The 57671-nt window shown below is 39.3% G+C and carries 45 protein-coding genes and 1 pseudogene (1 of these 46 running past the window's edge); 36 read left to right on the forward strand and 10 right to left on the reverse strand.

The window, feature by feature from the left end:
- Nucleotides 1-72 precede the first annotated feature (72 nt).
- From H6G76_RS23610 to H6G76_RS23620, 3 genes and pseudogenes are all read right to left on the reverse strand, one after another.
- Nucleotides 73-213 (reverse strand): DUF6361 family protein, encoded by a 141-nt coding sequence (locus tag H6G76_RS23610; RefSeq protein WP_190706380.1) that lies wholly within the window; start codon nucleotides 211-213, stop codon nucleotides 73-75.
- 87 nt (nucleotides 214-300) lie between these two features.
- Nucleotides 301-432: pseudogene (locus H6G76_RS23615) on the reverse strand (RRXRR domain-containing protein); the annotation flags it as partial.
- Between the two features lie 279 nt (nucleotides 433-711).
- Complete coding sequence (locus H6G76_RS23620) at nucleotides 712-1299, reverse strand: hypothetical protein (protein ID WP_190706383.1); 588 nt, start codon at nucleotides 1297-1299, stop codon at nucleotides 712-714.
- A 233-nt stretch (nucleotides 1300-1532) separates the two neighbouring features.
- Here H6G76_RS23620 and H6G76_RS23625 point away from each other — a divergent pair, with 233 nt between their 5' ends.
- The 8 genes from H6G76_RS23625 (at nucleotide 1533) to H6G76_RS23660 (ending at nucleotide 14541) form a co-directional block, all read left to right on the forward strand.
- Nucleotides 1533-2513, forward strand: coding sequence for a hypothetical protein (locus H6G76_RS23625; protein WP_242056499.1), 981 nt, complete (start codon nucleotides 1533-1535; stop codon nucleotides 2511-2513).
- Nucleotides 2514-2533: 20 nt separating this feature from the next.
- On the forward strand, nucleotides 2534-3355 hold the full coding sequence (locus H6G76_RS23630; RefSeq protein WP_190706386.1) for a hypothetical protein: 822 nt from the start codon (nucleotides 2534-2536) through the stop codon (nucleotides 3353-3355).
- Nucleotides 3356-3368: 13 nt separating this feature from the next.
- Complete coding sequence (locus H6G76_RS23635; RefSeq protein WP_190706389.1) at nucleotides 3369-4220, forward strand: hypothetical protein; 852 nt, start codon at nucleotides 3369-3371, stop codon at nucleotides 4218-4220.
- 339 nt (nucleotides 4221-4559) lie between these two features.
- On the forward strand, nucleotides 4560-4808 hold the full coding sequence (locus tag H6G76_RS23640) for a DNA-binding transcriptional regulator (protein WP_190706392.1): 249 nt from the start codon (nucleotides 4560-4562) through the stop codon (nucleotides 4806-4808).
- A 93-nt stretch (nucleotides 4809-4901) separates the two neighbouring features.
- On the forward strand, nucleotides 4902-5105 hold the full coding sequence (locus tag H6G76_RS23645) for a hypothetical protein (RefSeq protein ID WP_190706395.1): 204 nt from the start codon (nucleotides 4902-4904) through the stop codon (nucleotides 5103-5105).
- Between the two features lie 323 nt (nucleotides 5106-5428).
- Nucleotides 5429-7999, forward strand: a complete 2571-nt coding sequence (locus H6G76_RS23650; RefSeq protein ID WP_190706397.1) for a sacsin N-terminal ATP-binding-like domain-containing protein — start codon at nucleotides 5429-5431, stop codon at nucleotides 7997-7999.
- Nucleotides 7992-13871: a DarT ssDNA thymidine ADP-ribosyltransferase family protein gene (locus H6G76_RS23655; protein ID WP_190706399.1), complete on the forward strand. Its 5880-nt coding sequence runs from the start codon at nucleotides 7992-7994 to the stop codon at nucleotides 13869-13871. The genes H6G76_RS23650 and H6G76_RS23655 overlap by 8 nt, the downstream gene beginning before the upstream one ends.
- Nucleotides 13852-14541 carry a macro domain-containing protein gene (locus tag H6G76_RS23660; protein WP_190706402.1) on the forward strand — a complete coding sequence of 230 codons (690 nt, stop codon included), beginning with the start codon at nucleotides 13852-13854 and terminating at the stop codon, nucleotides 14539-14541. Before H6G76_RS23655 ends, H6G76_RS23660 begins: the two co-directional genes overlap by 20 nt.
- A 194-nt stretch (nucleotides 14542-14735) precedes the next feature.
- Here H6G76_RS23660 and H6G76_RS23665 read toward each other — a convergent pair whose 3' ends face one another.
- Both H6G76_RS23665 and H6G76_RS23670 read right to left on the reverse strand, forming a co-directional pair.
- Entirely contained in the window at nucleotides 14736-16187 is a 1452-nt protein-coding gene (locus H6G76_RS23665; RefSeq protein ID WP_190706404.1) for a hypothetical protein, read from the reverse strand.
- Nucleotides 16184-18505: a Piwi domain-containing protein gene (locus H6G76_RS23670; protein WP_199337501.1), complete on the reverse strand. Its 2322-nt coding sequence runs from the start codon at nucleotides 18503-18505 to the stop codon at nucleotides 16184-16186. Before H6G76_RS23670 ends, H6G76_RS23665 begins: the two co-directional genes overlap by 4 nt.
- A gap of 768 nt (nucleotides 18506-19273) precedes the next feature.
- Between H6G76_RS23670 and drmD the strand changes: the two genes are divergently transcribed.
- The 3 genes from drmD to H6G76_RS23685 all read left to right on the forward strand — a co-directional run bounded on the left by drmD (nucleotide 19274) and on the right by H6G76_RS23685 (nucleotide 28005).
- Entirely contained in the window at nucleotides 19274-22423 is a 3150-nt protein-coding gene (gene drmD, locus H6G76_RS23675; protein ID WP_190706407.1) for a DISARM system SNF2-like helicase DrmD, read from the forward strand.
- Nucleotides 22424-22505: 82 nt separating this feature from the next.
- Nucleotides 22506-23762: a hypothetical protein gene (locus H6G76_RS23680; RefSeq protein ID WP_190706409.1), complete on the forward strand. Its 1257-nt coding sequence runs from the start codon at nucleotides 22506-22508 to the stop codon at nucleotides 23760-23762.
- A gap of 67 nt (nucleotides 23763-23829) precedes the next feature.
- Nucleotides 23830-28005 carry an Eco57I restriction-modification methylase domain-containing protein gene (locus tag H6G76_RS23685; RefSeq protein WP_190706413.1) on the forward strand — a complete coding sequence of 1392 codons (4176 nt, stop codon included), beginning with the start codon at nucleotides 23830-23832 and terminating at the stop codon, nucleotides 28003-28005.
- Nucleotides 28006-28028: 23 nt separating this feature from the next.
- Here H6G76_RS23685 and H6G76_RS38120 read toward each other — a convergent pair whose 3' ends face one another.
- A complete protein-coding gene (locus H6G76_RS38120) occupies nucleotides 28029-28307 on the reverse strand; it encodes a DUF4351 domain-containing protein (RefSeq protein ID WP_313934822.1) in 279 nt (92 codons plus the stop codon).
- Between the two features lie 35 nt (nucleotides 28308-28342).
- A complete protein-coding gene (locus H6G76_RS38125) occupies nucleotides 28343-28525 on the reverse strand; it encodes a hypothetical protein (RefSeq protein ID WP_313934823.1) in 183 nt (60 codons plus the stop codon).
- A 56-nt stretch (nucleotides 28526-28581) separates the two neighbouring features.
- Here H6G76_RS38125 and H6G76_RS23695 point away from each other — a divergent pair, with 56 nt between their 5' ends.
- The 21 genes from H6G76_RS23695 (at nucleotide 28582) to H6G76_RS23795 (ending at nucleotide 49543) form a co-directional block, all read left to right on the forward strand.
- Entirely contained in the window at nucleotides 28582-28836 is a 255-nt protein-coding gene (locus H6G76_RS23695) for a UPF0175 family protein (RefSeq protein WP_016869191.1), read from the forward strand.
- The gene (locus tag H6G76_RS23700; RefSeq protein WP_190706417.1) at nucleotides 28826-29308 is read left to right on the forward strand and encodes a DUF3368 domain-containing protein; all 483 of its coding nucleotides are present in this window, start codon (nucleotides 28826-28828) and stop codon (nucleotides 29306-29308) included. Before H6G76_RS23695 ends, H6G76_RS23700 begins: the two co-directional genes overlap by 11 nt.
- Nucleotides 29309-29405: 97 nt before the next feature.
- Nucleotides 29406-31508 (forward strand): UvrD-helicase domain-containing protein, encoded by a 2103-nt coding sequence (locus tag H6G76_RS23705; protein WP_190706419.1) that lies wholly within the window; start codon nucleotides 29406-29408, stop codon nucleotides 31506-31508.
- A 128-nt stretch (nucleotides 31509-31636) separates the two neighbouring features.
- On the forward strand, nucleotides 31637-35743 hold the full coding sequence (gene drmA / locus H6G76_RS23710) for a DISARM system helicase DrmA (protein WP_190706422.1): 4107 nt from the start codon (nucleotides 31637-31639) through the stop codon (nucleotides 35741-35743).
- A gap of 86 nt (nucleotides 35744-35829) precedes the next feature.
- A complete protein-coding gene (gene drmB / locus H6G76_RS23715; RefSeq protein WP_190706425.1) occupies nucleotides 35830-37716 on the forward strand; it encodes a DUF1998 domain-containing protein in 1887 nt (628 codons plus the stop codon).
- Complete coding sequence (gene drmC / locus H6G76_RS23720) at nucleotides 37713-38528, forward strand: DISARM system phospholipase D-like protein DrmC (protein ID WP_190706428.1); 816 nt, start codon at nucleotides 37713-37715, stop codon at nucleotides 38526-38528. The genes drmB and drmC overlap by 4 nt, the downstream gene beginning before the upstream one ends.
- 301 nt (nucleotides 38529-38829) lie before the next feature.
- Nucleotides 38830-39228, forward strand: coding sequence for a hypothetical protein (locus tag H6G76_RS23725; protein WP_190706430.1), 399 nt, complete (start codon nucleotides 38830-38832; stop codon nucleotides 39226-39228).
- A 22-nt stretch (nucleotides 39229-39250) separates the two neighbouring features.
- Nucleotides 39251-39802, forward strand: coding sequence for a hypothetical protein (locus H6G76_RS23730; protein WP_045873788.1), 552 nt, complete (start codon nucleotides 39251-39253; stop codon nucleotides 39800-39802).
- 8 nt (nucleotides 39803-39810) lie between these two features.
- On the forward strand, nucleotides 39811-40059 hold the full coding sequence (locus tag H6G76_RS23735) for a hypothetical protein (protein WP_190706433.1): 249 nt from the start codon (nucleotides 39811-39813) through the stop codon (nucleotides 40057-40059).
- 2 nt (nucleotides 40060-40061) lie between these two features.
- Nucleotides 40062-40280: a hypothetical protein gene (locus H6G76_RS23740; RefSeq protein WP_045873786.1), complete on the forward strand. Its 219-nt coding sequence runs from the start codon at nucleotides 40062-40064 to the stop codon at nucleotides 40278-40280.
- 10 nt (nucleotides 40281-40290) lie between these two features.
- Nucleotides 40291-41133, forward strand: coding sequence for a phage terminase large subunit family protein (locus H6G76_RS23745; protein WP_190706436.1), 843 nt, complete (start codon nucleotides 40291-40293; stop codon nucleotides 41131-41133).
- A 4-nt stretch (nucleotides 41134-41137) separates the two neighbouring features.
- On the forward strand, nucleotides 41138-41704 hold the full coding sequence (locus tag H6G76_RS23750) for a hypothetical protein (protein ID WP_190706439.1): 567 nt from the start codon (nucleotides 41138-41140) through the stop codon (nucleotides 41702-41704).
- Nucleotides 41705-41722: 18 nt separating this feature from the next.
- Complete coding sequence (locus tag H6G76_RS23755; RefSeq protein ID WP_190706442.1) at nucleotides 41723-42211, forward strand: hypothetical protein; 489 nt, start codon at nucleotides 41723-41725, stop codon at nucleotides 42209-42211.
- Complete coding sequence (locus tag H6G76_RS23760; RefSeq protein WP_190706444.1) at nucleotides 42211-42552, forward strand: hypothetical protein; 342 nt, start codon at nucleotides 42211-42213, stop codon at nucleotides 42550-42552. Before H6G76_RS23755 ends, H6G76_RS23760 begins: the two co-directional genes overlap by 1 nt.
- A 4-nt stretch (nucleotides 42553-42556) precedes the next feature.
- Nucleotides 42557-43207, forward strand: a complete 651-nt coding sequence (locus tag H6G76_RS23765; RefSeq protein WP_190706447.1) for a M23 family metallopeptidase — start codon at nucleotides 42557-42559, stop codon at nucleotides 43205-43207.
- 26 nt (nucleotides 43208-43233) lie between these two features.
- Nucleotides 43234-44061 carry a lysozyme gene (locus tag H6G76_RS23770; protein ID WP_190706450.1) on the forward strand — a complete coding sequence of 276 codons (828 nt, stop codon included), beginning with the start codon at nucleotides 43234-43236 and terminating at the stop codon, nucleotides 44059-44061.
- A gap of 9 nt (nucleotides 44062-44070) precedes the next feature.
- Complete coding sequence (locus H6G76_RS23775) at nucleotides 44071-46251, forward strand: DNA translocase FtsK (RefSeq protein ID WP_190706452.1); 2181 nt, start codon at nucleotides 44071-44073, stop codon at nucleotides 46249-46251.
- Nucleotides 46241-46705, forward strand: a complete 465-nt coding sequence (locus H6G76_RS23780; RefSeq protein WP_190706455.1) for a hypothetical protein — start codon at nucleotides 46241-46243, stop codon at nucleotides 46703-46705. The genes H6G76_RS23775 and H6G76_RS23780 overlap by 11 nt, the downstream gene beginning before the upstream one ends.
- A gap of 21 nt (nucleotides 46706-46726) precedes the next feature.
- A complete protein-coding gene (locus H6G76_RS23785) occupies nucleotides 46727-47206 on the forward strand; it encodes an ATP-binding protein (protein ID WP_190706458.1) in 480 nt (159 codons plus the stop codon).
- Nucleotides 47207-47476: 270 nt separating this feature from the next.
- Complete coding sequence (locus H6G76_RS23790) at nucleotides 47477-48757, forward strand: hypothetical protein (RefSeq protein ID WP_190706461.1); 1281 nt, start codon at nucleotides 47477-47479, stop codon at nucleotides 48755-48757.
- Nucleotides 48758-49036: 279 nt separating this feature from the next.
- Nucleotides 49037-49543 carry a hypothetical protein gene (locus H6G76_RS23795; protein WP_190706463.1) on the forward strand — a complete coding sequence of 169 codons (507 nt, stop codon included), beginning with the start codon at nucleotides 49037-49039 and terminating at the stop codon, nucleotides 49541-49543.
- Between the two features lie 91 nt (nucleotides 49544-49634).
- On the opposite strand, the gene H6G76_RS23800 is transcribed toward H6G76_RS23795, so the two are convergent.
- On the reverse strand, nucleotides 49635-50087 hold the full coding sequence (locus H6G76_RS23800; protein ID WP_190706465.1) for a helix-turn-helix domain-containing protein: 453 nt from the start codon (nucleotides 50085-50087) through the stop codon (nucleotides 49635-49637).
- Nucleotides 50088-50602: 515 nt separating this feature from the next.
- On the opposite strand from H6G76_RS23800, the gene H6G76_RS23805 reads away from it, so the two are divergent.
- From H6G76_RS23805 to H6G76_RS23815, 3 genes are all read left to right on the forward strand, one after another.
- On the forward strand, nucleotides 50603-51787 hold the full coding sequence (locus tag H6G76_RS23805; RefSeq protein ID WP_190706468.1) for a hypothetical protein: 1185 nt from the start codon (nucleotides 50603-50605) through the stop codon (nucleotides 51785-51787).
- A gap of 558 nt (nucleotides 51788-52345) precedes the next feature.
- On the forward strand, nucleotides 52346-54625 hold the full coding sequence (locus H6G76_RS23810) for a hypothetical protein (RefSeq protein ID WP_190706471.1): 2280 nt from the start codon (nucleotides 52346-52348) through the stop codon (nucleotides 54623-54625).
- A gap of 22 nt (nucleotides 54626-54647) precedes the next feature.
- Nucleotides 54648-55028 (forward strand): hypothetical protein, encoded by a 381-nt coding sequence (locus tag H6G76_RS23815; RefSeq protein ID WP_242056500.1) that lies wholly within the window; start codon nucleotides 54648-54650, stop codon nucleotides 55026-55028.
- Between the two features lie 70 nt (nucleotides 55029-55098).
- On the opposite strand, the gene H6G76_RS23820 is transcribed toward H6G76_RS23815, so the two are convergent.
- Together H6G76_RS23820 and iscB are read right to left on the reverse strand one after the other, a co-directional pair.
- Nucleotides 55099-55326, reverse strand: coding sequence for a hypothetical protein (locus tag H6G76_RS23820; RefSeq protein WP_190706473.1), 228 nt, complete (start codon nucleotides 55324-55326; stop codon nucleotides 55099-55101).
- Between the two features lie 84 nt (nucleotides 55327-55410).
- Nucleotides 55411-56694, reverse strand: coding sequence for an RNA-guided endonuclease IscB (iscB, locus tag H6G76_RS23825; protein WP_190706476.1), 1284 nt, complete (start codon nucleotides 56692-56694; stop codon nucleotides 55411-55413).
- 597 nt (nucleotides 56695-57291) lie between these two features.
- On the opposite strand from iscB, the gene H6G76_RS23830 reads away from it, so the two are divergent.
- Nucleotides 57292-57671 carry the 5' portion of a chromosome partitioning protein ParA gene (locus H6G76_RS23830; RefSeq protein ID WP_190706479.1) on the forward strand. 523 nt of this gene lie beyond the right edge of the window, so 380 of the gene's 903 nt are visible here — the first part of the coding sequence; it begins with the start codon at nucleotides 57292-57294; the stop codon falls past the right edge of the window.

The raw sequence follows: 57671 nt of genomic DNA on the forward strand, positions 1-57671 counted from the left end.
GCATCTTTGAGTTGCTCACAGTATAAGTTCACCCTATCATTGCTGTGTCTATTTTTGGATCTTATTTAATTCTCAATCCTCAGCTAACGCATCACGCACTGAGCCAACACCTAGTTCATCTCTGGTAGTCTTTTCGTTGAACAGGCTGATAACATCAAGCATTTTGCGCTTGTCTTGTTCTGAGTAGTCCAACCAGCTAAAGGATGAAGCCATTTAAAAAATGATAATCTTTAATCTTTTTATTAGAGTTCCCTATTCTCTGTATAAAATTTCAAACTGGTAGTTGGGAATTTTACATTGCACAAGAGTGAAAGGAAATTGTCGGTAAATTGCTGCTTTATTTTTGTTAAGTAACTCTCGCGCTCTCGCGGAATGAATTGGGTTTAATGGTTGTTTATTGGTGTCAACAAGAAAAACATAATTGGTTTGCATTTCTGCATCTCCTTACGGGTAAAGTTTGCCTCGTTCATGTTTACGATCGGTAACTATCCAAATTGCACGGTCCTAAACCTCCTCAGACGTTTAACAATCTGGTTTCAGAGCCTGGGGCTGGCACGCACCCCAAGGTGAGTTCTTAAACGCTTGTCGTAAACGTAGTCCTTTAATGGACTTGAACTGGTCAACTAGAGTTAACTGCAAGCCCTTGCCTTATAGGGGTTTGCACTCAACGGTTAGGTCGTTGACTTACCTATTTCAGTCACTGCAAATAATTCAAGCTGCTTGTTTGTCCCAAGCTTTTGATGATTTGGAGATAGCAGCCAAGGCATAGCCCAAGGTGTGCTTGTGAATTTTGGGCATTTTGTGAAACGACATATCCTGACCCCAATCTTGGACTGACTTGGTGCCAATATGTAATACTTGCGTGAGGGTTTTGACACAAGTTACACGAAAATTGGCGTGAGAAACAGTTTGCAGTATTTGCTGTTCAGTTAACCCTTCAAGGAGTATTCTTTCAAGAAAGGTTTGAGCATCTACTTCCGGTGCGTTGTATTCTCCTCTCAAGATGCTTTTTAGCTGGTTTGGTATGATTTCGGCCGCGTGAATGTAAGCAAGTGAAATTTTGCAGTAGTTGGGTATTCCGTCAAAATTGAGATCGCTTCCCCATTTACGAACTGTTGGTCTTTGTACCCCTAAGACTGCACATAGTACAGTGATACATTTTTTGCGGTATTGTGAGTCGGTTTCTTCTTCCAGCAGTTCTCCTGCATTGAGTTCGGCGATACTAAAACAGTGGCGTAAGAACTGCCTGGGTTCTAAGGCTTCTTTGGGAAGATTTTTGAGGATTTCGCAGTATTTCATATTCAATTCGTGCAGAAATTTTGATTGAAATAGGTGTTTTTCTGCCATCTCAACTTTTTTGTGCTTTTGGTTGAAGAATACCAAATTAACTAATTATGTATGTGGTTTATTTACATTTTGTAACTATTTAGCAGTGTAAAAATATTTTTACACTGCTAAATAGTTACGTTTGTTAACGTTTTTGCATACAAAGGCTTCAAATATGCTTTGTGGTTCCGATAAACTGAAGTAACATGAGTAAACAACAGCCCGAACAAAACCCAAAGCTACCTCCGAAGCGCGGTCGTCCTGTAGATGCAGAGAAAGATCGCGTGACAGTCCATATTAATGTTGATATGCGGAGTCAAATTGAGAAGTTAATACCTGACATGGGTAAAAGCTTGTCAATGGTAGTTAGGAACTTAGTGAATTTGGGTTTAGAGCTTGTTGGTTTATCTCAAAAGGGGCTTACTGCTCCTCGGTCAGGTAATTTGGAGGAGTGGCTTGCGAGTTATACGTCTTTGGGAACTGAGCTGCTTATAGCCTGTGAAACTTTAAATTTATCAGCTCCAAAATCAGGACAAATAGCTATTTGGCTTTTAGACAAAATGGCTTTTGGGTCAAATGACCCTCAAATCATTAATGAAGAAGATACTGGTACAAAGCTTTTAGAAAGAATTCGTTTAGGAAAGAAATTACAAACATTTAGCCTTGAACAAGGCATAGAATTACCTGAAAATGAGGAATTTGCTACTTGGTTGGGGCAGCTATATACTAATGCTGTTATTGGGCAAGAGTTTTTAGCTGCTTGTCAGACGCTGGGTTTGCAGTTACCAGAGACAGGAAAACTACAGGAATGGTTACAAGATTTGGTGGAGCGATCGCGCAGCCTGTCTACAGTAGAATCCCAATTATCAAATGAGTTATTAGAAGAATGTGAGCGATTGGGGATAGATCCGCCAAAACCTGGTGAGGTTGGAGCGTGGCTACAAAATACCCGCCCTGCGGTATTTGAGGAGCCAATGCACGAACATAGGTTACCTTTTACAGATGATGGTTTGCCTTTAGGGGGGTCGCAACCGTTTTTGGAGCATTTACTGACGCTAAATGCACCGCCAACAGAAGATGAGGAGTATGACATTGCTAATAGGTTTGGTGTAGACCCAGCGCATCTGAAGGAACTCATATCGCGTATGAGATTTGACAGGAACGGACAGACAAATAATTGTCATTAATTTGCTGAGGGGATAAATGCATGGATGCCATTGAAGATTCCTCAACATTGTGGACTTTATTATCTAGACCTGGATGGGAGATTAAGCCGAATCCAGTAAAGCATTTACTCAAAATTAAAGCTCCTGACTACCAGGAAGCATTAATACTTTATACTAACTATCGAAAATTTCTAGCGACGTGGGCAGCGTCTCTCAACTGTACCTGTGCTTTGATTGGAATTCAGGGGATGCGCGGATCTGCATTTAAAATTCTTGCAGCAACGCCAGCATCGCAGCAGAAGTTATACGAAGACTTAATTTTTGCAAGCTTACAAAAGTCGGTTCGTCTTGAATCTAATGGACTGGCCGAAAGCGATCGCTACGCCCACCGCAGGCATCGCTACTTTGAGGATAATATCTACGAATCTCCAGGCTTTTACATTGCCGAAACTTTTTTGTACCCTGAACTCAGACCAATTGTTGATGAAGTATTTTCAAACCCAGAAAAGAAACTTGCTTTAACACGAATGTCTGACAATTTTCAATTGATCGTGTCTGCATCAGCAGCACGGGCAATGAGTTCTGACTCACAAGATGTGGTGCGTCGTCGAACCACAGATTTTTGGCACGCTAGAGACTACCAGATTTTCATACAGAAGTTTGAGCAAGATGGTAGCACAGGTTTTGAAATCACTTACCAGGCAACGACAAATTTGCCCAAGACTAATCCTTTAGCAGCGTGGGCACAGTTTACTACGAGTTATAGGTTTTTTGAGATTGATATAGGCGGGCGCAGGGAAGTTTACCGTTTGGGCGAAGGTAAAGACATTACACCCATCAGTCGTCCCAAGGTTGTTTCATAATTAGCGAGGTTTTATGGCAGTAAGATTCCTAGAAAACAAGGGCAGTGGCAATATCCTAGAGATTAGTAAAGCTAGGCTTTTAGAACTTACTCCTAATGTTTATCCCCTTACTTGGGAAGCCATTCTTTCAGGTAAAGGTGGTAGTGTAGCTATTTTGGGTGCAGGTTTTGCCGAGCGAGAAGTTTTTTTTGGTTTTGAAGAAGTTGACCTAACGCGCTACCAACTTCCGACAATCGACTGTTACGACATTGCTACTAATCCGCCAGAAAAGTTTTTAGCTTTACGCAGCCAATACCCAAACCTACAGCTAAATTATTTTTGCGATCGCAATTTAGCAGAACTTGAACTGACAAAACTTTACGCTCCTAATAGCCTACGGCTAGTTTCAGTTCATGGAGTATTAGATTACTTACAATCAGATGCGGTTACCAAAACATTACTTGATATTGTGAAAGTACAGCCAGAGGCAATATCGATACGCCTATTTTTAATAGGTAACCCGTGGTCGCGGAATTTTGCAAGTATAGAGCAACTGGCAATGGAATTAAATTCAATTGAAATTATTATAAGTGGCTTAGTTAAGTCGATTGACTTTGATGTATTTTGTAGTACAGGTGTGATGCAATTAAATATTTCAGACAAGGATAAAATTGAACATAATTTATTACCAAGTTATGGCGCATCCCATGTCATGCCTGATAAATTAGTTGCTTATTTAATTAATCAAGGATATCAACTTATTGCAACTGATGTGTACTCACTTTCAAGTCAAGATTTACAAGGAGATAAATTGGAAAATACCAATAGTAATAAAAATGTATCTTTAGATAATCCACATGGAATGTTGTTATTTTTTAAAAGATAAAACACTCATTTTAATCGAGCTAATCAACGAAAATAAATCCGTCTATAAGGACAATTTATGAAATAATTTTGGTAATTAATATTGGCGGCTGAGGTTAAGTAATTGATTCTGGTGATCCGCGATGGCTGCGCCAATGTCTTCTACGAACGCGCGACAAAAGAGCGTTTATTTGCGTCTTCCTACTTATCACTTAAATAATTCCTTAATAAAAGCAAGAAATTTTACTATAAAAATACAAATATCGCGTATTTACTGATGAATGCTCAGGTTTCGCATGGTTAATATGTAGCAAATAATATAGCATCAGCTACTTAAGCTAGTGGATCAAGTAGAAGTTAAATGAGTATCAAAAAACCCTTGGCTATCAACCAGCCAGAGGTGGGGCAGATCATTCATAATTTGCGGCTTGCCTTCAAGCTTACGCAAGAACAATTTGCAGCCACTGTAGGCGTTACTTATACCACGATAAATCGTTGGGAAAATGGACGCTCTAAACCGTCACCGATGGCGATGAAGCTTATTGAGCAGAAGCTTGATGAGATGGGCAGTAAGGGTCAGGATTTATTGGCTAAGTATTTACCGAATTAACTGTTTGCTCAGTTTTAGTATGGGTGGTAGTTAGACGAAAAATTTTAATTAGTTCACCAACCTACACTTTTTTACATGGCAAGTGAGAAAAACATGAATCCTAAAGAAACCTGCCCAAAGAAAATACTTGATGCCATGCAGAAAATAAATACTAAATGGCACGGTTTTTATGATTCTTTTAATGGTGGTACATTTCCACTTTCGGAATTACCAAACTTTGCAAATGATTTTGATGAGATAGTTTTTGAATTTTGCGAGTCAGTTCATGAAGCAGAGGAAGAATTGTTAGAGGAATAATTACTGCGCTCGCCCCACCCAATCAAACGTTCACGTAGTGTCTTGCAGAGAATAAATCTACTATGACCTACTGGCTATTTTAAAGCAACCTCGAATATTACCGCATCATAGATGGCAGGCATCTGCGACTTTAAGCAGATGCTTTGGTTTGTAATACGCTATGCAAAGGATATGGTCGCTGGTGATGGGGTGCTGATTTGGAAATTTGGGGTCAGGCTGGAGTATATGCCATAGCAGAGATTATCGAATCACTAAGTAATCTAAAAACCCAATTTCAACATTCTTGACCATTTCCAATTACAAAAACAAAAAGAGTATTAAGTATGGCAGGTTATCAAATTCCACCTGGAACAATTGTCAATAATATCAAAAGTTTATTGCGTGAGAGATATAAGCAAGGCTTTCCTATCATTAAAGAAATAATTCAAAATGCCAATGATGGACGAGCTACAACTTTAGAGTTTGGAATAGTGAAAGAACTGGGAGATGCAGTTAAGCATCCCCTTTTAAAGATACCAGGACTCTTTTTCCTCAATAATGGTACATTTTCTAAATCTGATAAAGAATCTATATCTTGCTTTGGCATTGATGCTAATGCTAAAGATAAAGGGAAAATAGGTAAATTTGGACTTGGACAAAAGAGTATTTTTCATTTTTGTGAAGCCTTCTTTTATATTGCTCGTTCTCAGGATATTCAAGAAGGTTGCGGTGAATTTATTAATCCTTGGGCTAATCGTGATGGAATTGATTCTAAACGCCCAGAGTGGGGAGAAATTTCTCTTGAAGATCGCCAGTTTTTAGAAAATTATTTAATTCAGCAAAACTTAGTAAACCCTACATCTAATTACTTTTTATTATGGATACCACTGCGCCAAAGAATGCCAGATGAACGTTGTATTTTGGCTAACTATTATAATGATGCCAAATCAGTGGAATCCAACCTCCCTGAAGACATGAAAATGAGGATTGGGCAATTATTACCCTTGTTACGTCATATTAGAAAAGTTAGATATTGGCTAGAAAATAATAGTGGTTCTCTTCAAGCGCAATTTTCCGTTACTTTAGATAGCTATAATCCATGCGAACGCTGTATTTATCCAAATTCAGAAAGTAAAACAATACAACAAGATGAACACGATTTGCAAGGGAGAATTATCATTAGTGCCGATGCAACAGGAATCCGGTTTGCAGGTAAAGAACGAATTTTACCAGAGAGTGACTTTTCATTACTACTAGGTCAAGATTCAGAAAGCGTATCAAATACTTTTTGGGATGATTTACAACAGTCACCTTATTGGACAAAAAGAGTATCAATTAATGAATTGGCAGAATCAGAAAGTATACCTGATAAATCAATCCCTCATTGTGCTGTGGTTTTTACCAAGCAATCTCTAAACAATAGACATAAAGCTAGGTTATTACTGCAATGGTCAGTTTTTCTGCCTTTAGCCAGTGATGAAACTAGTTATAGTTCAGAGGGAGCCGAACAAGAAGCCTACGAAGTCATTGATTGCAAAGGCGACCAAGATTATACAATTTTTTTACATGGCTATTTCTTTCTTGATTCTGGTAGAAAATATATTGAGGGATTGCAAAAAATTCGCACTGATGGGTTCGTGCAAAAGGCTCCTACGAATGAAGATGAAATGATAGCTCAGTGGAATTATTTGTTGGCTACTAAAGGAACTTTAAAACTTTTTCTTCCTTCATTTGAAAAATTTGTGAAAACTCATAGTTTATCTACTCCAGATATATCTAATCTTTCGGAAGCAATTTTTCGATCGCAGTTATTCAAAAGTAAAGTATACAAACAGAGTATTTGTAGCGAGGCTCAGTGGGTATTTAGGATTAAATCATCTGGTAGTGCTTGGGAACTAATTCCGGTTAATGCAAAGGTGCGATCGCTACCTGGTGTTCCCCCCAACTGGGAAATCTTCCCTGGATTAAGCAATTTAGAAGAAAAGTATTATTTAATTGACAAAGAACAACCTAACCTCCTATCTAATGAAATATTAGTAGATTGGCAAAAGCAAGAAATTATTAATTTACTGACATCGTTAGATTTAAATTTACTTTTTGCTCAACCAAAAAATGTCAATTACTTTGTGAATTTTCTCAGCCAAAATAAGAAACTTATTGGGCAATCTGAAATTCAAACCTGCCTAATAAATATACTTCGACAAGCATTTATAACCATTGGTGTCCAAAACCTCCAACAAGAGCAATTCAATGAAGCTGTTAAAAAAATAGTTGCATTAATTCATCCTGAAAAAAGGTTGAAACTTAAAAAAGTTACTTATAGTGGGCAAGCTATACAACTTGTTTTAAACGCATTATATCAGCTAGATATTGAACAACCACTATTAATTTATGAATTATTTGAGTCAAATTCCTCTGCTAGTACTGGCTCTTTGAGTAATGAACAAGTAAAACTTACTCTAACTTGTCTTAGTCAATTATTAAAAACTGCAACTACCCAGACGGTAGCTAAAGAAATTATTGAGCAAATTATTGAGCAGATTAATTCGCTGGAAACTGTTTTAAACCTTGTCTCGAATCTAGCTTTATTTTTTGGGTATAATCATCACCTGAATAAAACCTATATTTACTCCTACTTAGATTTACAAAAATCCAAGCAAAAATATTTGTTGTTTCGAGGTACTAAAAGAGACTATGAAACAGCGATCGCAACTGCTATAAAAGTAGCCTTGCCTGAATGCAGACTAATTTTCATAGAACCAAAAATTTCGCAGATTTTAGAAAAAACTAGCACCTTAAAAGCTATCCCTAAATTGGAGCCTCAAAGTTGCTTACAGCTTTTAGCTACAAAACCAGATTTAGGCAATTCCAGCCAACGAAGCAATTTATTGAAGGAGTTAATTAATCATGTCTAAGCAATTGCGTTACTTGTTACATGGAAATAAAGAAAAATACGAAGATATTACAACTCCTTTATATATCACTTCGCAAGAAAGTACAGTATGGCAAAAAGTTGGACAACAGGTTTTACAAATACGAGGTGAAGATTGGCGATTAATTGATCCGCTCATTGTTGAGTATATTCCCTCGGCTAAACGCCAAATACTGGGAATTAAATTATTACAAACTGAAGAAGTTGTAGATTTAATTCGTGAATTAGGAGCAGACTGTGTAGATGGGAATTTACTAGAAGCATCTGAGAGATATGAGCTATTGCGCTATATTAGGCAAAGACCTAGTAATCAAGAGTTATGGAAATCTCTAAAACTCCATGAAACAGTCAATGGGGAGCTAGTTTCTATTGAATCTGGCAAAATGTATTTAGAAAATCCAGATTTTACCCTTGATGAACGCCTGAAAAAATATATTATATTGATTCGCCAAAATAAACAAGAAATAGACCAAGAGTGGATTCCATTTTGGACTCCAGATGAAGCAATAGCAAAAATTATCAATTTGACCAATCCTGAAAAATATTATAATTTAATTTTGAATGCTCTGCCACAATTGTCTACATTAGAAAAAGATAAATGGGAAAGTGAACTAAAAAATCTTCAGTGGTTAGTGGATGTAGATAGTAAACCAATACAACCACGAGATGTAATTAAATTACCAATAAATTTAGTACGACATCAACAGATGATCTGTACTTTAGATAATACCAAATATGGTGAACTATCTTTAAATCCCAGTATAAAAAATCATCCAGCATATAGTTATGTCAAAAAACTCTTTACCGTTTGGAAGACAGAAACTATCCTGGAACAAATTTTCGCTCGACCGAAAAAAACATTAGATTATTGGCGTGATTTTCTACCAGTAATTTTAGACGCATTACAAGATATAGATATTTCTAAGAACCCAACATTAGAAACATTACTCACAACAGAAAGATGGCTAGTTTCTACTGATAAGCTAATTGCTCCTCAACAGGTAATTGAGATTGTATCCAAAGAAATTAGTAAACATTTATTTACATTGGTTGAGATAAGTGAAGGTGAATATGCAGAACTATCACTTCTATCCCCAGATGTCCAAAATCACGATAGCTTGAAAATAGTCAAAAATCTGTTTTCTCGATGGAATGAAAATCATGTAATTGAGTTTATTCTGAGTCAGTCTCAACCTTACTTATATTTTGAGATTATTCTGGATGCTTTAAGTAGTGTATTTAGTAATGCAAATAAAAGGCTCTTAAAAGAGAATTATGAACAGCTGAAAATAGCACCTTGGCTTGTAGATATAAATGGAAATGCTGTTTATCCAGAAAATATTCTACATTATCCAGATATAGAAATAGAAATTGAAGAGTTACTATTGAAAATTTCTAGTTCTTACATAACATCTTCACAATTAAATAAACAAATACGTAATTATGAAACTTGTTGGCAATGGTTATCTAAAGAATTATTTTTAACTCAAGAGCAAGTATTGTCAGAAATTGGGACACTTTTAAAACAAGCAGATGACTACCAACTAGGAGAATTTGAAATCAATGAATTTCCATTAGATGAAGTTGTGCAAATCTTTAACAATATAGATGTTAGTTTTTTGCCAGTTTGGAATTTAGTTCAAAGAATTAGCTTAGAAAAATTTCAAAAATATCTACTTTCTAATTTATTAGGTAGAATTGCTGAAGAAAAATTAATTAAAATTCTTCAAAATATTGCTGACTTAAATAATGAACCTGAAGCAATTACGATTAAAGTTTTTAATTGTTACCTAAAATTAGCAATTCAATATAATAGCTTTTCACAAATCATAGGTCAAATTCGTTTACTTAACCATTACAATCAGTGGCAAACACCTGATAATTTAACTTGGGGAAATAGAGAAAATATTGATGGGGCCTATCTTCTCAATAAGGAGCAAACAGCAATTTTGCACCCTTATTTAAAAGATATACAGAAAAATAATTCTTCAAATGCTTTACAAATTTCTGTAACAGCAACAGATGCAACAAACTCTGATGTTCTGCAAAATTACTTTCGGGCTTGGGAACAATATTGTCCTACAGAACCAATAGGTGCATTTTTAACTTTATTATATGGTAATGAAGGCAGTGTTAAAAACCTTGCTCATCTCTATTTAGGTAAACGAAATTTAGGCATCTTACGCCAAAGATTATTTGAGTTTCAACCTGTAGCAAATCGCACCTTTCGTATCTATGTAGGTCAGGCAAGCGATCGCACTAGAGAAGTAGAGTCTATAATGGGCTTTACTTTTAAAGCAAGTCTCGTAAATACTAAAAATCCTCCTCATCTGTTTGTTAACAAACTTGCACCTGATGTTACAGAACTTGAGTTATTACCCATTCAACCTCAACATTTTATTCCCACACAATTAGTAAATATTTTAAAGAACTCTACAAAAATCTTATTGAAAGAAGTTTATGAAGTAACTCCCTCATCACTAAATCAGATTTGGGAAGATTTATTAGAGTCTGATCAACTAGATATCCAAGTAGCGAAAAACTTTTTACTAGAAGGTGCGCCTTATGTAATGAGAATGCTAGGCGCACATGAACGTATTCCTCTGATTAAAACACTTTTGACAAATTGGGATAACTGTCGTCATCAGAGAGCAGAAATAAAGCAGCAAAATCGCTCTGTAGAGAATATCGATAAAAAAATTGAAAATCTGATTTCTGAATTATCTCATTTACTAGAAGATGAATCTTCAGAAAGTGAGGAGCTAAGAAAGCAGTTATTAGAAGCTGTACGAGCCAAGATAAATTTACACGGCTACAGGTGCCAAAGTATTCCATTTGAGTTATTTCAAAATGCTGATGATGCAGTAGTTGAATGGCAGTTTATGTCATCCCAACAAAAACTTAATGATAGTAGAAAGCAATTTATTATTAAATTTGATGATAATAAAATTCAATTCATTCACGTAGGTAGACCAATTGGCTGTTTTCAACATCCTGACCACCCAGAGAAACAATATAGAGATAAAGGATTTGATCGCGACTTAGAAAAAATGTTAACTTTTAATATCTCTGATAAAGGAGAAGGAGTAACAGGGAAATTTGGCTTAGGATTTAAGAGTATTTATCTTGCTTGCAGAAAACCTTATGTATTAAGCAAAAATTTAGGTTTTTCTGTTGAAGGTGGGCTGATACCATCACGCTTAAAAGCACAAAAAGCCAGTGAACTTCGAGGCGATTTTAAACGCTATATCGGTTTATCCGATGCCACAATTATCGAATTGCATCTTGAAGATAATCTAACTTGGCAAAATGTACTTCAAGATTTCCAATCTGTAGCTAATATTTTGTTAGTTTTTTCTAAAGCCATCAAAACCTGCAAATTAGTTGATTTCTATTGTCAAGAAACTACTTTACATTGGAATCCTTCTTCTGTTTTGAATATTCCGACAGTGGAAACAGGTAAATATCAAACTGCAAGTAATACTCAAGATTCAATACTACTATGTCTAAAAACTGGCGGAGAAACAAAAGCCAGTTTAGTTTTAGGTCTATTTGAAAAAAACGGTTGCCTTTATAACGCTTTACCAGAAAAGATACCAACTTTTTGGGTAACAGCACCCACAAGGGAAGAGTTATTTTTAGGTTTTGTTTTGAATGCTAACTTTGACATTACCACAGGCCGAGAAAGTTTAGTGAAGTCTTCAGTTCGTAACCGTGAGTTAGCGCAAGTTATAGGTAAAAATTTAGGAGAAGTTCTTCATAGCCTTTTCCGTGCCAGTGAGGGTAACTGGCAAGCTTTGGCAAAAACTTTTGGTTTTACAAATATTGATGAATATGAGTTTTGGAACTTCTTATGGAAGGAGTTGGCAGTTCGTTGGCAGCAAAAAGACCCCAGTGAAGGAATTGATATTATCAGTAATATGTTGGCGGGCGATCGCGCTATGGGTTATCTCATCACTCGCTGTCAGTCTTTACCCAGTGGTTTGTATGGTCGCTACCGTCAACTCGTCTCACTTGATAATGTGAACTATAAATTAACAGGTAAAATCTCAGAGCAAAACACTTTTTTACAAGTCGCAAATTGGCCAGGGTTTCAGCAACAGTATCAGAATAACCTCATCGCCCGTGATAAATGGCAAGAAGTTAAGAAACTATTAGGAGAGGATTTTGTTCAAACACATTATGTTGTCAATGATTTACGGTTAGTTGATATATTAAAAAATGAAATAGGAAAGAATCAACCAAGAGTGGGGGCATCCCAAGCTATATATGTTGGTAGTCTGATTTCCGAAAATTTTATTAATAACTTTAGTGCAGCTTATGAACTTAATGAACTTCAGAGTTTTTTAAAGACAGTTTACTTTATGTCTAAAGCTGGTAGTTATTTGCCTTGCCAGCAACTATTAATCAGTAATCCCAATGCTATTGAAGAAAAATTGTTAGTTGATTTTGCACCAGATAGCCGCATCCTCCACAGTGAATACAAGGATACTGCTTTAGGTTTCTTCTATGCTTGTCGTTCCCGAAGAGACAGTATTTCCAAAGACGAAATTATTAGATGGGTGCTACAAGCAGCAACTGAAGAGCAGCGTAAAGCTGTATATATATATCTTTTGCAGGGAGAGCAACGAGAAGAAATAGCATCTAGTTTATATGCTAATCGACAGCTTTATTGGTTTGCCAATGATAAACAGATAATAGACATACTTGAGCTTATGGTACTGATTGTCATTGAAAGAGGAGACACTTTACCACCGATAACTATAAATCCGATTCCAGAAGATAAACCAGAAACAGATGACTATAATCCTTTCTTTGAAATTCATACTAATTGTACAGAGGATGATTTTTCTTTACAGAGAACACCAGAACAAATAGAAGAATTTGCACGTAAACTTCAAGCAGGGTTAAATCGTCAAAATTCCTCTTGGAAAGGATACATCTACCACTTTACTCACGTTGAAAATGCTGTTTCAATTCTCACAGATAGAAAACTTCTAGCCAGAAATCTTTGCCGAAAATTCAGCGATTCAGCCGGCGCAAACCTTATTGACCGCACCAGAAGCAATGTAAAAGATTTTGCACGTTTCTATTGCCGACCACAAACTCCAACTCAGTGGCATAATGAGGGGTTGGGCAAACGTAGAGGAAATATTTATGCTCTTTGTCCTGTACCAATTTTCTTCCGCTTCAATCTAAAGCGAGTCCTGGAAACTCATGGCAGCAAATGTGGTATAAGTAGTGGGAATCTTGCAGCTTCAGGCTCTCATTATGGTAACAGTACAACTTTCTTGGAGCAGTGTTTTGATTTTGATCATGTCTATTCTACACTGGCAGTTGGTAAAGAAACTTTTTTGAGAGCATCCCAACAAGAATTTATCGTTCATAGTTACCTCGATTTTACTGAGTTAAATTTAGAGGATATAAGTATTATTTGTCGAACAACTCAGGATAAAGAAACTTTATTAAACCTCATTGGTACAGACTCACAATATGCTAGTCGAGTATTTAAAGAACGAGAAATAGTTGCTGAGGGTAGTTTGTTTTATCATGATAACCCTTATGTATCAATTAAGGACGAGGGAAATTTTATTGATGTCAAAATTGATAACTACGATAAATATGGAAATATCAATGGGGAATTAATTCTGAGTTTTACAGAAGATCCTCCATTTAATCGAGAAATTATTTCGCCGTTCAGAGATATTTCAAGAATTAAACTTGGAGAATATATGAATATTAGTTCATCTCGTCATCTCCAGTTACAATATAAACCTAATACTCGTATGAATATTAAATTTCAAGAAAACAGTCAGGAATGGTTAATTTATACAAATGAGCCTCAAAATTATTAATGGCAATTTATTTACTTCAAATTGTCAAACACTGGTAAACACCGTCAACTGTGTGGGAGTGATGGGTGCAGGTATTGCATTAGAGTTCCGCCTGAGATATCCAGAAATGTATACAGATTATGTAGAAATATGTAATCGAAATTTGATGGATATTGGTAAACTGTGGTTGTATAAATGTGAAAAACATTGGGTTCTTAACTTCCCAACTAAAAAACACTGGAAGAAATCATCAAAGTTAGAATATCTGGAATTGGGTTTGCAAAAATTCGTCGATACCTACATAGAAAAAGAGATAACTTCTATCGCTTTTCCTCTGCTTGGAACACAAAATGGAGGAATTCCCCAAGAGCAATCTCTAGAAATTATGAATAGGTATTTAGGTGAATGTGAATTACCTATAGAAATATATATATACGATCCTCAGACACCTGATGATATATTTAATGAATTAAAAACTATTTTTCTTTCACTATCAGATAGAGAAATTGTAGAGGGAACTGGATTGGCGAAAACATACATTAAAAAAGTCAAGCAAGCAATGCAAGAAGAAAATATATGTAATTTATCTAAATTTCTATCAACGAAAGGAATAGGAATTACTACAGTACAAAAAACTTTACTTCTACTCCAAAAATTTTACCCAACTATCTTACCTAACACTAACCAATAAATTTTCATTCAAAATCTAGGTGCGGAAATATCAGCATTCGAGTTAGGTGTTGTTAGTTGAGGAGACAGATTGCAATACAAACGACATTAGCGATAGCAAGGAACGAACATCAGCTATCCCGAAGGGAATCGCGCGACAAAGGAGCAACTTGACCAAATGCTCAAAACCTGGGACTATTTAATTGGCAGTAGACATCACTCAATTTCAGCTTCCTGCCAACCTTTAATTGCTCCTACAATAAAAGCACCTACAGGATTATCAATGGCTTTCTCGAAAGCTTGAAGGCCACCCTCTCTAACTGCGTTTACAACTCGTTGTTTCCAAGTTGAGTCACTTTCTATACGCTCAATAGCTTTTGTTGCAACTACCATCTGCTCCGTTGTGGTATTGGTGGGGTAAGTCTGCTCTAGCTGTTGCAGAAGCTGTTGAATTTCTGCGGCGGCTTCAGCAAGAGTCTGCTTCTGCTCAGAAGGGTAGTTGTTGATGGTGCCACCAAGTTGATTAGCCTCAACGTTCTCACTATAGCCAACACCAATTGATGCCCCACTTTGATTAATATTTATTTTGCGCTCTGACATAGTTTCTACATAATTTTGATTGTTGCTCATGGTAACATTGCCTCCTGTGATTGTGATTCTTTGATGATTAATTATCTGATTACCAAGTTTCTGTCTCCTTGTATCTATCACCTTAGTTACTACAGCATCAGTATCTGACCGAAGCTGCGATAGAGAGTTCAACAAATCTTGGATATCGTACTCATCACTAATTTCAATTCCTTGATGTGGAGACTGGATCTGCCCAGCAACAAGATGGAAGCGATCGCAAAGAAATTTAATTAATTTCAGTGGTTCTTTTGCACTTTGACCAACTTGACAGTAATCTTCCCAATTTGCCTGAAACACCTGGGTAACACTTTTTTGCAGAGAAAAATATAGTACAGCAGCATGGGAAGTATCATGCACTGAAATAGATGCTGTTATACAACTAGAAAGCAAAGCCTTATCTATTTCGCTCTCAAGGGATTTGAAACCAAGCAGTTGAGCCAAAGATGAATGAACAGTACATATCAACTTGACTAGAGACAGTTCATCAATAGTCATTTCTTCTGGCAGTGGTAGATTTTTTAACTTCCAAGATACCGAAAGAATTTTTGCTGCATAAATGCCAAGGAGAAATGTCCATAATTCGCCATGAGCTAACTTCTGTTCTCCCTCGGCTAACACATCCTGTAACCAACGCAAATTTTGTGAGCTAACCTTTGAGCAAGAGCTAACACCAAGCGATATACCCAATAGTTCTACGGGTCGATAGAAAAACGAAGCGCGATCTGAAGGAAATGCTTCACGAGAGGCTAGCCGCGCCACACCGTTTGCCCAAGCTGACAAAAAACTTTCACCAAAAACTCTACCACAAGCAAGCTCATAACCCACAGCAGCAAGAATAGGTGCTTGATGTAGTCGCCTTGGTTCTAAACTGTTAATTACTGCATCTGTTGCCAAACTAAAAGGTGGCTGGCTATCAGCACGGTAAAAAATATAACGTGCAAAGCCACTGTCTGGTGATTCCCAGTTATAGCTTGCTCTCAGATAATCTGTTAGAAAATCTAATTGATAACCGAAGCTTCTTGCTACTGCATCTGTCATAAAAACCACTTGCTTGCACGAAGTTTTATATTGAGCAATGCAGGTGACCAATCTCGAATATTGCGAAGGCGGGCAAGTAGTTCGGCAATTAGTTCAGAGTAGTAGATAGTGACAGGTTTGCTAGCTGGAAGCAAGGAACGCCACGATAATGATGTAAACTTTAACACTTGTTCAGAAAGATACGTTAAGTCACGATAAGTAGACTGTGGGTGTAGGTGAATTAATAAAGGGGTTGGTAGAGGCGATCGCGCCATTTTCACTAATGCTGGGCCGTTAGTACACAAAAGTCGGGTATATCTTCCAAGTTGCACAATTATGCCTCGTTGTGGTGCTAATTGTCCTTTTTTAGCACCATCTTTGAGAGAAATACCTTGTTGTGACTTATCTAGCAGAGTAAACGGGTGTTCGTGAGAAACTGTTAGGAAAGCAAATTCAATATTTTGTTCTTCTCCAACCTCTGCAACGCACTGTGCCACAATATCTGCAACATCAAGGTTCTTGAAAGGTCTTGCAGCATGAAATACAAGGCGAATAGTATCTCCTGGTTGCCAACCGTTGCGTCGCTTAATGTCCTGTAAGATTGATACAGTAGATGTTTTCAAAATATTTGGATATTCAGAATAAGAACACTCTTGGGAAAGATTGCCCAAGAGGTAGTTCCCATCACCTCTAAAAACTGTTGTGATACCTACAAACCTTTGTCGCTCAAAGAAGCGACTCCCAGAAAGTTCACAGTTTCCTATGCCAATGACCAGTTCATCGCTAATCGTCAGATCATGATCTACTGTCCACGGCAACCCGTTCATTTTGGCGTAGAGAGCAACACTGAGATTTTGCAGCGTGTATTGCAATGAATAACGTGATTGCCCCAGAGTAGATGCCCGAATACCTTGCACAGGGATTCCAGCCATTAGTAACAGAGCTTTGGACTGAAGATATGGATTCTCTGAGTCTGGAAGCCTTGCGTGTTCGTCTAAGACAATAACGATAGCTGCATCTGGCATGGTTTTTTCTAAAACCTGCGCCACAGCTTCTCTATAAGCGACTGCTGGCGGTTTCTGTTTACTATTGAGCCAGGGAATTTGCCGCAGAGTCAACTTAGGATTAACAAGACCAAAAATTTTGGCAAATCCACCTGAGTATTTGGAGTTTTCCTCCCAATATTCAATCCCATCTTGAAATACTTTTTTCTTGATACTAATTCCGTCTCGAAATGATTTTAAAAAATTTTCCACTGCACCCTGAACGGTATCTGGAAAAATAACCAATATTTCAGGGGATTTTTTTGAGAAAATCTCACGGCTAAAAGGCCCGTATTTCTCGATTCCACTCCAAGCATATAAACTTCGTTTTGTTCTGGCTGCATCAAAGCAATACTCTACTGGTGAAGCAGAAATCACTGTTTGGTAACTATCATCATTCACTGCTTCAATACGACCTTTAACATAAGCAGATAAATTGGGTGCAAGCTGCATAGGAGATTTTTTTGCTAGAAAGGTCTCCATGCGAGTCAAAATATTGTCTAGTGCAGGGCCAGTTAAAAAATTAGCTTCTTGAATAAATCTTTCTGATTCAAAGACATCATAATTATCTCCCAGCAATGTTTTAAGGCAACGGACAAAAGACGTTTTGGAGCCTTCTAGCCATACTTCATCTTCATTGATAGAAGTAATCCCATCAAATGATTCTAATAAATTAACCGTTCCTTCACATATATGACTGATTTTTCCAACCAAACGGCGTTGTCCTGGTTGAGGTTGGCGACGAACAACATATAAATCTTGAAGATTCACTCCTGCATTTTGTAGATCGCTCAGGGATGCAAGGATTTCCCAACGAGTTTCTAATCGCAGGAATAGACCAATAAATGTCTCCTCGTGGCGGAGTTCAACCAACTTTGCTTCAAGTGCAAATTTAGGTTTAATTTTGAAGGCAGAAATTAGTGATGGTAAGTCTTTGATTTTAGTAGCAATAGAACTGACTAATTCCTCTTTTTGAGCAAGGAATGTGAAGGGTTTAAATCGAAAAACTGAATATTGGTAAAATATATCTGGCAAGGCACTATTAATGCGATCTGCTAGAAGTTGCAGGTGTTCGTCACACTTCAGTTCAACGGGTTTACCAAAACTTTGTGTTAGCTGAGATACGTTAACTTTAGGAATTCCGTAGACTTTACCAGCTCGCCAATGAAGAAACCAGTCAGGCTGGAGTTGTTCTCGTAATGCTCGTAGTCCTCTATTATCTGGCATATCTTGAACATACGCAGTGAAGGTGTTAGCGGAAAGTTCTACCTTAAATCCGTTGAAGCACATGGACATATCTAACACTTACTTTATATCTGTGAAAATTTTGATGCAGTTTGTACCTCAGTTCCCTTGGTTATCTGAACTAAGTCAAGTACATTAGTACTGGCTAATTATTCTATATTTAACGTATTTATTTACACTTGATAGAATAATGAACTATTCTCTAGATTTTTTTAAGATTTTAAGTTGACTTTTTATAGATAAGCGATCGCTACTACCTACTTTTTAAATAAATAATTGCTAAATTCTATACTTGTACTGAATTCGCCAGAACCCAGTCAAAATTTGCTGCTGAAGATGTTACAGCCAATTGGTGATGTAGTTTAGTGTATTATCAATTATCCTCAAATACTGAAATTGGTAGTGATAACCGTAATCAAAAGTGGAAATTATTGCCTGATTCTTGAGAATTTTTGCGATCGCCTACAATGCGCCCATCATCTCAACAAAGCTCCACATTATTGTCGCCTACCCTTAGCAAGGAAATAATACAGTTAATCAACCCACCCGTTGAGATATACAGGTGATATCTAAGGTAAGCTGCGACTACACAAACTACAGATATCTCTAAGTAAAAAATATGACGCAAATTCCACATTTTGATTTACTGCGTGTGCTTACATAGCAGATGCTTTGCAACACTATTTTGAGAACACATCGTAGAGAATTTTGACTGTATTAGAAAATAGCAGTAACAATAGTAACAATACAAAGCTGTATTTGGGAATTGGTGATTGGTAATTACTCATTCCCAATTACTCATTCCTCGCTCCCCAAACTATGGCCATAGTCAGAGCTATCCCAGAACAAGGTCAACTGGTTAACGTTCGCTCCCGGCAATTCGTTGTTACGGATGTGCGTAATACGACTTTACCCACCAATCCAATGCTGAGTGCAGTGGAAAAGACCCAGCATTTGGTTAGTCTATCCTCTGTTGAAGATGATGGTTTGGGAGAAGAATTACAAGTAATTTGGGAATTGGAGCCTGGGGCAGTAGTTTATGAAAAGATGGAGTTGCCCAAACCCACAGGATTTGACCCACCTGGGAGGTTAGATGCTTTTCTTGACGCTGTGCGCTGGGGGGCAGCATCAACAGCTGATATTCGCACTTTACAATCCCCCTTTCGCAGTGGCATCGATATTGAAGATTATCAGCTTGACCCAGTAGTACGAGCAATTCAAATGCCTCGCGTTAATTTGCTGATTGCAGATGATGTTGGGTTGGGTAAAACCATTGAGGCGGGGTTAGTTGCTCAAGAATTAATTATCCGTCATCGCTGTCGGCGCATTTTAATAGTGTGTCCATCTTCACTGCAAATTCAGTGGCGAGACCAAATGCGCGATAAGTTTGGTTTGGATTTCCGCGTTGTGGACAGTGCCTTAATGAAGGAATTGCGACGGAAGCGGGGAATTCACGTCAACCCTTGGCAACATTTTCCCCGGTTAATTACTTCGGTAGATTTTCTCAAACGCGATCGCCCTCTGCGCTTATTGCGCGAAATCTTACCCGCAGAAGGCGAACCGATGTATCCCCGGCGATTTGATTTGCTGATTGTGGATGAAGCACATAATGTTGCCCCCTCTGGCGGTGGGAACTATGCTGTGGATTCTTTGAGAACGGCTGCTATTCGGTTTTTAGTGCCGCATTTTGAACACAAGTTATTTTTAACAGCGACACCACATAACGGCTATCCCGAAAGTTTTACTGCACTGTTGGAATTACTGGATAGTCAACGCTTTGCACGCGGAGTAGCACCAGACCGCAAGCAGTTACAAGTAATCATGGTTCGCCGTCTCAAATCGGAGATGAAAGGTTGGGACGGTTCTGACTTATTTCCACAGCGTTTGTTAGAAGCAATTCCTGTAGATTATCCCGCAGCCGAACGCCAAGCACACGCTGCTCTTAAGCGTTATACCGAATTGCGCTGCAAAGGAGTAAAAGATAATACAGAAAAATATGCCACTGAATTTGTGCTGAAACTGTTAAAAAAGCGGCTGTTTTCCTCTCCTCAAGCCTTCGCTCTCACTCTCGCCCAGCATGAAGAATCTCTACAAAATGCCCGTCGCCGCACTTCTAGCAGTTTATCCCGGCCAACCGAAGGAATTTTACGCCGTCAGTTAGCACAAATTGAAGAAGATTTTGCAGATGATGAGGTTTATGAAGAATCAGCAGATGAGGCAATTACTAATACAACTCGGTTATTTAGGGAACTGAGTGCAGAAGAACAGACGCTGCTGCGGCAGATGCGAGAATGGGCAGAGACAACATCAAATACTTTAGATGCCAAAGCTAGAGAATTACTGAATTGGATTAATACCTACATTAAACCAGGTGGTAAATGGTCTAACGAAAGAGTAATAATTTTTACAGAATATCGAGCTACACAGAAATGGTTATATAACTTATTTGCCACAGAAGGGTTAGTAGATGGCGATCGCCTAATGACGCTTTATGGTGGCATGAAATCAGAAGACCGAGAACAGGTAAAAGCAGCGTTTCAAGCATCCCCTGATATTTCTCCAGTGCGAATTTTGCTGGCGACGGATGCGGCGAGTGAGGGTTTGGATTTGCAGAATTTCTGTTCACGCCTCATTCACTACGAAATTCCTTGGAACCCGAACCGTATGGAACAGCGTAACGGTCGAATTGATCGTCACGGGCAAAAAGCTAAAGAAGTGAGGATTTACCACTTTGTCGGTAAAGATTATCAACATAATGCAGCGACTGGCCTACGTCCTGGTGAGTTGGAAGGGGATTTAGAATTTCTCATGCGGGCGGCTTTGAAAATTAACAACATCCGCGAAGATTTAGGTAAGGTGGGGCCAGTGATTGCGGCGCAGGTGGAAGAAGCGATGATGGGGTATCGCAGCGTTTTGGATACTTCAGTCGCAGAAAGGGAATCTGAAGTTGTACGGCGGATGTTAAAGTTTGAGCGTCAGGTGCGGGAGCAAATTGAGAAACTAAGGGAACAGCTAGATGAAACGCGCCAGCATTTGCGGCTGACACCGGATAATATTGAGGCGGTAGTCAAAATTGGTTTGGAATTAGCCCAACAACCAGCTTTAATTGCTACCGAGGTAGAGGGAGTAAATGGACAAGCATTTTACCTACCACCATTAAAAAGTAGTTGGGCAGTTTGCAGCGAAGGTTTAGCCCATCCCCACACTAAAAAAATTCGTCCGATTGTTTTTGACCCGGAATTAGCACATGGTAGAGATGATGTAGTGTTAGCGCACTTAAATCATCGTTTGGTGCAGATGTGCTTGCGCTTGTTACGTGCTGAAGTTTGGTCAAAAGAAGGTAGAAAAGCTTTGTACCGGGTAACGGCGCGTTTAGTTCCTAATTCGGTGTTGGATACACCAGCAGTTATTGCTTACGGTCGATTGGTGATTTTAGGTAGTGACCAGCAAAGATTGCATGAGGAAGTAATTACGGCGGGTGGGTTGATCAAAGAAGGAAAATTTAGCCGTTTGGGTGTGATGAAAATTCAAGAAGCTTTAGCAGCCGCTTTACCAGAATTAGCACCGGAAAATATCACGCAGAGATTAGCCCAGTTATGGGATAGTCATGCACCGTCTTTAATGCAAGCTTTGGAGGCGCGGATGCAAGACCGTAGTAAAAGTTTACAACGAGATTTAGGCGATCGCGCTGCAAAAGAGGCAGCTGATATTACGGCGATTTTGACGGAACTGCGTCAAAGCATTCTCAATGAATTGGATGAACCTGAGTTTAAGCAGTTGGAACTGTTTAATACTACAGAAAAAGAACAGTTCGAGCGTAATATTAACAGCCTGAAAGCCAGAGTTGAACAAATACCCGCAGAAATTGAGCGTGAGGTGGCTGCAATTGGAGCGAGGTTTGCTAATCCAACACCAAGATTGTTTCCCTTGGCAGTTACTTACTTAATTCCCCAAAAGTTAGCACGATAATGTTACCGAGAGGATTGGATAACTTACTGAGAATAAAATTCATTTATTTTGTGACATCTAGAAAATTTTTATTGGAAACCAAATGAACATAGATATTGAATTAATTCCTAGTGTCAAAAAATCAAGTATTAAGCAGAGATTGAAGGAGTCTTTGTGTAAATGTGAAAATGTTAAAGGAGCAGTTGCTTACTGGACAATTGATATTGACTTTATTGAGGAGTTAGCATCAGTTCTTAAAAGAGATGAGTCCTATTATTGCATTGATATTCATAGCCCTACCAATATTGATTATTTAGCAAAATTTAAACACTTTGGATCTAATATACTATTACATAATTATGAAATAAAAATAAACTCAAAGAATTATGAATTAGAAGAAAAAAAGAAAGTATCTTATTTATTGCATTCCAAAATAATTCTGTTTGAGATGCCTGATAACAATGTTGAAATATGGTTAGGTAGTCATAACTTCACCCAAAGGGCTATTCTTGGGGTAAATATTGAATCTTCTTTTATTGTTAAAAGCAATAAGGATAGCAAAATATACAAAGATGTATTAGATTATCTTACTTTTATTAAAGATAATTGTATTGTTTTTGATGTTAATGATGTAGATTTTTATAAAAAGCTGCAAGGACAACAAGAAGAAGATAGTGCTAAATGGGTTCTAGAATTAGTTGGTAAGAATGTAGATAACCTCGTTGAGGAGAAAACGATACAGTTATTGGGTGTTGGTAATAACGATATAGGTGATACATTAGGAAAAGAAATTATTATTCAAATTTTAGATGTAGATAACGGTAAAGAATATATTTATGAAGCGAAAATCATCCAAGCAGGAGAAATAGATCCGCAAAATCCAAAGTCACTAGAAATTGAATTTTCGGCGAGACGATATGCTGTGCGCGGGGAAGATAAACTTCCATATTTAAAACAAGAAAAGGAAATAGATTCAGCTATTTTAATAAAGCACAATTACTTTATTAATTTGGAAGTCACTAATTTAGTGACGGGGCATAAAATTTATGTGAAACCACAAAGAGGTAAATCTATTTGGAGTGATATTGCAAGCTCTCCTCATTTAGAAAGAATGAACGAGGAAGATATAAAGCTAGTATTTAAAGATGCAGGTAAACCTATCAAACGTTCATGCAAATCTGAAGTGAAATATAAAGAGGTTTCGCTACAAAGAATTTATCGTTTTAGGAGTGAAATCGTAAATTACTTGTTAGAAGACAATATTACTTCCTCTAACAATGAAAAAATGGTCAAGGAAATCGAAAGAAAAACTATCCTAATTAAAAGATTATTAAAACCAATGAATAAAGATGAGAAATAATTTCAAACTTATCGCTAACTTGATCGTGTAACTCTTCAAATTATAATCTCTCCCTTATTTATTTCCTATGTCTACAGCCCGTCATCACGCCGAATGGTTATCTTTAGTTGAAGCTTCTGGCCCATTTCTCAGTTTACCCGTACTGGTAAAAGCATTTCCTAATGGATTGGATGCCCATGACCCAGAACACTTGAAGCTACTGCGGTTGGCTTACGAGGAATGGCAGGATAACCAATTTGGCGCACGTCCTGACTCAGCTATTCATCGGGCTTGGGTAGATTTTGTGCTGCGGCAGACTTTAGAATTTACGGATGAGGTATTGCTGTCAGGCCAGCGCATTTCTACAGGGTTGGCTGCGACTATTGCAGAACATGGGGAAACGTTACGTCCTGATTGGGTAGTAGTAAATCCTACAGGAACATCAGACGCAGGGACACCTCGGTTGCTGGTACAAATTGTACCGCCTGAGCAAGATTTAGAAAAACCCCTGAAAGACCGTCGATGGAAAGCCAGCCCAGCAACGCGGATGATGGAGTTGCTGCACGCCTGTAATGTGCGGTTGGGGTTGGTGACGAATGGAGAACATTGGCTGCTGGTAAACGCGCCACGGGGGGAAACGACTGGTTTTATTTCCTGGTATGGGGTGCTGTGGCTGGAAGAACACATTACGCTGCGGGCGTTTCGGAGTTTGCTGGGTGTACAACGCTTTTTTGGGGTGGATGACTCCCAAACCTTGGAGACTTTGCTAAAAGAAAGTGTTACCGACCAGCAAGAAGTTACCGACCAACTTGGCTATCAAGTCCGCAAAGCAGTAGAGGTGTTGGTAGAGGCGTTAGACCGCATTGACCAAGATAGAAACCGCACTCTCCTGCAAGGTATTTCGGAAACCCAACTGTACGAAGCTGCGTTGACAGTGATGATGCGGCTGGTGTTTTTGTTTTCGGCGGAGGAACGGGGTTTGTTGCTACTAGGCGATCCCCTTTACGACCAGTATTATGCTGTTTCTACCCTGCGGGAACAGTTGCAGCAACGGGCTGATAAAGAAGGTGAGGAAGTTTTAGAACGGCGTTATGATGCTTGGTGTCGGCTGTTGGCGACATTTCGGGCAGTTTATGGCGGTGTTCAGCATGATACTTTGCAGCTTCCCGCCTATGGTGGTAGTTTGTTTGACCCTGACAGGTTTCCATTTTTAGAAGGTCGAATGTCAGGGACAAAGTGGGAAGAAACTCCGGCCGACCCGATTCCAGTAAATAACCGGATTGTGCTGCACCTGTTGGAAGCTTTGCAGGTATTACAAGTGAAGGTGGCTGGTGCGGTAGAACCACGTAGGCTATCCTTCCGGGCATTAGATATTGAACAAATTGGTCATGTTTATGAAGGTTTACTCGACCATACAGCAGTCAGGGCAGCTTCGCCTGTTTTAGGGTTGCTGGGAACACGGTATCAGGAACCGGAAGTTGCTTTGGCAAGGTTGGAAGGGATAGAGAATGGGGAATTGGTTAAGTTTTTGAAAGGGGAAACGGGGCGATCGCAGTCAGCTTTGCAGAAGGCATTACAGCCGGAGTTGACACCCCATGAAGAACAACGTTTGTTAACGGCTTGTAACAATGACCAAGAATTATTTAACCGGGTGTTGCCTTTTGCTGGGTTAGTAAGATTAGATACTTTAGGTTATCCGGTGGTGATTCCCACGGGAAGCGTGTATGTGACGCAGGGAAGCGATCGCCGGGAGACAGGGACACACTACACGCCGCGCAGTTTGACGGAAGAAATTGTGCAGTACACCTTGGAACCGTTGGTGTATGAGGGTGTGGCTGAGGGTAAGCCGAAAGAACAGTGGAAACTCAAGTCAGCAGCAGATTTATTGAAGCTGAAAATTTGTGATATGGCGATGGGTTCCGGTGCGTTTTTGGTGCAGACTTGTCGCTATTTAGCGGAACGGTTGGTTGAGGCGTGGGAAAATGCGGAAAAGGCGAATCCTGGTAAAGTGGTCACAGCACCGGAGGGAACTTTATCTAAGTCGCGTCCAGAGGAGTGTGTAATTCCCAAGGATGCGGATGAACGGTTGATGGTGGCGCGGCGGATAATTGCGGATAGGTGTTTGTATGGGGTGGATAAAAATCCCTTGGCGGTGGAGATGGCGAAGTTATCGCTGTGGTTGATCACGCTGCAAAAGAACCGTCCGTTTACGTTTGTGGATCATGCTTTAAAGTGTGGGGATTCGCTGATTGGGGTGAGTTTGGAACAGTTGCGTTATTGGAATTTGGACACAAGTAAATCGAAACAGAAATCGGAACAATTAGATATTTTAACTGATACAATTAGGCGAGAAATTCAGCAAGTAATTGAGTTACGACTACAAATTGAGTCAAAGCCTGTTTTAACTCCTCAAGACCAAAAAGAGAAACAATGGCTGTTACATGAAGCTAATTCTAGAATTAATGATTTAGCTTCTGGTTGTAATTTATTAATTTCTAGTTATTTAGTTAGTTTACCTACTGATGAACAGGAAAAGTTAAGGCAAAGATTGTTAATTTCTTTTCAACGGCGAGAAGACATTTCCTCCGAAGATAGAGCAATCTGCCCTGATTTAGAAAAGTTGCGTCCATTTCACTGGGAGTTGGAATTTCCAGAGGTGTTTGTAGTAAGCGATTTATCGCTGAATAATGATAAAAGTAGTAAGAAAAGCACTTTATTACTTACTAAATACGAAAATCAAAAGTTAGGATTTGATGCGATTGTGGGAAATCCGCCATTTATGGGTGGAAAAAAAATTACGGGTATATTTGGTACAGCTTATCGAGATTTTTTAGTTAAATGGATTGCAAATAATAAACGTGGTAATGCTGACATTTGTGCTTATTTTTTCTTAAAAGCGAAACAGATGTTAAATGATAATGGCAATTTTGGATTAATCGCTACTAATACAATTTCTGAAGGTGATACTCGTGAAGTAGCACTTGATGAACTAATGAAAAATAGTGTTGTTTACAGAGCTTTAAGTAGTTTAAAATGGCAGGGCAATGCCACAGTAAGAGTTGCTAATGTTTGGCTACATAACGGTAAATGGAGTGGATTATATTGTTTAGATGGTCAGCTTGTTTCTGGAATTACATCTTTTCTTACTAAACCAGGTATAGCTTTAGGAAAACCTGAACGTTTAGTGTCCAATAAAAGTAAAGCTTTTATTGGTTCTTATGTATTAGGTATGGGTTTTATCTTAACTTCAGAAGAAGCTAAGATACTAATTGATAAAAACCCAGACAATGCGGATGTTGTATTTCCATATTTAAATGGAGAAGATTTAAATTCTAGCCCTGAACAATTACCAAGCCGTTGGATAATTAATTTTTTTGATTGGCCTTTAGATGCTGAACATGATGATCCCCAAAATCCAAAAAGGACTCCCTATGCCTCTGACTATCATGAATGTTTATCTATTATTAGAAATAAGGTTAAACCAGAGCGAGAAAAGCTTGGAGAAAAATCGGACTCTTCTGCTAAAGGTTATGCAAAATTTTGGTGGCTTTATGCAAGAAGAGCATTAGAACTTTATGATGCAATTTCAGGAATGAAACGTGTCTTGGCACTTTCATTAATCAATAATCATTTAAGTTTCGCGTTTGTACCAGCACAATGGGTTTTTGCTCATAAGTTGGCTATTTTCCCATTAGAGAATTATGCAAATTTTACTATTCTTCAATCTAATGCTCATTATGTTTGGAGTTGGAATTATTCTTCAACAAATCTCTCACTTCTAAACTACTCTCCTTCGGATGTTTTTGAAACCTTCCCCTTCCCGACATCAACCGCAAACTTAGAAGAAATAGGCGAAAAATACTACACCCATCGCCAAAACATCATGCAAAAACGCCAAGAAGGATTAACCAAAACCTACAACCGCTTCCACAACCCCGACGAAACCGCCGCCGACATTCAACAATTGCGCGAATTGCACATAGAAATGGATAATGCTGTCGCCGCCGCTTACGGTTGGCAAGATTTAGAATTAGGTCATGGTTTCCACGAAACCAAACAAGGCTTACGCTTCACCATCAGCGAAACTGCACGGCGAGAAGTGCTAGATAGATTATTAGAATTAAATCATCAACGCTATGCTGAAGAGGAAGCAGAGGGTTTACATGATAAAGGCAAGAAAAAAGGTAAATCTGGAGGTAAGAAAAAGGCGCAATTACAACCTAAAAAATCAGATAATGATAGTGAGCAATTGAGTTTATTTTAGGGAATAGGGAATGGGAGGATAAGCTAATAATTTCCTATCTTTTTTACAAAGCGATTTTCCCAATCTTTTTCATGTTCATATTCATCCAACCAAACCTTTAAATCAATTGCATCTGTAAATTCCATAAAAGCTATTGCAAACCCTTCTATCTGTTGCAGATTCAATCCCCGAATGCGTGCGGAGATTCCAGGTATTTCTTCCTCAAGTTCATCAAGAGTACCAAAGCGACTACGAACTAAACAAGTAAATAAATGATACGCACCAGGATATAAAATATCATAATTATTTACTGACTCTTGCATAATATCTTCTCTAAGAATTGCTGAATTAAATCTTTTTAAAACTTCAAACCTGCTAATATCTCTGTGTAAGCTGCGATATTCTGCCTTGTCTCCCTATCCGAAATTTTAGCAACAGTTTGGGCAACCTGCGATAATAACCTCTGGGGTGAATCTGTCTGTGTTAAAGGTGCTAACGGTAATAATGCAGGATTATCTAGAAAGAACGCCGAATCTTTCACATTCTCACAACACGATAGCAGTAATGTATCATTCTTACTAAACTGAGGAAGAATTTATGCGAACAGTACCAATCCAATTACCCGAAACAGTATTTTCAGCACTCCGCAAAAATCCTGAAGAATTTATTCAAGAAATGCGAATCGCAGCAGCAGTCAAATGGTATGAATTAGGCGAAATATCACAAGCCAAAGCAGCAGAAATTGCTGGACTAACTCGTGCTGAATTTATTCATGCTTTATCACGCTACAAAGTAGATTTTATGCAATATACTGCCCAAGAGTTAGCTGAGGAATTGGCAAATGTCGATTAATCGTGCAATTATTAATTCTTCACCGTTGATTGTGCTTTTAAAAAGTCAACAAGCGCAATTAATTCCACAATTATTCACAGAAATATTAGTTCCATCAGGTGTTTTTGAAGAAGTCACCACAAAAGATGATGTAGCATCAACCCAATTACCTAGTATCTCTTGGGTACAAATAATAGAAGTTAATACTATTGCACCTGAAGTAGCAGCTTGGGATTTGGGAAAAGGAGAATCACAAGTATTGAGTTTGGCACTAAAAAATTCAGATTGTGCGGCTATTGTTGACGATAGGGCAGCACGGCGTTGTGGTCAAGCTTTAGGTGTTAGGACTATTGGGACAGGGGGTTTGCTAATATTAGCAAAAAGACGTGGACTGATCCCCAGCATATCTCCTGGTATTCAAGCTTTGCGTGACGCTGGGTTGTGGTTATCCGATACTTTGGTCAATTTGCTCAAACAACAAGCTGGGGAATAGGGAATGGGTAATGGGTAATGGAGAAGTATATAACTAACCAGTTTCAGTTTTATTTTATACAATGAGTTTAAGCTTTGTATAGAAATAGCCATTTACCATGACCTTCGAGATCATCCACAAACCCACCTTCACGAACCAACTCTTGGCTATTCCTAAAGAGTATGTAGTGCAAATCTTAGAGAAAATCGAAGTATTGCGCGATGATCCCAAACCTCACGGTAATTTAAAGAAGAAATTACACGGCTATAAGGGTGATGTCTATCGCCTGCGTTCAGGGGACTATCGCATAATTTATACTTTTGGCGATAAATGGGTAGCTTTGCTGGGTGTAGATGCTCGTAAAGATATATACAAAGGTGATAAGCTCGTTGCTGAAACAACCGATATCGATATCAGCAACTTACCAGATGTAGAAGCAGTGCTGACTGTTAAACCAACTTATACCCCAAGCTTTGCTTTACCTAATGTCTCCAGCACAGAAACCCCACTACCTGTGGAAATTACAGAAGATTTGCTTCGTAGGCTGCGAGTACCGGAAGAATATTGGTCAACATTAACTGCTTGTCGGACATTAGATGATTTGATGGCAGTCAATTTACCCGGTAAGTGGTGCGATCGCATTTTTGATTGTATTGCTGAACCCAATTTTGACCAAGTTCTTAATCAACCCAGCTTTGTTACAGGTAGTACCGATGATTTACTGCGCTTCACTGAAGGTGAGTTGCTGGGATTTTTGCTGAAACTCAACCCCGAACAAGAGAAATTTGTCAGTTGGGCAATTAATGCCAGTGGCCCTACCCTATTAAAAGGTGGCCCCGGTACAGGTAAAAGTACCGTCGCACTTTACCGTGTTCGTGCGTTACTAGAAACACTTCAAGCCAACGGGGTCGAAAAACCCAAGATATTATTCACAACCTATACAAATGCGCTAGTTGCGTTTTCTCAACAACTTTTAGCAAGTCTCTTAGGCGAAGACATCCGGTATGTTGAGGTAAAAACTGCCGATGCCATAATAGCTGCAATAATTTCCCAAAGCACCGGAAAACCCAATATTGCTTCTGGTGAAGTCCTCCGAAAAACCATGAAGCAGGCGTTAAATAATACTATTGATTCTCTCGAAGGCAATCTACTACAACGCCAAGCCCAAGAACAAACGTTAAAACGCCTAAGCATCGATTATTTAATTGATGAAATCGGTACAGTTATCGAAGCACGCGAACTCAAAACCCTCGATGCTTACCAAGCAACACCACGAAACGGTAGAACAATTTCTCTTAATAAAACACAACGTCAAGCAATCTGGCATCTGCGTCAACAATTTTACCAACTGCTAGAAAAACAAGAACTCGAAACGTGGCAGCAACTTCGTACCCGTGCTTTGTCAACATTGCAGGAGATGGATAACCCGCCAATTTATGATGCAGTAGTGATTGACGAAGCCCAAGATTTAGATCCCAACACTTTGCGTATCCTCACCCGGCTTTGCCGTTACCCCAACCGCCTGTTTATCACCGCCGATGCTAATCAATCCATATATGGTAGTAGCTTCCGATGGACTGACGTTAGCCAAGACTTGAAATTTGTTGGACGCACAGGAGTATTGCGTGTTAACCACCGCACTACCCGCGAAATTAACGAAGCGGCGATTTTGTACTTGACTAACGGTGCATTAGATGAGATTGAAAATACACAGGACTATATTCACAATGGGCCGCCGCCGGCTGTCCGTGCTGTAAACAATCCTGGGGATGAAGCCGAATTGCTGGTACGCTTTTGTAAAAGTGCAGCCCGTGAATTTCGCTTGGGTATTAACGCTTGTGCGGTAATTGTGCCAACAGAGAGTGTTGGTACAAAAATAGCTGCTCAACTTTCATACTTAGGCTTAGAAGCGCATTTCATGACCAGCAAAGACTTAGATTTAAATAAACAAGGTGTTAAGGTTATTACGCTGAAAGCTGCCAAGGGGTTAGAATTTCCTATCGTAGCGTTAGCCGGATTTTTGGATTCACCCTATCCGACAATTGCCAAAGGCACGCCGGAGGATGAAGTTCTAGAAATTTTGGCACGCGAACGCCGTACTTTGTTTGTTGGTATGACTCGCGCTATGAGGGCATTACTCATTATCGTTCCTGCAACTCATTCTTCTGCTTTATTGGAAAATTTTGACTCCCAATTGTGGAATCTAAGGAATAGGGAATAAGAAAAAAATGGCATTGCTGAATTGCGGAATTTGCCCTCATCCCCAGCCCTTCTCCCTGGGGGAGAAGGGAGTTAGAAAGAAGTTTACACGCATAATTTAGGCTAACTATATATACTTTTATCAGCAACATGGATATTATTAAGCTTCCTTCTATACTTCCAGGTGATTTAGATTTAGCTACAGTTAATCAACAACTACGGGAACACACTGGTCAATTGGATTGGAGTGCGGTAGTGTCTGCACCGGAGCCTCAACTGGCGATTTTGCTCCAAGGACTCGACCTGACAAATGATGCAGATTGGTTGGGAGTTGAGGGTGCGATCGCTGATAATGTTATTGAGGATATTCTGCGTTATTTTCAACAGCACCAGAAAAAACCAAAGAAATCCCGTGCTAAGAAAAAGCCACAAGAAACCAAAGTCACTCCACAAGTTTGGGTACAGGGGAATTTATTAGAATCGCAATTTGTGCCAGCCCAAACAGAAGGTCAGCTATTAAAAGAACAATTTATCCCTGCTAGTAATAATTTAGTTGTTGAAGACCAGCCAGAAACAATACAAGCTGAAATTTCCAACATTCTTGAATCAAAGATACCTACGCCCTATGAAATCCGTAATGAATTAGAAAAGGCAGTATTGGCAGATTTACTGGGGCCTGCGGGTGGAGAGGAAGAAGAGGTAGATGAGGATAGTGTAAGCGATCGCTATCTTGTGGGGTTACTCGCACCACTACAACGCAGCATGAGTGCTGGGACTATTAATAAATCGGCTGTTGCTGGTAGCCTAGTGTCTCGTACAGCAGCAGAGAAAGTCACAGCACCTGTTGATTCCGAACTGCCAAACCCAGAAAGTGAAATACAAGACGAACCCTTCAGAGAAGTTGACTTTCAACAGCCAGAAAATCTTGATGAATTAGCTGTAGTTGGCAAAGGTACTGCCGAGGAAGGCACGACCGAAGTTAGTGTACCACCTGCTGAAACCATGTTTCCCTCTTCCTTCGGCATGACTTTCTGTGTTAGTGGTGCAGCTAAAAAATTACAAATTAACGCAGGCTGGGGACAATATAAACGCGAAAAAAGCGAAACTATTACTAAAAAAGATGACACACCCAAAATGGTGTGGAAGCGGCAACAAATTCGAGAAAATTCACCTCCCATTTCTTTAATTGAGGGAGACATTGCCACTTGGATAGTTCATCCTGATTATCCTCAAGTGCAAGTAAAAGGCAAAATTCGCCAACAAAATAACGGCGATTGGATTGTTAGCTTGTTTTTAATTAACGGACAAAAAGAACCCGCCAAGTTACGTGATGAAGCGTGGTTATTTCAACCAGAATTAAGCGTACAATCAGCAGATCCTCAATATCCCGACATTTTTCTCAAACGCAAGGAACCGCGTCAGGCAGGTAAGCTTGACCCGGTGATTTATGCTGAAGAAAAAGCAATGTCAATGCTTTATCGTAAACAAGTAGAATTCGCCATTGGTCATGGAGTAAGCGTCCACGCCGAAACAGCACAAGACACTAAAGAACGTGCTATTAAATTATCTACCAGTGTAGTACCTGTATACGAAGTTCCCAAAACCTCTCCACCTCAAGCAGATGAAATCCCTGAATTAGCGGGATTGGTTTTAGATATGAAGGAATTGGGGGAAACTGCTACCCCAGATTTTATCAGTAAACTAAATCCCTTAGTCACAGCTTATACAGTCTGGATTCAGCAACAAGCACAACGCATCTCTGACCCGAATGAAGGATTAGTGGATTACCAAGATGTTGCAAAAGAAGCGATTAAAAAATGCGATCGCACTCTGCAACGTATTCAAGAAGGTTTGACGCTGCTGCAAACTAACTCCCAAGCAGCTGAAGCTTTTCGATTTATGAATCAAGCCATGTACTTGCAGCGTCTTCGTTCCATTTACTCAGAACAAGTACGCCAAGGTAAAACACCAGAATTAGACAAAATACCTAATCCTACTTGGTTTCCCTTCCAGTTAGCCTTTATTTTACTGAATTTACCCAGCATAACCGATTTACACCATTGCGATCGCAGTCATGAAACTGATGCTGTTGCAGACTTACTATGGTTCCCCACTGGTGGTGGTAAAACCGAAGCTTACCTGGGATTAACCGCATATACTATTGGCCTGCGGAGGTTACAAGGGGTAATTGCAGGACGTTCCGGAGAATATGGCGTTGCAGTGCTGATGCGCTATACCCTACGCCTGCTTACCCTACAACAATTTCAACGCGCCACTGCCTTAATTTGTGCTTGTGAATCTATCCGTCGAGACAACCCAGCTAAATGGGGCAACGAACCATTCCGCATCGGTTTATGGGTAGGTCAGCGCACTACCCCCAACCACACCGACCAAAGCGAAGAATTTTGCAAGCAAGCGCGAGGACAGTACCAACAAAGTGCTAGCGGTTCCCCTCACCAACTCACAAATTGCCCGTGGTGCGGTTCTAAAATCGACCCAGGTAAAAATATTGAAGTCGAAGCTTTTAGTAAAGGTCGCGCCCGTACCCTAATATACTGTGGCGACTCTTTGGGGCGTTGCCTGTTTAGTAAAAAACAATCTTCAAACGAAGGTTTACCCATTCTCGTAGTTGATGAAGAAATCTACCGTCGCTTACCCACACTGTTAATTGCTACTGTAGATAAATTTGCCCAGATGCCTTGGAAGGGCGAAATTCAAATGCTTTTTGGACAGGTAGACGGTTACTGTGAACGGCATGGGTTCCGGACTTCGGATATCGAAGATACTGATTCACATAAAAAAACTGCGTATTTGTCCGCAGCCAAAACAATTCCTAGCAATGCCCTACGTCCACCCGATTTGATCATCCAAGATGAGTTGCACTTAATTAGTGGCCCCCTTGGTACATTAGTGGGACTTTATGAAACCGCAGTAGACCAGTTATGTTCCTGGGAAGTTAATGGACAAAAGATTCGTCCCAAAGTTATAGCTTCTACCGCCACAATACGTCAGGCAGAAACTCAGATGCATAACCTTTTTCTGCGGAAAGTACAAGTGTTTCCACCGCAAGGTTTGGATGTAGGGGATAATTTATTCTCACGCCAGCGAGAACCAAATGAGACAAATCCAGGACGGCGTTATGTCGGTATTTGTGCCACAGGGCGACGGTTAAAAGCTGCATTAATTCGAGTTTATGTTGCTATCCTTGCGGCATCTCAAGACCTGTATGAAAATAAACAATATGGCAACCGTGTTGACCCCTGGATGACATTAGTCGGTTACTTCAACTCGATGCGGGAACTAGGAGGTATGCGACGCTTGGTAGATGATGATATCCGCATCCGCCTTGCCAAAATGGATAGCCGGGGACTAGCGAAACGCCTACGAATTAACTTAGAAGAACTAACATCTCGTAAGGATTCCACCGATATTCCCGTAGTTCTAGATAGACTAGAAACATCCTTCGATCCAGTGCGAGAAGCACAAATCAAAGCCAAACGCAAAGCTGGGGAAAAAGTCGAGGAGCTTGAACCACTAGATGTTTTACTTGCTACTAATATGATTTCCGTGGGTGTAGACGTGAAACGTTTGGGGGTGATGGCTGTTACAGGTCAACCAAAAAATACCGCCGAGTATATTCAAGCCACCAGCCGTGTCGGGCGGACATTCCCTGGTATCGTATTTACAGTTTATAACTGGGCGCGTCCTAGAGATTTATCACACTACGAACGGTTTGAGCATTATCACGCTACATTTTATCAACACGTAGAAGCGTTATCTTTGACTCCCTTTGCGCCTCGTGCCATTGACAGGGGATTAGCTGCATTGTTTATATCCCTTGTGCGTTTGGCGGGTAGAGAATTTAACGGTAACAGCCAAGCAGGAAGAATTGAACGCAACCATCCTTATATACAATCTGCCATTAATACAATTTGCGATCGCGCTAATTTAATTGCAGGTACAGAAACCCAAAAACTTGTTAAACAAGCCCTGGAAGCTAAGTTAGATGTCTGGTTAAGTAAAGCGCAAAACTTGATTGGTGGCGGTACTCTCAAATATCAGACAGATAAGCGCGATGGTTTGACCATTGAATTATTAGAGTCGGCAGGTCAAGGAATTTGGCAAGACTTTACTTGTTTAAACTCCCTGCGAAATGTCGAACCGACAGTGGGATTAATTTTTCAAGACCAAGTGCCTGATGATGACTTTAATCGCTTACCTCAACCAATGAAAGAAGAGGGAATCGGTAATGGGTAAACTTTCAATTACCAATTATCAATCACTAATCAGCAAACCCTAATCCCTGATTACCAATTACTAATCACCAATTACCCATTACCAAAATGAGCCAATCTAACTATAAATACAGAGTAGGTGAACTGCGACCCAGCCAAATTTTATTTTCCTTTGGTGTAGGTGCTGTACTCGACCTGCCCAATCTTTCAGTTATGGTTATGGGTTTGGAAGACTGGAATACATTTCTAGGGGTAGTTGAGTTGGGGGAGCAGCGTCTCCTGGCAGCTATTCGCCGTGAATTGGGTCAACAAGTTAAAAAATTACTTGCCCCTCCAATACCTGCTGAAGATGGCTCCTCCGGCAGCCCATTTGATGAATACGCCAGAACAGGAATCCCCGTTGCGCCCTTTCCTGGATGGATGGTATGCCCAAAATGTCGTTTGCTAGCACCCTTATATCCTTATTTCCAACTTAAGGAAAATCCTTATCGTCCAGACCAAACCCGTTATGTTCATCTCAACTGTTCTAAAAGTCAAAAAAAAGATCCAACAGCAATACCATCGCGCTTTCTCGTCTCTTGCGATCGCGGACATTTAGATGATTTTCCTTGGTTATATTTTGTTCATCGTGGCAATACAGCCTGTAAGGGGCCATTAAGGCTGGAGGAATACGGTGTATCTGGTTCACCTACAGATATTGTAGTCAAATGCAGTGGCTGCAATATTGAGCGACGATTGTCTGATGCGTTTGGTGAACTAGCCAAGAAAAATATGCCGCGTTGTCGTGGTCGTCATCCGCATTTACGTAGTTTTGATGAAAGCTGTGATGAACAAATGAAAACTATCTTATTGGGGGCATCTAATAGCTGGTTTCCAATCACACTCTCAGCCCTATCAATTCCTGTCACTTCTAATCAATTAGAGCAGTTGATTGAACAAAATTGGACTGTTTTGGGAAAAGCTAATGATTTAAACGCCTTAGAAGTACTGTTACAAGCGTTATCCGCTATAGGGCAACTTCAGGAATTCTCTAAATACAAAACCGGTAAAATTTGGGCGGTAATCCAACAAAAACAACTTCAGCAGCAAAGCAATCTTGATGATGAAAACGTCAGGGATTTGAAAACACCTGAATGGCAAATTTTTTCATCTGCTGATCCAAATCTTAATACTCCAGATTTTCAACTGCGGCCTGTAAACCCACCATCTGGGTATGAAAAATATTTTTCACAAGTAGTGTTAGTAGAAAGACTGCGAGAAGTGCGTGCCTTAATTGGTTTTACACGTATTCAATCTCCAGGTGACTTTATTGACTCTGGACAAATTCTTACAGAGCATCGAGTAGCTTTAAGCCGCAGCAAACCTAAATGGGTACCAGCAAGTGAAGTCAAAGGCGAGGGTATTTTTATCCAGTTTCAAGAAACAATTCTTCATCAATGGGAAAAAAATCAACAGTTACGGGATTATGAGCGTCAAGCTTTTGATGCTCATAAAAAGTGGTGTAACATCCGTTCCCTAGATCCAGACAAAGTTAAGTTTCCTGGTATACGCTATATTTTACTACATTCCTTTGCTCACGCCTTGATGCGGCAAATGGCTCTTGAGTGTGGTTACAATGCTGCCAGCTTAAAAGAGCGAATTTACTCCAAACGACCAGAGGAAGAAGGTGGGCCAATGGCAGGCATACTAATTTATACTGCCGCACCTGATAGCGAAGGTACTTTGGGTGGGTTAGTCAGTTTGGGAGAGCCTAAAACACTTGGATATCATATAGATCAAGCTTTAGAACAAATGCGCTTATGTGCTTCTGACCCATTGTGTGCAGAACACACTCCATTTAAAGGAGCTACATCTCTGCATTGGGCAGCTTGCCATGCTTGTCTGTTTAGCCCGGAAACCTCTTGTGAACGCGGTAATAAGTATCTTGATCGTGCAGTTTTGATTCCCACTGTCTTAACTACAGATTTGGCATTTTTCCCAGAGGTAAAAGTGTGAGTTTCTTGCCACCGCTTTTATTAGCTCAAATTCGCACTTGTGCCAAACAACTTCCATCTCCTATTTTGGAAGCTGTGATTGATTTGTTGAGGAACAGTGCAGCAAAATATTGTAATTTTGAATTGAAAGCATCTATCTTGAAACAATTGCCCAATGTTAACTTTCGCCGACTCGTAGGGGAATTGTTAGAAACTTGGTGTCGGGAAGCTGTTTATTTAGACAGTACTGCGATCGCTGCTGCCCTTTCTACAGCAAGCTACTGTGAAGTAGCAGCACAGGATGAGTTATCGGTTGAGGTAGTATGGACTGGGCCTGTGACTGAAGGAATGCCTCTACGCAGAACTGAACAGGTGTTGCTACAAATGATTCGGGAAGCCCAACAGGAATTTATCTTGATAAGCTTTGCTGTATATAAAATTCCAGAGATTACAAAAGCATTAGTAGCTGCTATTAATCGGGGAGTTAGGGTGCAGATTATTGCTGAAACTCCAGAAGCAAGTGAGGGTAAAATTTCTTTTGGAGCGAGTACCGCCCTTGGTCAAGAAATTGCAAGAAAAGCACAATTGTTTATTTGGCCGCGACATAAGCGGTTGACAGATTCAGAGGGACACTACGGTTCATTACACATCAAGTGCGCGATCGCTGATAGAAAGCATCTGTTTATTTCCAGTGCTAACCTCACTGAGTACGCTCTGACACTAAATATGGAAATGGGGCTATTGGTTCACAGTGAATATATAGCTCACCAAGTAGCGGAACACATCGAACGTTTAATTCAAGAAGAGTTTCTTGTATCTTTAAACTTACCATAGCGTAAGTATTTAGTTTTGGCTACACATTTCTGTGATAGCAGTTTTTTACCTAAAGAGTTATTTTTCTATTTTTTATTACTCATATATACAAACGTGCTTGCATTATCAATAGGCAGTATGTAACTTGGCTATTGTGCAGTTTATTAACAAATGAACTGAAATATAGATGTATTTGAGTTGAGCTATACCTGTACTAAACTGGCATATTTGGTAAATTATTTTCTAATTTACAAACAATTTAGTAATGTGCTAGTTGAATTCGCTTCTCATTGATGTTGTCTTTCACTTGGAATTGAGTTTGATGATATGTGAAAACGTTATCTACACCCAAAAAACACTTGCCGAAAGATATGGGATTTCAATCTCTGCTTTACAAAAGTGGTATCCCTATGCCGGTATAGTAAAACCGCGAAAGCGGGGAGGATATTTTGATGCAGCAACAGTTGAGATTGCTGATGTTTTCTACGTTGCTACCAAAATTAGGCGGTTGACGTATAAGGAATATTTACAGCAAGTAATTCCTGCTGGTGGCTTAGATGCTTATTTACAAAAAGTTAATGGCTTAACCCTTTATAACTTTTTGACCAAGCATATATCTGAGGAAGAAAAAAATAACCCGATTGTGCAATCAGTAATTAGGAGAATTGAGCGCAATGAAGCATATCAACAAAGTGGCAGAGACTTTGCAGGTGTCGCCTGATGTAGTACGTACCTGCTGTCGGTTGTTAGATTTAGCTTTACAGCCAAATGATACGCTTGACGAAACAATCGAACAGCAATTAGTTCAACTTAAAGAGATAGCTTCTCGTGAAGGTATGTCCTTGGAAGAAGCTGCCCAGCACTTGATTGCAATGCGCGATCGCAAATCAGAAGTAGGTGAACATAAGTTCGATAAGCGCGAGTATATTAAACAGCGATTTGGCGTAGACCCAGAACAAGCTTCTCCCGATAGTTTTGTAGGAATACTTTATCGGGATGCAGACAGAGGAATTCAGTTAGGAGAATTACGCCATAAAGTGGTGCTTGAATCTTCCACACTTGCTCTAGAAGAATTTGTTTTTCATGGCAGTAGTTCGCTGGCTGAAGGTAATACTTCCGTTGCGGCTGGTTACGACCAGGCGCAAGAGCGAATCAATTCGCGCATTGATAACGATTTTTTCGGCAAGGTGAACTGGGGGGAAGAGACTCATCCACTGTTGGTCGGTACATCGACACCGCAGCCCAGACAGTTGAAGTCCTCGCAGCCGAAAACCGGGCAATCTCCGAAGAAATAGTAGCTCAGATGCTACCCATCTGCTATCGAATACGGGATGAGAGTTTACTTAATTTGAGAAAAACATCTACTCAGGCAGTTGGTATAAATTTACTTTCGGTAGTAGCTGGTACTGTAGTTGGGACATGGGTAGCAATTCCGCCAACGCAGGATAAACAGGAGATTTACAGCATCCAGCCAATTTTGGTGGGTGTAGGCATAGGTGAATTAGTTGGTTTAATTCTGGCATTAGTAGTTATCTGGTTTACCAGGGAGTAAGTATGAGTGCAGCATTTGACTTTTTGGTTAACACAGCAGGTGGTTTGTTGATGAACCTGGGTGTTTCTGGGATGGTAGGACAGCTATTGGGAGTGGGTGCTGCTCTTGCCCTGCACCCTCTGTTACTACTAACCGGAATAGTTGTGGGTGGTGCAGGAATTGCGATCGCACGCGAGTTAAACAAGCGCCCTCAGTTGCAGTTGGTTGTTGATAATACGTGAGGGGTAAATTATGTTTACTCCTACACCTGTCCGAAATAAACAACCAAATCGAAGAAGACAAAAGGTAAATGTCACCCTGTGGACGGTTTGTTCGACTGTTAGTGCGCTGTCTGTTATTGGGGCGGTTGCATTAATGGTTGGATGGAAGCAACAAATTCCAAGTAATCAGATATCGGAGGTACAGCAAGTAAAGGCGCAAGTTGCCCAAATTCGAGAAGTGTACTTAGAAAAGCTTTCCCGTACTGACTACAATATAGACCATCTGTCCAGTTACTCCTCAGTAGAGGGTGCGCCTACTCTTACAGGCTGGCGACAGTTGGCGGCGGCATTGTGGGGACAGCAATTGCGGGGTGAAATATCCAGAATGCAAGCTAATGAGAAATCTGGGTTTTACCGCCTTCATTATATGCCAGCACTGGAAATAGTTAAATTCAACTCGCTGGATGTTTTACTAGAAGCGGCTTCTGGAAATAATAGTTTTTATTGGGGATACCGCAAAACCGATGGTACGAAAGTTGAAGAGAAGATACCAACCGGGGCTGCTGCTGTTTTGATCTTGGGTAAATTAGAGGCGATTGATTACGCCCAGAATTTAGAATCTCAACCATCGGTCGATCTCAATCAAATGCTAATTCAGATTAGGAATGCTCAAGAACCATACTCGCTTGCACAGGCGCAGCTGTTACGGGCGCGGGGGTATTTAGACCCAGTAGAGCAGATGGCACAGGTGGCAGACATCCGCGAGAAAATACGCCAAAAAGAGGAGCAAAGGCAAATATATCTCCAACAAATGAAGAAGCAATTACCTCAGCCGATTCCTAATAGAAAGCCTGTTAATAAATCAGGGGAGTGATGTCATGTATGTCAAGTTTGCTGCTGCGATAATTTGCATAGCTTTGTGTTCGCTCAATGTTGTAGCGGCAGTCAAACGTACCCCTATTCGTACTACCCTGGAAGGCTCAACTCGCACAACGGTTGAAATGATGCCATCTCCCAATTCAGAAGTGCATTGGATGAGTGCAGTTATATTTCTGGCTGGGTTTGCTTGTTTCTTGAGTTGGGGAATTTCTGACTATAACAATGCAGTTGAAGAAACAGATGAAGTTTCTGATAAATTGGGAAAATCTGGCAATCAACAACTTTATGTTGGTGTTCCTAATACTGATATTCAGCCTTCTTTAATCCCCCCAACTTCGCCTCCTGGTATAAGATTTAATAACGAGTTTTCTGCTAAAAATGTCGTTCAATTTTCTCCTCGTTCTGCTGTTTCTGGATTAGAGCGAGTAGATAGTAGCCAGTTTGTTGAAGATGGAGTACAAAATCAACCTGGAATCTTATCTCCAGAAGAGTTTTACGCTCAACTTCAAGATGAAGATTTTTGGGAAGATACTAACTCCCAAATAAATAATAAACCCGCCAGCTAGTTAATTTGAGGTCATATTATGAGTAGAAATCAACGCCGTAATTTTGATGTTGATTATTCTGAAGGTGGAGCAATTGTGCCTGCCAATCGGTTGCAAAATATGTTGCAGCAGGTACAGCAAGGAGGAATGGTAAATCAGCAATCTAGCGTTTCTCCTATGACTACTTATGATACTCAACCCGTAGAAGTTAGGTATATCAATGCACCTACTGCCTATAAGCCGAGAGTTCCTCAGATAGAAATTCCCTACATTGAGACTTGGAAAGCACATAGGTTGCATCCACAAAATCCCTGGAGATTTGGCTGGTATCCAGTATATTTTTTATCTGATGTAATTAAATCTCCTGTGGGTGTCGCTGCTGTAGGAGTGTGGTTATTAATAATGCTGTTGAATTTTCTCCTTAATGGCAGTTACACCGGGCCAGGATATGCAGCTGGGAAGAAGATTGAAGTGGTACCCAAGGAAGTTCCTTCTTTTGCCCTGCCTGTGGTTAAGCAGTTGGATTAATGTGGGTAAAGGCAATTTTTTGGTTCGTACTGCTGGTATGGATTGCAGATATCTTGCAACCAGGATATTTGCAGTTTTATAACTGGCGTAATGCTGTGGCATTAGCACAAAAGCTTCAATTTTTATCGCCAACAGTTGTTTCTACTGCTGCACCTAGTGTGAATATATCTTCTAATCCTGTCTCTACTCGCTATTCCCCTAAAGTTAAGGAATCTGCAACATCCGGAGATGGCCTAAGTTATCCTGATTGTCGTGTAGCTCAGAATGATTTTGAGGAAGTATTGAGTACTGCAAAGATTGGTTGTTGGCAGGTTTCTCCTGCTAATGCAAAAAGGCGTTGAGACAATGCGAATAATCTTTGAAACTGACGGTAAAAAGGAGGTTAGTAATTCGACTGTAACTAGTTTGGATGAGACAGCCGATACTAATTCGAGTGAAAGTTGGAGATATGCGATCGCAACCTCAGTTGTCATTGCAGCTATGGTCATTCCCCAGGTTTCTGGATGGATTGAATCTCAATTGTTAGTTAAATCTCTCCAGAATCTAATACTACCTAGAACTTTTGTTAGTAATAAGGTTTTAAATAACGGTCGAATTGCCTTTCCTACAGCGGCTGGTACTCCTGTAACTAGTGAATTTGGTTGGCGGACACATCCCATTACAGGCGATCGCAAGTTTCACAGGGGAATTGATTTTGGCGCAGCCAAGGGTACGCCAATTTATGCGATTGATGCTGGCCGAGTAGCTTTTGCGGGTGACAAGGATGGTTACGGCAAAGCAGTTATTATTCAGCATCAGGGAAGTTTATCTACTCTCTATGGTCATGCCAGTCAGCTGTATGTACAGCAGGGACAACAAGTTGTTCGTGGGCAGATGATTGCAGCAGTAGGTAGTACGGGGTTTTCGACGGGGCCACATTTACATTTTGAGGTTCACGTTAACGGTGTAGCGCAGAACCCCCGCCCTTATTTACACGAATATTTAGCAAACCGTTGAAAGTTATTTAGCTATTGGCAAGAGCAATGCAAATTGTACCGATTTTTATATCAGGTGTAGTTGGTGCAGCCTGCTCTGTTGCATTTTCTTATGGAGTAGCTTCACTGCCATGTGGATTGGTATCCAAGGGTGCGGATACTGTTTGTCAGGTGCGTAGTTTTGGTAAAGCAGTTGATAGTTGGAAATTTGGGTTTATTGTTGGTGGTTTAGTAGGATTGATTTTCAGTCCTCGTCATCAATTTATATCCCGTTTTCAACCCATTCATTTGTCAACTGCTTCTTTAATTACTTTAGGCATTTATTTCTCAATTTCTCAAGGTAATAGTGTTTCTTCATTGTCGTCAAATAGTTTAAAAAAAACAGGTAGTACAAGCTCTTACCAAACATATTCTTATTCACCAAGATTGAGTGCTTTTTTAGCAACAATTCGTTGGGCAGAAACAGGAACCAGTGAGCCAGAAAGTTATCGCAAGTTAGTATTTAACGGAACTTTTAATGATTTTTCTACGCACCCGTTAAAGAAACAGTGCGCTCCTATTAATGGTAAAAATGTTTGTTCGACTGCGGCTGGTGCTTATCAAATGTTGGATATAAGTTGGTATGACCTTCGGCCAAAGTTAAACTTAAAAGATTTTAGTCCAGCTTCTCAGGACAAGATGGCAATTGAATATATTCGTCGTAATAATGCTTTAAGTGACATTGAAGCAGGAAGATTTGATACTGCTGTATGCAAAGTAGGTAGGGTATGGGCCAGTCTTATTTGCAATTCGTACAATCAAAATCCTAAATCAATTGTTCAATTAAGAACTTACTATCAGCAGCAATTACAGAAGTTTGAAATTTCTAGAAAGTGAAACTTAGTAATGTTACTACCATACAATAACACTAATGGTAATACTGAAATTCAAAAACAACAGCTTTGGGCTGCAATTGTACAAGCCAAACAAGATGCTTTGAGCAATGAAGAGATTATAGAGAATGTACGGGAAGCTTTACCAGATGCAATGGTTTTTTATGCTGAAACTGTTTTAAAGCAGATTGACTTTAGAGCAAAATTATCACGTCCAGTCGTTGAATTTAATTTAGAATTTTTATTTCAGGTAATATACGAATCAGTAATTGCAGGTACAAACGATGAGGAAATATTATCAATATGTGCAGAACACTGTACTTTAAACCAGTACGAGTTTGTACGTTACGCACTTGAGTATATTCACCTCAATCGAATGCCATCACAGTGGGAGCAAAATAACGTATATCAAAAAATGATTCAGATAGTTAATCTATCACCCATTGAATCTTTATTTGAATATATAGAATCAATCAAAAATATTTATCTTAAGCAAATTGGTTATAAAGTAGTTCAGGATAATCTTTATAATTTATTTTTGAGCAATAAAGAAACTAGTTATTTTACTGATTTGGCGAATAAATCGAGAGATGAATTTATTAAAAACTATTGCTGCCGAACGGCAGTGCTTGTTGCGCGTGCCACAGGTAAACCATTAGATTTAAAAGTGACAGTTAATGGATCAATTCTTTTAAAAGAACCTAAATATCTGGATAGTGAAATTGCTAATAATAAGATTGTTGGCTCAAATATTTTAACTATGGGACAAGCAGGAAAACTATTAGTTGATACTTTAGAAGATTTTAATATTAATGCTAAGTATGTTGATGCCAAAAATGGCCCTACTTTTAACCGTATTAGGGTAAAACTGGGACGGGGTGTTAGTTACAAGAAAGTAGAAGACATAGGTAATGACTTAGTACAGCAGCTTGGTGAAGAATTAGGCTTGAAAGTTGCGCCAATGGTCAGTGTAGTGCCTGGGGGAGTTGTATTTGACATACCCAGGTTAGACAGACAATTTGCTTATTTTCGTGATTATTTTACTTTTGAGGGCGAACCTGACATTTATTCGGTGTCTATCCCCGGTGGTGTTGATGTTGATGGCACTTATGTCGAAATTCCCCTTTATAGCGATAACGTGACTCATATCCTGGGTGGTGGGCGGACGCGGGGTGGAAAGTCGCAGTTTGAGAAAGCCGCCATCTTATACTTAGTGCGACGATATCCCCCTTCTGTTGTTCGATTGGCACTTTCAGATGTTAAACGTGTGACCTTTGGTAAATTTGATGGGCTTCCCCATCTTATTGCCCCAGTTGCGCGTGATGCAGAGTCTACCGCTAACTTGCTTGATTACTTGGTCGAAGAAATGGAATTGCGTTACCAGGAATTTGAGCGCCACAGCAGCATTGAAACGATCGCACAGTACAACTCACGGTTCGCACCTGATTGTGTCATGCCACGAGTAATTTGTCTAATTGACGAGTGTTTTGATCTACTTTCCGATGATAACTACTGCGATCGCATTGAGACTGCGCTGATGAAGTTGCTTGCAAAAGCGGGTGGTGCGGGGATTCATGTATTGTTATACACCCAGCGACCTGACAAAAACGTGATAGATCCGTTGATTCGCTCAAACTTTCCAGCCAAGACAGCCTTTGTTACAACCCGTCCTGAAGATAGTTGTATTATCCTGGGGGACGATAAAGATAAGCGTGCAGTTTATTTGCTGGGATACGGTGATTTTTTGTACAAGACGACTGAAGTTTTACGACTCCAAGCTTTATATGTTGCTGACGATGAAGATCCTGAATACTTCCAGCAATTACTCTTGGAAGCAAAAAACCAGAACGATCCTTATACAGCATGGAAATCTGGGTTAGATTTTGATGAATTTGTCGCTAGTCTGTATGGCGAGAGTAGTAGTAATGATAATGGTAAATTTAAAGCCACTACTGCTACTAAAACTAAGCAGTCTAAGACTGATTTTGAGGGCAGTTTTAGTTTTAAGGTGCAGCTTGACGAAGAAGCAAGAAATTCTATTTTGAATTTGCATCATAAGGGCTATCAACTTGATGAAATTGTCAAAGCAGTATTCAATTTATCCCGTCAAGATGGTAGATCATACAAGAAATTTAGAAACGTTGTCGAAGAATTTTTAAATAACTTTAAAGATGGTGGTGAAGATGATATTTGAACTAACCATGCCTTTACCCCCTTGTATGAACGAAATTATTAACCAGGCACGGTCAAGTTGGCAAGCAAGTGCTGAACTTAAGAAGTACTGGACAAACTTAATTGGTGAATTTGTTAGAGAATGTGAATTCTGTTTAGATAGTACAGTGTGGATTGAGTTTCATTGGTATCTCAAAAATTTTGCACGAGATAGTGATAATGTAGCTGCTGCCGCTAAATTTATTATGGATGGGCTAGTTACAGGGCGAGCAATTCGTAACGATAACCTGACAGTTATCCAATCACCTGTTGTTCATTACTATCATCGCAGTAGTGGTGATGATGGTGTGCTGTTAAGACTTTCACAATCACCTGATTTTTTATTAGATAATTTTATTGTATCTAACAAATTTTCCAGAACTAGTTTAGAAAGACACAATCAGAAAATCACACATTTAATCTCAAGCAAATTGTAGTTTATCTAAAGGTTAATAGTAATGTTACGTTATAAAGAATATACTTGGTTGATTGGTAAACTAAATGCAGGCAAGAATGTTAATTTATGGGGTAAACAGGATATTGGTAAGACTTTTACTGTTAAAAACTGTTTACTTAAAGATATTACTTTAAAGTCTGTCTATCTCAATCTTGAATATCCTTTTAGTGTGGCTCATCTCTTTGATGTTATTCCTATGAGTTTTGATTTGTACTACCAGCAGGATTGGCAAAATATAATAACCGAATTATCTGATGGATTAAATAGACTACTTGTGATTGATAATTTTGATAGGTTGCACTTTGTGAGCGATAGTTTTAGCAATGATTTATTGAGATTACAACAGTTAGCAAAACTAGAAAATTTTTCTTTACTATTAATATCTCGGATGCCGCTAAGATGTTTTCATTTTACGGGTTTTGTTAACTATTTTGAAGAATTGGAATTAAACGAAACTAATACTTGGACTTTTAGAAAGTAGATATGGGATTTCTAGATATTGTTATTTGGTGATATTTCAGTTCGGGTAGATTGTTGTTTTAAGCAACAAAGCAAGTTCGACTCTTGCTATCACCATTGGGAATGAAACTACTACTGAGACTGAAAATTAACTATTACGAATCTATTAAATAGTTTTGGAGTTATTAATAGAGTAAGGGGTAGGTTAGTAGTGTAGTTCTCAGGAAATCCCAATTTGTGCCGGGGCGAGAGTAATTAAAAACCTTGTGACCTGCATTTGGAGGGATGAATTATGTTCAAGAAGTTTGCGTTTAATTGCTTGAGAAATCTTAATGCCGCTTTTGGAATGGTGTCTTTGACTGCTATTGCTTTAGGCACTGTAGCAACTTTTTCTGGTTTGGGCTTATTGTGTTTAGCTAAGGGCGGATTCCCAATAATTGAGAAAGAACGCTCTGAACAAATTGCCTATATTGGCACTGGTGCTATTGTATTGGGCTTTACCGGAATTATTTTTGCTTCCTTGGGTGGTGCTTCCTTGGGTGGTGCTTTCTTAAGTGTTGTTGAAGAATCGGAGGAAACTAATTCGAGTAGAGAAATTGCAAAAATAGCTGACACAAAACCGCTTGTATTAACAAAAGCTGAGAACTCTGAAAAATCTGATTTTCTGCCTTCAATTTACACTTACACGGTGATGATTTTTGAAAGAAATTCTGATTCAAAGTGCTTGGTTATTTGTAGATTTGAGGAAGAACCATATCGGAAATTCGTACTTTACGAAGAACTACGTTCTCACCAAATTGACGACTTGGCAGTAATCTATGATGAAACAGATCCAGACAGATTAATTGGACAAACATTCTCCTCATATAAACCTTTGCCTTGTGAAGCTTTAGAGGAGCATTTAGATATACACCGACGCTATATTAATGCAGTTAATAGCGAAGAATTTAGTTCTTGCTATTTGCAAGTATGTGCTGGGTGTAAGTTACTGCATGGTGCCAATAATATTGTTTGTGGTATTCATCCACATGGATGGGTTGAAAATGGCTGCTGTCCAGATAAGCAATGGGATGAACGTAAGGCGTTGTTTCCATTTGAAGATGATGCTGTTGTCGAAAATTTAAATAGAGAAATATCGTCCAATCAAGCGAATATTTACAAATTTTACGGCAATCTTATCTTGTGGGATGAATACGCTAACCGTAGGTTTTCTTTTTCCTATTCCGGTATCTTGCTTAAACATTCTGACAGACTGCTTGAGCTTGGTATGGAAGCAAAACTTCTTTCTTACATCCAGTATTTCCGTACTCGAAATGTAGTGGTCTTTGACTACGTAGCATCAGGACGAGTTTTAGAGTTTGCAAAGGAACTCAAGGGCATAGCTCAAATCGAAGTTGATGGAGATGAAATATCTATCTTTTTTGATATATATGCGCCCTGTCATCGCTTTCGTCGTGATGGTGTATCGCTGCATCCTTACTCAACTTTCGTTCCTCAAGAACTCAGGTATAACTACAACTTGGTTAGCTACGTTAACTACCTTAAGAGTAAAAAATCTGGAGTTTTGAGATGAATAAGGAAGTTTCTAAAAGCTGCGAGTACAAGCCGGAAAAATCGCATTTCGCATTTTTGCAATTTCTGTATCTTGAACTGATAATTTCTCCAATTTAACAACTGCAAATTTTGGAAAACTTAGTTCATCTAATTGCTTAAAAAGGCAATTTACCCTCCTTTCTCCTGCTATCGGTTGGGATACGTATAAAAGCTTTCACTCAGTACGGGGGTTTCCCCCGCTACTGGGTGGTAAGTCGTTATAACGCCGCCCATCAGTAATTCATGGAGGAACTACCCTATGTCTGCTTTTGCAGTATCGCCTTTTGTGCAATCTGTTAACGATGTTTTGTTTCCAATCGAGTTGTTTTTGATGGTCTTCCCAATCTTCTATGTGATATTTGTTCCTGCTCAATCAGTATCACTTCAAGTTAGTAATAGCGTTGGGGTGATTTCTGAAGAGTTGCCAGTTTTGGAAACTCATGGGGATTTGACTGGTGTTGGTGCTGTTTCTGTTCGGGAAGAATTTTCTAAACCGGAATCTTCGATTATTGAAACTGCGCCGCCAGTTGTTGAAACTGGGGTTGCGGATGAAGCTAGACAGCTTGTGCTGGTAGACGTTAAGGAAGAAAGGAAGAAGCTTTTAGATTTAGGTGTGCGGAAGCTGCGACAGTTCTGCAAAGAACGCCGAATTCAAGGCTATTCTACTGTATATAACCGTAAAAAACTCGATGGACTCGTTGACTTTCTGATCGCACAACAAGTGACCTCTGCTCAAGTGGTCGAGTGTGTGGAAATGCTTGCTTAGAATTAGAATTTGGTGAAAAGCCTCGGTAAAAACTGGGATTGCAAAACTACTCCCTTGGGCTAGGATAATACTTGCTTGATGACTCTTTCTATTAAGGTTGAGCTTCTAAAATGCGTCCTATACTTCTTGGCGATAGTGTTGGTAAACCTCTCCTAGCGGCTTCTTCTGCTACCTGCATATGGTAGTGGTGCTTGGAACGACTAGGTTTTCGGTTCTTGCTCCATTCGCTAATTTCGACAATTTTGCTTGCCTCTGTACTTTTGCACTTCTTAGGTCTGCCTACGTTGACACCCAATACTTCATTAGCTTTTGCGATCGCCGACTCCTGGGTTTCTGACAAGATGGTACTTGATGTCCATCTTTTTTTCCACTTTGCTATTGAGTTTTCGGTTACACCAATTTCTTGCGCTAAGGCTAAGTATTTCTTGCCTTCGTTTAGCCCTAGCAGAATTTTAGCTCTTTTGCTAACTTCATCGCTGCCAGTTGCCGCTATGTGTTCTAGTGCTTGTTTTTCAAGAGAATTTAATATCTGAAGATGAGGCATCTAAAAATTTACCCCTCTTTACTGTACAATTTTGCCAAATGGAATGAAGCCTGATATACTCTTTTTGTAGCGTTCATTTTTTCTAAAAACCCACCCAAAGCCCTGTTTGCACCAGGGCTTTGAGGAGAAAACAAGCCCACCTGTTAGTAAAACAAGGCGGAACGTTGTTTTGTCAATTTAATTAACTAGAGACATCATATCATGAGTTTAACCAGTTTTACAAACCTTTCTTTAGGTAGATGTATTTTTCCAAAAAATAACATCATAAAATCTCTCTTCAATCGCGCTGGTTTTAAATGGGTCAATAATAATATTTCTCTCCTGGAAAAATTTTATTTAAGAGATTGTTTGATAAGTAATTGTTCATTATTTACATAAGTTAATTATTTTTTAATAATATTACTTCACTGTAGAAAGTGCCATCAGTCCTGCTGCTTAAGTTTTCCTGCTTTCTGCTCAGGCTTTTCAAAATTGAACTTATCTTTTTTAGGCAATTTGTGACCCGGAGTATCGATATGTCTGAGGTGCATAATCCGGCAATTACATATATTTCTCCTACGGAGTTGGTCGTTCATCCGAAGCTGATAGAAATATATGGTGAATATGAGGTTCGTCCCGCTTTAGAAAAAAGTATCTCGGAAAAAGGGATTCTGGAATCTTTAAAGGTATCTGCACGCACTGGTGTAAATGTTGTCTTGGCAGGTAAGTGCCGCTTGCAGATAGCCCGCCAGTTGGGAATCTCTGCTGTGAAGGTGGAATTTGTCGAGTCTAGTTCGCCTGAAGAAGATTTGAAATTAGTGCTTGATTTTAATCTTCATCGGGAAGGCGGAAAGACTCATTACCAAAAATTTCACGAAGGGCAGTACTGGGAGAGCGTACTTCGTCCCCAAGCGAAAGAAAGACAACGGGAAAGTGCCCGTCGTTTGAATGAAACGAAGTATTCAAATTTGAACACTTCGATAGATGAGAATCAATTTCAATTAAAGAAAGGTAAACCTGTGATTCAGGAGGTTTCAGAGAATTTAAGGATAAGCGTTGGTAGTTATCACAAGGGTAAAAAAGTATTTGAATATATTTCTCAATTAAGGGAACTGCAAAAATTTAAGGCAGTTGTTGCACTGGAGGCGGAATTTAACCGGAGTATTGATGCAGCTTACAAGTTTGTTTGCAATCAAGATATCTGTGACCAGGTTATAGAGCTGATTGAAGCAGACGAGATAGGTAGTATAAGTGATGGTATCGCTTGGATGCGGAATGGCGATCGCAATCCGTTTCGGCGTTTCCAAGTTGGTCAAGTATATCAATTTAAGGAAAGACTGCGGCCAGAGTTGGAAATCGTGGGGCGTGTTATTGGTATAACTAATGAATTTGTTGTGTTTGGATTGAGGAATTTAGTAAATATGAACCTAGAAATTGTGAATCTACGTCCGCGACAGATTGATGCAGAGTTGCGAGATGAACCATCTGCTGAACAGAGAGAAAGAATACTTCACTTAATGGAAAAGTTTAGGGATGTTTTTCCAGTTCAGGTATCTTTAGCTGAATTGTTAAAACTACCAAATTTAACTGATAAAGAGGAGGTTTTATTGCGGATGTATGAATCTGACGTATTTGAAAAAACTTGGGAGGACTATAAGAGCCAAATGCAAGCAATAGAAGTGTCTACAAATAGAAAAAAGGATAATATTCGTGCTGCATAGGTAGCTGTGAGCAGTTAATCTAGCAGAGAATTTATCCTACAATTTAACGTTACCTAATAGATTAGCATCTCAATACTGATTGCAGTACGAGTTCATATTTTGGGTGCTGAACTCGTATGGATATATTTGACTGTTTTTTGTTTTTAAATTCGTTGGTGAAGTGTAATTTCATCTTCACCAATTGTACTAAACTTTGCCAGTTTTTGGTGACACTTTTAGGTGTTACTAGCTTTGCATTCTTATTCCAAAACTATTTTCTAGATTTAGTCACAACTTCGCTAGAACTGACGTATTTAAATAGCTCTCAAAAAAAAGTTGGGTAGCCGCATTGTTGTTGGTGAAGCGTGTTGGACTAAATCTTAGCCTAAGCCTACGTATGTCTAAGCCTAAACAAGTATAACCTCTGTTTGCTTTCAACCATGAGACGATTACCAGTCGCCTCCAACAAGCGGATAACCAACCGCTTCTTAATCAAAATAAAAATTTCAAATTTAGGCTAACACATTTTGACCAACAGCGAGGCTACCTGATGCACTAAAACCATCAGGACAGTCACTCATGTTCCAAGAAGATTTCGGGGCAGATGTTGATAACAGGCCCCAATTAAGTCTTTCGCAGCCTGCAAAAAAGAAAATCAAACCCCACCTACCCGCAGAATCTTTAGGTAAACGCTACGTAGAGCGTTTTTGGCATCCATTTGGGGCAATAGTTGCCCCTTCTTTAGTAGAAGGTGCAAAACCAGCATGGCGTACTATCGACCATTACCTGCAACCTTCCCAACTGTGGAAGCTGCACCAAGATAAGTCAAAATTAGTAGGTCTGCGTTTTGACAACACAACCCGTTACGGCACAATCGATTTAGACTTTTGTGGCGACTACCATAACATTGAATCTATAAATCGCATCAAAGCCGCACTAGAGGACATTGGCATAGTCGATATCGTCATTCTCCAGTCCAGCTTTAGTGGTGGTTATCATTTGATTTTAAACTTTGCATCTCCCCTGCCAACCTTTGCCGTAGCTTGCGCCTTAGAAATTACTTTGAGAAATGCAGGCTTTATCCTACGCCAAGGACACCTAGAAATCTTCCCTAACACTAAACCATATAGTGCCAAACAAATAACTAACTACAAAGCCATCCGTTGTCCCATGCAACCGGGTAGTGGGTCATTTTTACTTGATGATGACCTACAACCAATTAGCGATTCCGTTTCTATCTTCCTCGATTATTGCGATCGCGCGGCCAGTCGGCAAGATTTAACCAAATTAAAACGGGTAGCGAACAAAGCCAAAAAACAAATTGCACAGGAGAGATATCGTAAGCAAGAGTCTGCTGATGCTGCACAGTGGCGTGCCAACTGGGAAGAAACAATTGTGATCGGTTGGACGGGGCAAGGACAAACAAACACCCTCCTACAAATCTTTGCAGGTTACGGAATCGTCTTTCTAGACTTAAGAGGCGATAAATTAGTCGAATTTTGCCTTTCTACCGCAATTAACGCCCCTGGCTATGAGCAATATTGCCGACACCAACATGAAATCGAAGCTAGAGTACGGCATTGGGTAGAATGCACAATTCGTAACAAATGGTACAGTGCCTACGTTAGTTATCCCGAACGGTTGTTGGGTACATTCGCCAACACATTTGCAGAAGCCATAGCAGGTGTTAGCAGGATCGATCAACCCAAAGATAACGTAATTCCATTTGACCGCCGCCACCAGCAGAACTGGGAACGTAGCCAACAAGCCCAAAGACGCATCCAGATAGTAGTAACAGCAATAGAGTGGGGTAGTGGGTTACCAGCAGGGGCTACTGAACGGGCAAAAGCTATACGTGCTGAGTATAAACACCGCTTTAACAAAACTATCTCTCAAGAGACACTACAAAAGCACTTACATTTGTGGCATCCCACACGCTACATTTTAGACCCTTGGGCAGAAAATAGCTCAAACCCTTATCAATCAAAAGAGAACGGGCAATTTTACGAATTTCAAAGCTCATTTGTAAAACACGATACTCAAAATCCTTGTGGAATAAGTAATTACGTTCATTCTTTTTATATGAAGGTTTTGTGTAAGTGTTTACCTCCTGCTGCTACAGCCCCCCAAGGGCTGGAGTCAGCAGGTTTAGTTGAACAGCCTGATGTTTCTCAGTCAGACTCAGCTGTCATCCAGCCCGCGGAAAATCTTGAATTCATAAATTCTGCTAATACTGCTGAAATTAATTTAAATAAAACCAGCAATCAATTAGAGAATTCAGTTCATACAAACATTTTACAATCAGATGAATTTAGTTCTCATCAGGATTTTATATATCTCTGTAGCTCCAGCACGTTGTCAAAAGTTGATAATCAAAACTTATCTAACAGGGAGGATAACGGGCTGGGTGTAGTTTCGATACCTGCTGCGGTTGCGCCAGAACCACTACAGGAAATTGCCAACAATGGGCGGCAGAGTGCATCCGAGGGTAATTCAACACCTGCTAGAGTGACAGCAGAATCATCACTCCAAAACCCAAACAACGGCTTGCAGGGTGCATCTGTTGGTGAAAAGACTGCTGATGTTTCCTACCGCATCGAGGAACTCAAGCGAGTAACAAAACTGCGGCTAATGGCTTTAAACCAAGCTAGGACTAAGGTGCGCCAATACTGCGTAATCACGGGACATATTCTCAGTACTCAAGAACGCGATCGCTTAGAGCAACGTGCCAAAATGCAATTTTACCTCGATTCAGGTAATGAAACTCTAATTGCAGAAGCTAACGAGTGGGCTGCTGCCAATCCTGAGTGTCTACCATTTTCCTTGGAGTTAGAGAGCGAAAAATTTTGGGAAAAATGAGGGATATAAGGCAGTAAGATGCTTGGTACTTCAGACTTTAACTGCACAAAAAGAGGTAATTCAGCTTACAGAAGTTATTATACTTGTGAGTATAATTTTGTACAAAAATATAGAAGGAGATATGAAAGATATCTTAATGGAGAAACTGTTTAATCAAGCAGTTGAACCAATCTTCCAAGCCAACAATTTAACTAAATATTCAGCACTCAAACAAAGAGAGGATGAATTTAAATCGTTGTTTCATATTGAATTAGCAGAATACGTGGACTCGAAAAGAGGATTTAATTTTTCTTTATTTATTCGTGACTTTTTAAGTGAAGATTGCTTGCCGTACAGGGATGCTATTCAACAAAAATATGGAAAGCGGGCAGCGGATTTAATTAGGGAATTAATTTGTATTTGAAAGCAAAAAAAAGTTGGCTGTTAGTTAGAATTTTATAACTGTACAATCAGCATTCCGTGCAAATTTGAAACTATGTATTTGTATCTTCCTGACTTAATTGTTGCCCAAACTCAGATATTGAACCTGTAGTTACGGCTTTTTCTAACAATTGATTCAATAACTCAATGTCATATAATTCATTTAGTTTTTCTACTAATTCAGTAGGAACATCTTTAAATCGAATTGTTAGGATTTGAGCAATATATTTCTGGGTAGCTTTTGCTATACCTATGCGTTCTATGCTTGTCATGTATGTCATAAAAAATCCTCGGTAAGCGGTAAACTCAGAGGCTTGATCCCTGAGAGGGAAGCGATAGGAGCGAATTTATTCGCCGTGGTCTTTTTAACTTGAATAACTGTAACCATCTTTTTTGTGAATTGATTTACAGAACTTATAGTTTATTCCTTGAATCAATCCTTTCTGAGCAGAGATATTAAAGCTACCTGTAGAACGTACAGCTACACGTCCAATGTATTCACCAATTTTTTTTCCATTGGTGACAACAGCTTTAACAATATCACCTGTCTGAAAACCTTTGATAAATTTCAGTTTGGGAACATATCTATTAGGAAATCCAAATTTGTCAGTTCTACACATCTGCCTTGTTCCGTGCCCATTAGCGGTAATTAACAACGGTTTGATACCTTTGATAATTAATATTGGAGTTGATTGACCAACACAAGCAGCGTCTAACCAATGAGTCTTGATTAATTGCTGCCTAGTTCTGTTGAACTTTGTTAATCCACCAGAACCACACTCAACGGGTAAGCCAGTTGATTTCAAAACCTCTAAAAGCTTGTATCTAGTAGCATTAACTGCTGCTGCGTCAGCTAATGGTTTCTTAGCTTGTGCCAAGATTTTCTGTAACTTAGTAGGGTCTTTTTTGAGGAAATCCTTAATATCCTTAGTCCCTTTTTTGACGTTACATTTTTCGCAACTTAATGTAAGGTTTGTGATTGAATTAGACCCACCTTTAGAACGTGGGTGAATGTGTTCAATTTGCAAAGGTATATCTTTGATACCACAATAGGCGCATTGTCTGTTCCACTTTTCAAGTAGATATTCTCTGGCTTCATATCCAGCTAATGTACCTTGTTGATATTCCTTACCTTCGATTTCAGGATTACGCATTAATTGCATATCAAACTTGACTAACTCGGTGCTAATCGCTGTGATTGGTGCGAATTTGCGTAATCTGTTTACCCATGTTTCAACATTGTGAACCCGACTCATAAGGCTAGGAGCTAACCATCCTTCTGGTCTAGTTCTGTTGAGAAATCTTGGCTTTCTGTAACGGGTTTTACGATTTCTTCTACTACTCCTTAATTGTCTCCTTGAAATAAGAGCATCTCTGATTGCAAAACCTCTATGTTTTAGTTCAGCAGCAAAAACTACTTCACCAGTTGAATCGTTAACTAATGCTATACCTGTGGTTTTAGCACCAGGGTCAAGCTTTAATCGCAGTGCTGTTACTGGCAAATCTGCTCTAGCTTCCTTCAAAATTATTGTGAAAGGAAAACGCCGAAATATTGCAGCTTTCCCGTTGCTTAATAACTGTCTAGCCTGTGCTGGATGAATTGGATTTAGCGGTCTTCTTTCTGTATCTAAAACAAATACTTTGCACATCAAGTGCCTCCTTGCGGGTAATGTTAGCTTCGTCAATGTTTTAAGAGCTTTTTAGATTTGCAACACTGTTTCAGTGACTTTAAAACTGTTTAATTGCAAATGATAGAGCAGAAAACTAGCTACGCATTCTCTGGTATCGTGACTCAAAAAACGTAGTCAGTTAAGACTTAGACTGGTCAGTACAGCTTGTTTGATTTCTCTTACAAGCTCAGTGGCTTTAGCCATGAGTTACTGACACATTCGTTTAATTAAGCTCAACTTCCACTGAAAATGACTTCACTCATAGATTATTTCCGATCAAAATATCATAATGCCTTTTTTGAAAGTCAAATTACTTTAAACAACATAAAATTTATGACTAATTTACATATCAACAAATGTTGGTTTAATGTGGAATTTTGTTGCTTGGCTTTTTGAGCGAGAGGTTGCATACTCAAAGTAGTTTATTCAAAATAAATTAGGAAAATTTTATTGAGCAATATAGTTGCTGATTTCTCTATTTTATTAATTAATTTATTGATTTTTGTTTACAAATTTAAAATTTTAGATTGACATTAACCTAACACAACAAAGTTTAGTCACTTTCTAAACAATATTATGACCCGAAAAAATAAAGAACAACCAGCCATGTCAAATAATACTTCCTCCAATACTAATGATAAGCCTCAAAAGCAACTGATAATTATAACAGGTGATAAAGGTGGCGTGGGTAAAAGTACTTTTGCACGAGCAATATTTCAACTTTACATTAATAAAAATCTACCCTGTGTTGCTTATGAAGCTGACTTAAGAAATCCTCAGATAGAAAGATATTTTCAAAAAGATTACCGCCCTATAATACGTTATATTGATATTTTTCATAGAGGTGGTGCTGACGATTTATTAATTAATCTAGATGAGAGTGATTGTCCTATCACATTATTAGACTTACCTGCACAATCTGGAGGTTTTTTTGAAAGTTATGTCAAAGAGCTTGC

Origin of the sequence: Nostoc sp. FACHB-152 (genome assembly GCF_014697475.1) — a bacterium.
Lineage (GTDB): Bacteria > Cyanobacteriota > Cyanobacteriia > Cyanobacteriales > Nostocaceae > Nostoc_B.

What these genes read in the sequence shown, in the direction of transcription:
- H6G76_RS23610 (WP_190706380.1), bottom strand. Translation starts at nt 213, where the DNA reads ATGGCTTCATCCTTTAGCTGGTTGGACTACTCAGAACAAGACAAGCGC.
- H6G76_RS23620 (WP_190706383.1), bottom strand. Translation starts at nt 1,299, where the DNA reads ATGAAATACTGCGAAATCCTCAAAAATCTTCCCAAAGAAGCCTTAGAA.
- H6G76_RS23625 (WP_242056499.1), top strand. Translation starts at nt 1,533, where the DNA reads ATGAGTAAACAACAGCCCGAACAAAACCCAAAGCTACCTCCGAAGCGC.
- H6G76_RS23630 (WP_190706386.1), top strand. Translation starts at nt 2,534, where the DNA reads ATGGATGCCATTGAAGATTCCTCAACATTGTGGACTTTATTATCTAGA.
- H6G76_RS23635 (WP_190706389.1), top strand. Translation starts at nt 3,369, where the DNA reads ATGGCAGTAAGATTCCTAGAAAACAAGGGCAGTGGCAATATCCTAGAG.
- H6G76_RS23640 (WP_190706392.1), top strand. Translation starts at nt 4,560, where the DNA reads ATGAGTATCAAAAAACCCTTGGCTATCAACCAGCCAGAGGTGGGGCAG.
- H6G76_RS23645 (WP_190706395.1), top strand. Translation starts at nt 4,902, where the DNA reads ATGAATCCTAAAGAAACCTGCCCAAAGAAAATACTTGATGCCATGCAG.
- H6G76_RS23650 (WP_190706397.1), top strand. Translation starts at nt 5,429, where the DNA reads ATGGCAGGTTATCAAATTCCACCTGGAACAATTGTCAATAATATCAAA.
- H6G76_RS23655 (WP_190706399.1), top strand. Translation starts at nt 7,992, where the DNA reads ATGTCTAAGCAATTGCGTTACTTGTTACATGGAAATAAAGAAAAATAC.
- H6G76_RS23660 (WP_190706402.1), top strand. Translation starts at nt 13,852, where the DNA reads ATGAGCCTCAAAATTATTAATGGCAATTTATTTACTTCAAATTGTCAA.
- H6G76_RS23665 (WP_190706404.1), bottom strand. Translation starts at nt 16,187, where the DNA reads ATGACAGATGCAGTAGCAAGAAGCTTCGGTTATCAATTAGATTTTCTA.
- H6G76_RS23670 (WP_199337501.1), bottom strand. Translation starts at nt 18,505, where the DNA reads ATGTCCATGTGCTTCAACGGATTTAAGGTAGAACTTTCCGCTAACACC.
- drmD (WP_190706407.1), top strand. Translation starts at nt 19,274, where the DNA reads ATGGCCATAGTCAGAGCTATCCCAGAACAAGGTCAACTGGTTAACGTT.
- H6G76_RS23680 (WP_190706409.1), top strand. Translation starts at nt 22,506, where the DNA reads ATGAACATAGATATTGAATTAATTCCTAGTGTCAAAAAATCAAGTATT.
- H6G76_RS23685 (WP_190706413.1), top strand. Translation starts at nt 23,830, where the DNA reads ATGTCTACAGCCCGTCATCACGCCGAATGGTTATCTTTAGTTGAAGCT.
- H6G76_RS38120 (WP_313934822.1), bottom strand. Translation starts at nt 28,307, where the DNA reads ATGCAAGAGTCAGTAAATAATTATGATATTTTATATCCTGGTGCGTAT.
- H6G76_RS23695 (WP_016869191.1), top strand. Translation starts at nt 28,582, where the DNA reads ATGCGAACAGTACCAATCCAATTACCCGAAACAGTATTTTCAGCACTC.
- H6G76_RS23700 (WP_190706417.1), top strand. Translation starts at nt 28,826, where the DNA reads ATGTCGATTAATCGTGCAATTATTAATTCTTCACCGTTGATTGTGCTT.
- H6G76_RS23705 (WP_190706419.1), top strand. Translation starts at nt 29,406, where the DNA reads ATGACCTTCGAGATCATCCACAAACCCACCTTCACGAACCAACTCTTG.
- drmA (WP_190706422.1), top strand. Translation starts at nt 31,637, where the DNA reads ATGGATATTATTAAGCTTCCTTCTATACTTCCAGGTGATTTAGATTTA.
- drmB (WP_190706425.1), top strand. Translation starts at nt 35,830, where the DNA reads ATGAGCCAATCTAACTATAAATACAGAGTAGGTGAACTGCGACCCAGC.
- H6G76_RS23725 (WP_190706430.1), top strand. Translation starts at nt 38,830, where the DNA reads ATGATATGTGAAAACGTTATCTACACCCAAAAAACACTTGCCGAAAGA.
- H6G76_RS23735 (WP_190706433.1), top strand. Translation starts at nt 39,811, where the DNA reads ATGCTACCCATCTGCTATCGAATACGGGATGAGAGTTTACTTAATTTG.
- H6G76_RS23740 (WP_045873786.1), top strand. Translation starts at nt 40,062, where the DNA reads ATGAGTGCAGCATTTGACTTTTTGGTTAACACAGCAGGTGGTTTGTTG.
- H6G76_RS23745 (WP_190706436.1), top strand. Translation starts at nt 40,291, where the DNA reads ATGTTTACTCCTACACCTGTCCGAAATAAACAACCAAATCGAAGAAGA.
- H6G76_RS23750 (WP_190706439.1), top strand. Translation starts at nt 41,138, where the DNA reads ATGTATGTCAAGTTTGCTGCTGCGATAATTTGCATAGCTTTGTGTTCG.
- H6G76_RS23755 (WP_190706442.1), top strand. Translation starts at nt 41,723, where the DNA reads ATGAGTAGAAATCAACGCCGTAATTTTGATGTTGATTATTCTGAAGGT.
- H6G76_RS23760 (WP_190706444.1), top strand. Translation starts at nt 42,211, where the DNA reads ATGTGGGTAAAGGCAATTTTTTGGTTCGTACTGCTGGTATGGATTGCA.
- H6G76_RS23765 (WP_190706447.1), top strand. Translation starts at nt 42,557, where the DNA reads ATGCGAATAATCTTTGAAACTGACGGTAAAAAGGAGGTTAGTAATTCG.
- H6G76_RS23770 (WP_190706450.1), top strand. Translation starts at nt 43,234, where the DNA reads ATGCAAATTGTACCGATTTTTATATCAGGTGTAGTTGGTGCAGCCTGC.
- H6G76_RS23775 (WP_190706452.1), top strand. Translation starts at nt 44,071, where the DNA reads ATGTTACTACCATACAATAACACTAATGGTAATACTGAAATTCAAAAA.
- H6G76_RS23780 (WP_190706455.1), top strand. Translation starts at nt 46,241, where the DNA reads ATGATATTTGAACTAACCATGCCTTTACCCCCTTGTATGAACGAAATT.
- H6G76_RS23785 (WP_190706458.1), top strand. Translation starts at nt 46,727, where the DNA reads ATGTTACGTTATAAAGAATATACTTGGTTGATTGGTAAACTAAATGCA.
- H6G76_RS23790 (WP_190706461.1), top strand. Translation starts at nt 47,477, where the DNA reads ATGTTCAAGAAGTTTGCGTTTAATTGCTTGAGAAATCTTAATGCCGCT.
- H6G76_RS23795 (WP_190706463.1), top strand. Translation starts at nt 49,037, where the DNA reads ATGTCTGCTTTTGCAGTATCGCCTTTTGTGCAATCTGTTAACGATGTT.
- H6G76_RS23800 (WP_190706465.1), bottom strand. Translation starts at nt 50,087, where the DNA reads ATGCCTCATCTTCAGATATTAAATTCTCTTGAAAAACAAGCACTAGAA.
- H6G76_RS23805 (WP_190706468.1), top strand. Translation starts at nt 50,603, where the DNA reads ATGTCTGAGGTGCATAATCCGGCAATTACATATATTTCTCCTACGGAG.
- H6G76_RS23810 (WP_190706471.1), top strand. Translation starts at nt 52,346, where the DNA reads ATGTTCCAAGAAGATTTCGGGGCAGATGTTGATAACAGGCCCCAATTA.
- H6G76_RS23820 (WP_190706473.1), bottom strand. Translation starts at nt 55,326, where the DNA reads ATGACATACATGACAAGCATAGAACGCATAGGTATAGCAAAAGCTACC.
- iscB (WP_190706476.1), bottom strand. Translation starts at nt 56,694, where the DNA reads ATGTGCAAAGTATTTGTTTTAGATACAGAAAGAAGACCGCTAAATCCA.